The 55,862-nt window shown below is 69.7% G+C and carries 54 protein-coding genes (1 of these 54 running past the window's edge); 20 read left to right on the plus strand and 34 right to left on the minus strand.

Annotation, left to right across the window (positions count from 1 at the left end; genetic code table 11):
- Positions 1-91: 91 nt before the first annotated feature.
- Entirely contained in the window at positions 92-1,117 is a 1,026-nt protein-coding gene (locus ACFYXB_RS15605; protein WP_351350156.1) for an ATP-dependent 6-phosphofructokinase, read from the minus strand.
- Between the two features lie 203 nt (positions 1,118-1,320).
- Here ACFYXB_RS15605 and pta point away from each other — a divergent pair, with 203 nt between their 5' ends.
- The 3 genes from pta (at position 1,321) to pyk (ending at position 6,143) form a co-directional block, all read left to right on the plus strand.
- Complete coding sequence (gene pta, locus ACFYXB_RS15610; RefSeq protein ID WP_389582121.1) at positions 1,321-3,411, plus strand: phosphate acetyltransferase; 2,091 nt, start codon at positions 1,321-1,323, stop codon at positions 3,409-3,411.
- The gene (locus ACFYXB_RS15615) at positions 3,408-4,616 is read left to right on the plus strand and encodes an acetate kinase (protein WP_389582124.1); all 1,209 of its coding nucleotides are present in this window, start codon (positions 3,408-3,410) and stop codon (positions 4,614-4,616) included. The genes pta and ACFYXB_RS15615 overlap by 4 nt, the downstream gene beginning before the upstream one ends.
- A gap of 99 nt (positions 4,617-4,715) precedes the next feature.
- On the plus strand, positions 4,716-6,143 hold the full coding sequence (gene pyk / locus ACFYXB_RS15620; protein WP_389582126.1) for a pyruvate kinase: 1,428 nt from the start codon (positions 4,716-4,718) through the stop codon (positions 6,141-6,143).
- Between the two features lie 110 nt (positions 6,144-6,253).
- On the opposite strand, the gene ACFYXB_RS15625 is transcribed toward pyk, so the two are convergent.
- The 4 genes from ACFYXB_RS15625 to ACFYXB_RS15640 form a co-directional block, all read right to left on the minus strand.
- Positions 6,254-7,558: a hypothetical protein gene (locus tag ACFYXB_RS15625; protein ID WP_389582128.1), complete on the minus strand. Its 1,305-nt coding sequence runs from the start codon at positions 7,556-7,558 to the stop codon at positions 6,254-6,256.
- Positions 7,548-8,093: a DUF6114 domain-containing protein gene (locus ACFYXB_RS15630; protein WP_389582130.1), complete on the minus strand. Its 546-nt coding sequence runs from the start codon at positions 8,091-8,093 to the stop codon at positions 7,548-7,550. The genes ACFYXB_RS15625 and ACFYXB_RS15630 overlap by 11 nt, the downstream gene beginning before the upstream one ends.
- Before the next feature lie 117 nt (positions 8,094-8,210).
- Positions 8,211-8,843 (minus strand): DUF6230 family protein, encoded by a 633-nt coding sequence (locus ACFYXB_RS15635; RefSeq protein WP_389582132.1) that lies wholly within the window; start codon positions 8,841-8,843, stop codon positions 8,211-8,213.
- Positions 8,844-9,502: 659 nt separating this feature from the next.
- A complete protein-coding gene (locus ACFYXB_RS15640; protein ID WP_351350170.1) occupies positions 9,503-10,474 on the minus strand; it encodes a tetratricopeptide repeat protein in 972 nt (323 codons plus the stop codon).
- A 235-nt stretch (positions 10,475-10,709) separates the two neighbouring features.
- Here ACFYXB_RS15640 and ACFYXB_RS15645 point away from each other — a divergent pair, with 235 nt between their 5' ends.
- Positions 10,710-11,330, plus strand: a complete 621-nt coding sequence (locus tag ACFYXB_RS15645) for a TetR/AcrR family transcriptional regulator (protein WP_389582135.1) — start codon at positions 10,710-10,712, stop codon at positions 11,328-11,330.
- A 229-nt stretch (positions 11,331-11,559) separates the two neighbouring features.
- Positions 11,560-12,741 (plus strand): DUF3103 family protein, encoded by a 1,182-nt coding sequence (locus ACFYXB_RS15650; RefSeq protein ID WP_389582138.1) that lies wholly within the window; start codon positions 11,560-11,562, stop codon positions 12,739-12,741.
- Positions 12,742-12,806: 65 nt separating this feature from the next.
- Here ACFYXB_RS15650 and ACFYXB_RS15655 read toward each other — a convergent pair whose 3' ends face one another.
- From ACFYXB_RS15655 to ACFYXB_RS15690, 8 genes are all read right to left on the minus strand, one after another.
- Positions 12,807-14,543 (minus strand): methylmalonyl-CoA mutase, encoded by a 1,737-nt coding sequence (locus tag ACFYXB_RS15655; protein ID WP_389582141.1) that lies wholly within the window; start codon positions 14,541-14,543, stop codon positions 12,807-12,809.
- A gap of 98 nt (positions 14,544-14,641) precedes the next feature.
- Positions 14,642-14,980, minus strand: a complete 339-nt coding sequence (locus ACFYXB_RS15660) for a DUF3817 domain-containing protein (protein WP_351350178.1) — start codon at positions 14,978-14,980, stop codon at positions 14,642-14,644.
- A gap of 43 nt (positions 14,981-15,023) precedes the next feature.
- Positions 15,024-15,533, minus strand: coding sequence for a MarR family transcriptional regulator (locus ACFYXB_RS15665; protein WP_351350180.1), 510 nt, complete (start codon positions 15,531-15,533; stop codon positions 15,024-15,026).
- 10 nt (positions 15,534-15,543) lie between these two features.
- Positions 15,544-15,699: a hypothetical protein gene (locus ACFYXB_RS15670; RefSeq protein ID WP_389582144.1), complete on the minus strand. Its 156-nt coding sequence runs from the start codon at positions 15,697-15,699 to the stop codon at positions 15,544-15,546.
- Between the two features lie 321 nt (positions 15,700-16,020).
- A complete protein-coding gene (locus tag ACFYXB_RS15675; protein ID WP_351350182.1) occupies positions 16,021-16,671 on the minus strand; it encodes a TetR/AcrR family transcriptional regulator in 651 nt (216 codons plus the stop codon).
- A complete protein-coding gene (locus ACFYXB_RS15680) occupies positions 16,668-17,420 on the minus strand; it encodes a hypothetical protein (RefSeq protein ID WP_351350184.1) in 753 nt (250 codons plus the stop codon). The genes ACFYXB_RS15675 and ACFYXB_RS15680 overlap by 4 nt, the downstream gene beginning before the upstream one ends.
- Before the next feature lie 142 nt (positions 17,421-17,562).
- Positions 17,563-17,856 (minus strand): MTH1187 family thiamine-binding protein, encoded by a 294-nt coding sequence (locus ACFYXB_RS15685; RefSeq protein WP_351350186.1) that lies wholly within the window; start codon positions 17,854-17,856, stop codon positions 17,563-17,565.
- Positions 17,853-18,197, minus strand: coding sequence for a DUF3817 domain-containing protein (locus ACFYXB_RS15690; RefSeq protein WP_389582148.1), 345 nt, complete (start codon positions 18,195-18,197; stop codon positions 17,853-17,855). Before ACFYXB_RS15690 ends, ACFYXB_RS15685 begins: the two co-directional genes overlap by 4 nt.
- Before the next feature lie 148 nt (positions 18,198-18,345).
- Here ACFYXB_RS15690 and ACFYXB_RS15695 point away from each other — a divergent pair, with 148 nt between their 5' ends.
- The 4 genes from ACFYXB_RS15695 to ACFYXB_RS15710 all read left to right on the plus strand — a co-directional run bounded on the left by ACFYXB_RS15695 (position 18,346) and on the right by ACFYXB_RS15710 (position 20,990).
- Positions 18,346-18,978 carry an AIM24 family protein gene (locus ACFYXB_RS15695; RefSeq protein WP_351350284.1) on the plus strand — a complete coding sequence of 211 codons (633 nt, stop codon included), beginning with the start codon at positions 18,346-18,348 and terminating at the stop codon, positions 18,976-18,978.
- Between the two features lies 1 nt (position 18,979).
- On the plus strand, positions 18,980-19,630 hold the full coding sequence (locus tag ACFYXB_RS15700) for an AIM24 family protein (protein ID WP_389582151.1): 651 nt from the start codon (positions 18,980-18,982) through the stop codon (positions 19,628-19,630).
- Positions 19,631-19,668: 38 nt separating this feature from the next.
- Positions 19,669-20,421 (plus strand): AIM24 family protein, encoded by a 753-nt coding sequence (locus ACFYXB_RS15705; protein ID WP_389582602.1) that lies wholly within the window; start codon positions 19,669-19,671, stop codon positions 20,419-20,421.
- A gap of 92 nt (positions 20,422-20,513) precedes the next feature.
- Positions 20,514-20,990, plus strand: coding sequence for a MarR family winged helix-turn-helix transcriptional regulator (locus tag ACFYXB_RS15710; RefSeq protein WP_389582153.1), 477 nt, complete (start codon positions 20,514-20,516; stop codon positions 20,988-20,990).
- Between the two features lie 30 nt (positions 20,991-21,020).
- On the opposite strand, the gene ACFYXB_RS15715 is transcribed toward ACFYXB_RS15710, so the two are convergent.
- From ACFYXB_RS15715 to ACFYXB_RS15725, 3 genes are all read right to left on the minus strand, one after another.
- Positions 21,021-22,244 (minus strand): MFS transporter, encoded by a 1,224-nt coding sequence (locus ACFYXB_RS15715; RefSeq protein ID WP_389582155.1) that lies wholly within the window; start codon positions 22,242-22,244, stop codon positions 21,021-21,023.
- A 159-nt stretch (positions 22,245-22,403) separates the two neighbouring features.
- Positions 22,404-23,360, minus strand: a complete 957-nt coding sequence (gene meaB / locus ACFYXB_RS15720; protein ID WP_351350198.1) for a methylmalonyl Co-A mutase-associated GTPase MeaB — start codon at positions 23,358-23,360, stop codon at positions 22,404-22,406.
- Positions 23,361-23,386: 26 nt separating this feature from the next.
- Positions 23,387-24,586, minus strand: a complete 1,200-nt coding sequence (locus ACFYXB_RS15725) for an acetyl-CoA C-acetyltransferase (protein ID WP_389582158.1) — start codon at positions 24,584-24,586, stop codon at positions 23,387-23,389.
- Positions 24,587-24,735: 149 nt separating this feature from the next.
- On the opposite strand from ACFYXB_RS15725, the gene mce reads away from it, so the two are divergent.
- The 7 genes from mce (at position 24,736) to ACFYXB_RS15760 (ending at position 34,572) form a co-directional block, all read left to right on the plus strand.
- Positions 24,736-25,176 carry a methylmalonyl-CoA epimerase gene (gene mce / locus ACFYXB_RS15730; protein WP_351350202.1) on the plus strand — a complete coding sequence of 147 codons (441 nt, stop codon included), beginning with the start codon at positions 24,736-24,738 and terminating at the stop codon, positions 25,174-25,176.
- A 232-nt stretch (positions 25,177-25,408) separates the two neighbouring features.
- Positions 25,409-29,254, plus strand: coding sequence for a polarized growth protein Scy (gene scy, locus ACFYXB_RS15735; protein ID WP_389582161.1), 3,846 nt, complete (start codon positions 25,409-25,411; stop codon positions 29,252-29,254).
- 183 nt (positions 29,255-29,437) lie between these two features.
- A complete protein-coding gene (locus tag ACFYXB_RS15740) occupies positions 29,438-30,373 on the plus strand; it encodes a cellulose-binding protein (protein WP_351350206.1) in 936 nt (311 codons plus the stop codon).
- A gap of 83 nt (positions 30,374-30,456) precedes the next feature.
- Positions 30,457-31,410 carry an ABC transporter ATP-binding protein gene (locus ACFYXB_RS15745; protein WP_389582164.1) on the plus strand — a complete coding sequence of 318 codons (954 nt, stop codon included), beginning with the start codon at positions 30,457-30,459 and terminating at the stop codon, positions 31,408-31,410.
- A 3-nt stretch (positions 31,411-31,413) separates the two neighbouring features.
- Entirely contained in the window at positions 31,414-32,184 is a 771-nt protein-coding gene (locus ACFYXB_RS15750; RefSeq protein ID WP_351350209.1) for an ABC transporter permease, read from the plus strand.
- Between the two features lie 112 nt (positions 32,185-32,296).
- On the plus strand, positions 32,297-33,697 hold the full coding sequence (locus ACFYXB_RS15755; protein ID WP_389582167.1) for an ATP-binding cassette domain-containing protein: 1,401 nt from the start codon (positions 32,297-32,299) through the stop codon (positions 33,695-33,697).
- Entirely contained in the window at positions 33,694-34,572 is an 879-nt protein-coding gene (locus tag ACFYXB_RS15760; RefSeq protein ID WP_351350213.1) for an ABC transporter permease subunit, read from the plus strand. The genes ACFYXB_RS15755 and ACFYXB_RS15760 overlap by 4 nt, the downstream gene beginning before the upstream one ends.
- 4 nt (positions 34,573-34,576) lie before the next feature.
- Here the strand turns inward: ACFYXB_RS15760 and ACFYXB_RS15765 are convergent, their stop codons facing one another.
- Positions 34,577-34,918, minus strand: a complete 342-nt coding sequence (locus ACFYXB_RS15765; RefSeq protein WP_351350215.1) for an ATP/GTP-binding protein — start codon at positions 34,916-34,918, stop codon at positions 34,577-34,579.
- 222 nt (positions 34,919-35,140) lie between these two features.
- Between ACFYXB_RS15765 and ACFYXB_RS15770 the strand changes: the two genes are divergently transcribed.
- Entirely contained in the window at positions 35,141-36,169 is a 1,029-nt protein-coding gene (locus ACFYXB_RS15770) for an LLM class flavin-dependent oxidoreductase (RefSeq protein ID WP_389582170.1), read from the plus strand.
- A 93-nt stretch (positions 36,170-36,262) separates the two neighbouring features.
- Here ACFYXB_RS15770 and ACFYXB_RS15775 read toward each other — a convergent pair whose 3' ends face one another.
- Positions 36,263-36,655 carry an SCO5389 family protein gene (locus ACFYXB_RS15775; RefSeq protein WP_351350219.1) on the minus strand — a complete coding sequence of 131 codons (393 nt, stop codon included), beginning with the start codon at positions 36,653-36,655 and terminating at the stop codon, positions 36,263-36,265.
- 254 nt (positions 36,656-36,909) lie between these two features.
- Here ACFYXB_RS15775 and nucS point away from each other — a divergent pair, with 254 nt between their 5' ends.
- Positions 36,910-37,581: an endonuclease NucS gene (gene nucS, locus ACFYXB_RS15780; RefSeq protein ID WP_351350221.1), complete on the plus strand. Its 672-nt coding sequence runs from the start codon at positions 36,910-36,912 to the stop codon at positions 37,579-37,581.
- 121 nt (positions 37,582-37,702) lie between these two features.
- Here the strand turns inward: nucS and ACFYXB_RS15785 are convergent, their stop codons facing one another.
- The 5 genes from ACFYXB_RS15785 to ACFYXB_RS15805 all read right to left on the minus strand — a co-directional run bounded on the left by ACFYXB_RS15785 (position 37,703) and on the right by ACFYXB_RS15805 (position 43,501).
- Entirely contained in the window at positions 37,703-40,183 is a 2,481-nt protein-coding gene (locus ACFYXB_RS15785) for an ATP-binding protein (protein WP_389582174.1), read from the minus strand.
- Positions 40,184-40,453: 270 nt separating this feature from the next.
- The gene (locus ACFYXB_RS15790; protein ID WP_389582176.1) at positions 40,454-40,777 is read right to left on the minus strand and encodes an STAS domain-containing protein; all 324 of its coding nucleotides are present in this window, start codon (positions 40,775-40,777) and stop codon (positions 40,454-40,456) included.
- Positions 40,778-40,971: 194 nt separating this feature from the next.
- The gene (locus tag ACFYXB_RS15795; RefSeq protein WP_351350227.1) at positions 40,972-41,820 is read right to left on the minus strand and encodes a 3-hydroxyacyl-CoA dehydrogenase family protein; all 849 of its coding nucleotides are present in this window, start codon (positions 41,818-41,820) and stop codon (positions 40,972-40,974) included.
- Positions 41,821-42,002: 182 nt separating this feature from the next.
- Positions 42,003-42,440 (minus strand): hypothetical protein, encoded by a 438-nt coding sequence (locus ACFYXB_RS15800; protein ID WP_389582179.1) that lies wholly within the window; start codon positions 42,438-42,440, stop codon positions 42,003-42,005.
- 173 nt (positions 42,441-42,613) lie between these two features.
- Entirely contained in the window at positions 42,614-43,501 is an 888-nt protein-coding gene (locus ACFYXB_RS15805) for a hypothetical protein (RefSeq protein ID WP_389582181.1), read from the minus strand.
- Positions 43,502-43,657: 156 nt separating this feature from the next.
- Between ACFYXB_RS15805 and ACFYXB_RS15810 the strand changes: the two genes are divergently transcribed.
- On the plus strand, positions 43,658-44,230 hold the full coding sequence (locus ACFYXB_RS15810) for a cob(I)yrinic acid a,c-diamide adenosyltransferase (protein WP_389582183.1): 573 nt from the start codon (positions 43,658-43,660) through the stop codon (positions 44,228-44,230).
- 219 nt (positions 44,231-44,449) lie between these two features.
- On the plus strand, positions 44,450-46,276 hold the full coding sequence (locus ACFYXB_RS15815; RefSeq protein WP_389582186.1) for a glycosyl hydrolase family 18 protein: 1,827 nt from the start codon (positions 44,450-44,452) through the stop codon (positions 46,274-46,276).
- 80 nt (positions 46,277-46,356) lie between these two features.
- Here the strand turns inward: ACFYXB_RS15815 and ACFYXB_RS15820 are convergent, their stop codons facing one another.
- From ACFYXB_RS15820 to ACFYXB_RS15870, 11 genes are all read right to left on the minus strand, one after another.
- Positions 46,357-46,803 carry a DUF2550 domain-containing protein gene (locus ACFYXB_RS15820; protein WP_351350237.1) on the minus strand — a complete coding sequence of 149 codons (447 nt, stop codon included), beginning with the start codon at positions 46,801-46,803 and terminating at the stop codon, positions 46,357-46,359.
- Between the two features lie 127 nt (positions 46,804-46,930).
- A complete protein-coding gene (locus ACFYXB_RS15825) occupies positions 46,931-47,305 on the minus strand; it encodes a F0F1 ATP synthase subunit epsilon (RefSeq protein WP_351350239.1) in 375 nt (124 codons plus the stop codon).
- Positions 47,306-47,415: 110 nt separating this feature from the next.
- Entirely contained in the window at positions 47,416-48,852 is a 1,437-nt protein-coding gene (gene atpD / locus ACFYXB_RS15830) for a F0F1 ATP synthase subunit beta (RefSeq protein ID WP_389582189.1), read from the minus strand.
- Positions 48,853-49,767, minus strand: a complete 915-nt coding sequence (locus tag ACFYXB_RS15835) for a F0F1 ATP synthase subunit gamma (protein WP_389582192.1) — start codon at positions 49,765-49,767, stop codon at positions 48,853-48,855.
- Positions 49,768-49,788: 21 nt separating this feature from the next.
- Positions 49,789-51,381, minus strand: a complete 1,593-nt coding sequence (gene atpA / locus ACFYXB_RS15840; RefSeq protein ID WP_389582195.1) for a F0F1 ATP synthase subunit alpha — start codon at positions 51,379-51,381, stop codon at positions 49,789-49,791.
- Positions 51,382-51,514: 133 nt separating this feature from the next.
- The gene (locus tag ACFYXB_RS15845; RefSeq protein ID WP_389582197.1) at positions 51,515-52,330 is read right to left on the minus strand and encodes a F0F1 ATP synthase subunit delta; all 816 of its coding nucleotides are present in this window, start codon (positions 52,328-52,330) and stop codon (positions 51,515-51,517) included.
- Positions 52,327-52,872 carry a F0F1 ATP synthase subunit B gene (locus tag ACFYXB_RS15850; RefSeq protein WP_351350249.1) on the minus strand — a complete coding sequence of 182 codons (546 nt, stop codon included), beginning with the start codon at positions 52,870-52,872 and terminating at the stop codon, positions 52,327-52,329. The genes ACFYXB_RS15845 and ACFYXB_RS15850 overlap by 4 nt, the downstream gene beginning before the upstream one ends.
- 42 nt (positions 52,873-52,914) lie before the next feature.
- Positions 52,915-53,145: an ATP synthase F0 subunit C gene (atpE, locus tag ACFYXB_RS15855; RefSeq protein WP_073889576.1), complete on the minus strand. Its 231-nt coding sequence runs from the start codon at positions 53,143-53,145 to the stop codon at positions 52,915-52,917.
- 72 nt (positions 53,146-53,217) lie between these two features.
- On the minus strand, positions 53,218-54,039 hold the full coding sequence (atpB, locus tag ACFYXB_RS15860) for a F0F1 ATP synthase subunit A (RefSeq protein WP_389582200.1): 822 nt from the start codon (positions 54,037-54,039) through the stop codon (positions 53,218-53,220).
- 225 nt (positions 54,040-54,264) lie between these two features.
- Entirely contained in the window at positions 54,265-54,711 is a 447-nt protein-coding gene (locus ACFYXB_RS15865; RefSeq protein ID WP_389582203.1) for a hypothetical protein, read from the minus strand.
- Positions 54,712-55,013: 302 nt separating this feature from the next.
- On the minus strand, positions 55,014-55,862 hold the 3' portion of the coding sequence (locus ACFYXB_RS15870) for an MraY family glycosyltransferase (protein WP_389582205.1). The gene runs 477 nt beyond the window's last position; 849 of the gene's 1,326 nt are visible here — the last part of the coding sequence; its start codon lies beyond the right edge, outside the window — the gene reads right to left on this strand; the stop codon is at positions 55,014-55,016.

The raw sequence follows: 55,862 nt of genomic DNA on the forward strand, positions 1-55,862 counted from the left end.
CCATCTCCCCGGCCCATTCCCCCTGCATGCCCACAAGACTGGCCCCAACTCCACCGAGCCGGGGCCAGAACCCGAGATTTTCAGCAGTCTTCTAGAAGACCGACTCCGCCTCGTCCATCCGGTCCTTGGGCACCGTCTTCAGCTCGGTCACCGCTTCCGCGAGCGGCACCATGAGGATGTCGGTGCCGCGCAGGGCGGTCATCCGGCCGAACTCGCCCCGGTGCGCGGCCTCCACCGCGTGCCAGCCGAAGCGGGTGGCGAGCACCCGGTCGTACGCGGTCGGGGTGCCGCCGCGCTGGACGTGGCCGAGGATGACCGGCTTGGCCTCCTTGCCGAGGCGGCGCTCCAGTTCGTACGCCAGGGCCGTGCCGATGCCCTGGAAGCGCTCGTGGCCGTACTGGTCGATCTCGCCGTGGCCATAGTCCATGCTGCCCTCGGCGGGGTGGGCACCCTCGGCGACGCAGATGACGGCGAACTTCTTGCCGCGGGCGAAGCGCTCCTCGACCATCTTGACGAGGTCGGCGGGATTGAAGGGCCGCTCGGGCAGGCAGATGCCGTGGGCGCCGCCGGCCATACCGGACTCGAGGGCGATCCAGCCGGCGTGCCGGCCCATGACCTCGACGACCATCACGCGCTGGTGGGACTCGGCGGTGGTCTTCAGGCGGTCCATCGCCTCGGTGGCGACGCCCACCGCCGTGTCGAAGCCGAAGGTGCGGTCCGTGGAGGAGATGTCGTTGTCGATCGTCTTCGGGACGCCGACCACCGGCAGGCCCGCGTCGGACAGCATGCGCGCGGCCGTCAGCGTGCCCTCGCCGCCGATCGGGATGAGCGCGTCGATACCGAAGGAGCGCATGATGTCGGCCCCGCTGTCACAGGCCTCGCGCAGCCGGTCGCGCTCGAGGCGGGAGGAGCCGAGGATGGTGCCGCCGCGGGCCAGGATGCCGCTCACCGCGTCGAGGTCGAGGGTGCGGTAGTGGCCGTCGAGCAGTCCCCGGTAGCCGTCCTCGAAGCCGATGACCTCGTCGTCGTAGGTCGTCACGGCCCGGTGCACGAGTGACCGGATCACTGCGTTCAGGCCTGGGCAGTCGCCGCCTGCGGTGAGAACTCCGATGCGCATCGTGCTGTGTCTCCTGCTCGCTGTTGATACCGGTGAGCCAGTCCGATTGTTTCATGCTCCACAGGCCGGTGGTGCTCCCCATTTGACGGGCGCCTTAACCGCGCCCGGGGGTATTGTCAAGAGGGTTCTGCTCACCTCGGTGGGCGATTTTTGTGCACGGCCGCAAACAACGAACAAGGCCGAAGACGAAACGGAGAGCACGCGTGACGCGCAGCGTGTACGTGACCGGGATCGACCGCGGCGACGGCCGTCAGGTCGTCGAGCTGGGAGTGATGGAACTCCTGACCCGGCAGGTCGACCGGGTGGGCGTGTTCCGTCCGCTGGTCCACCACAAGCCCGATCGCCTCTTCGAACTGCTGAGGGCCCGCTACCGGCTCTCGCAGGACCCGGCGACCGTGTACGGCATGGACTACCACGAGGCGTCCGCGCTCCAGGCCGAGCAGGGCTCCGACGAGCTGGTGTCGACGCTCGTGGACCGCTTCCACCTGGTCGCTCGTGACTACGACGTGGTCCTCGTCCTCGGCACCGACTTCGCCGACACCCAGCTGCCGGACGAGCTGTCCCTCAACGCGCGGCTCGCCAACGAGTTCGGCGCCTCGGTGATCCCGGTCGTGGGCGGCCGCAAGCAGACCGCGGAGTCGGTGCGCGCGGAGATACGCAACGCGTTCCGGGCTTACGACGGGCTCGGCTGCGACGTCCTTGCGATGGTCGCCAACCGGGTGGCCCGCGAGGACCGCGACGAGATCGCCGAACGCCTGGCGGGCCGGCTGCCGGTGCCCTGCTACGTGGTGCCCGACGAGCCCGCCCTGTCCGCGCCGACGGTCGCGCAGATCACCCAGGCCCTCGACGCCAAGGTGGTGCTCGGCGACGAATCGGGGCTGGCCCGGGACGCGCTCGACTTCGTCTTCGGCGGGGCCATGCTGCCCAACCTCCTCGCGGCGCTGACCCCGGGCTGTCTCGTCGTGACCCCGGGCGACCGCGCCGACCTGGTCGTCGGCTCGCTCGCCGCGCACAGCGCCGGTACTCCGCCGATCGCCGGTGTGCTGCTGACCCTGGACGAGGTGCCGAGCGACGGGATCCTCACCCTGGCCGCCCGCCTCGCCCCGGGCACCCCGGTCATCTCCGTGCCGGGCAACAGTTTCCCCACCGCCGAGCGGCTGTTCTCGCTGGAGGGCAAGCTGAACGCGGCCACCCCGCGCAAGGCGGAGACCGCGCTCGGCCTGTTCGAGCGGTACGTCGACACCGGTGAGCTGCTCAAGCGGGTGAGCGCGCCCAGCAGCGACCGGGTCACGCCGATGATGTTCGAGCACCAGCTCCTCGAGCAGGCCCGCTTGGACAGGCGCCGCGTCGTGCTGCCGGAGGGCACCGAGGAGCGGGTGCTGCGCGCGGCGGAGGTGCTGCTGCGCCGGGACGTGTGCGACCTGACCCTGCTCGGCCCGGTCGATCAGATCCGCAAGAAGGCCGCCGACCTCGGCATCGACCTCGGCGACACCCAGCTGATCGACCCGGCCACCTCCGAACTGCGCGACGCTTTCGCCGAGAAGTACGCGCAACTGCGCGCCCATCGGGGGGCGACGGCGGAGCTGGCGTACGACGTCGTCTCCGACGTGAACTACTTCGGCACCCTGATGGTCCAGGAGGGCCTGGCCGACGGCATGGTGTCGGGTTCCGTGCACTCGACGGCCGCCACCATCCGGCCCGCCTTCGAGATCATCAAGACGAAGCCGGACTCGTCGATCGTCTCGTCGGTCTTCTTCATGTGCCTGGCCGACAAGGTGCTGGTGTACGGCGACTGCGCCGTGAACCCCGACCCGAACGCCGAGCAGCTCGCCGACATCGCCATCCAGTCGGCGGCCACGGCCGCGCGGTTCGGTGTGGAGCCGCGGATCGCGATGCTGTCGTACTCCACCGGTACGTCCGGTTCGGGGGCCGATGTCGACAAGGTGCGCGAGGCCACCGAGCTGGCCCGCTCGCGACGGCCCGACCTGATGATCGAGGGGCCGATCCAGTACGACGCCGCCGTGGAGCCCACGGTCGCCGCGACCAAGCTGCCGGGCTCCGAGGTGGCGGGGCAGGCAACGGTTCTGATCTTCCCCGACCTCAATACGGGTAACAACACGTACAAGGCCGTGCAGCGCTCGGCCGGCGCGATCGCCGTCGGCCCGGTCCTGCAGGGTCTGCGCAAGCCCGTCAACGACCTGTCCCGGGGCGCGCTCGTCCAGGACATCGTCAACACCGTCGCCATCACAGCGATCCAGGCCCAGATCCCCGAGCAGAAGGCGTCCGAGCAGTGAGCCGCACCCGTGTCCTCGTCCTCAACTCCGGCTCGTCGTCGGTGAAGTACCAGCTGCTGGACATGCAGGGCAGCAGCCGCCTCGCCGTCGGCCTGGTGGAGCGCATCGGCGAGCAGGCCTCCCGGCTCACGCACACCTGTGTCACCTCGGGCGACACCCGTGAGCAGAACGGGCCGATGGCCGACCACGACGCCGCCCTCAAGGCCGTGGCCGAGGAACTGGCCCAGGACGGCATCGGCCTGAACTCGCCGGAGCTGGCCGCGATCGGCCACCGCGTGGTGCACGGCGGCATGTTCTTCACCGAGCCCACGATCGTCGACGACGAGGTGCTCACCGAGATCGAGCGGCTGATCCCGGTCGCACCGCTGCACAACCCGGCCAACCTCACCGGAATCCGCACCGCGATGGCGCTGCGCCCCGATCTGCCCCAGGTCGCCGTCTTCGACACGGCGTTCCACACGACGATGCCGGAGTCGGCGGCGCGCTACGCGATCGACCCGAAGGTCGCGGACCGCTTGCGCATCCGGCGGTACGGCTTCCACGGGACCTCGCACGCCTACGTCTCCCGGGAGACGGCGAAGCTGCTGGGCAGCGCGCCCGAGGACGTGAACGTCATCGTGCTGCATCTGGGCAACGGGGCGTCGGCCTCGGCGGTGAAGGGCGGGCGGTGTGTGGACACGTCCATGGGGCTGACCCCGCTGGAGGGGCTCGTGATGGGGACGCGCTCGGGGGATCTGGATCCGGCCGTCATCTTCCATTTGCAGCGGGTTGACGGAATGTCCATGGACGAGATCGACACTCTACTCAATAAAAGAAGCGGTCTGTTCGGTCTGTGCGGCGACAATGACATGCGGGAGATCCGGCGGCGGATCGACGAGGGGGACGCGGAGGCACAGCTGGCCTTCGACATCTACATTCACCGCCTGAAGAAGTACATCGGTGCCTATTACGCGGTGCTCGGGCGGGTGGACGCGGTCGCCTTCACAGCGGGAGTCGGGGAAAACGCGAGTCCGGTGCGGGAGGCTGCCGTCGCGGGTCTGGAGGAACTGGGCCTGGCGGTGGACCCCGCGCTGAACGCCGTACGCAGCGATCGGCCGCGGCTCATATCGCCCGCCGACGCGCGGGTGGCCGTCGCCGTGGTGCCGACCGACGAGGAACTGGAGATCGCCACACAGACTTACGCACTGGTCGGAAAGAGCGGCTGAACACGACGCGGCGGTAACACGCCTGAGCACTCGGCCGCCCATTTGTATCTTCCACCAGACGGAATATTCCGTAGCGAAACAAACCGATAGGATCGCCCCATGCGCCGTTCGAAAATCGTCTGTACTCTCGGCCCCGCGGTCGACTCCCACGAGATGCTCGTCGCCATGATCGAGGCGGGCATGAATGTGGCCCGGTTCAATTTCAGCCACGGCACCCACGCCGAGCACCAGGCGCGGTACGACCGCGTCCGGGCCGCGGCGAAGGAGACGGGCCGTGCCATCGGCGTCCTCGCCGACCTCCAGGGCCCCAAGATCCGTCTGGAGACCTTCGCCGAGGGTCCTGTCGAACTGGAGCGGGGTGACGAGTTCACCATCACGACCGAGGACGTCCAGGGCGACAAGCACATCGCCGGGACGACGTACAAGGGCCTGCCGGGCGACGTCGGGCGCGGCGACCAGATCCTGATCAACGACGGCAACGTCGAGCTGAAGGTGCTGGAGGTCGACGGCCCGCGGGTGAAGTCGATCGTCATCGAGGGCGGTGTCGTCTCCGACCACAAGGGCATCAACCTGCCCGGCGCGGCCGTCAACGTGCCCGCGCTGAGCGAGAAGGACATCGAAGACCTGCGCTTCGCCCTGCGCCTGGGCTGCGACATGGTCGCCCTGTCCTTCGTCCGCGACGCCACGGACATCCTGGACGTCCACCGGGTGATGGACGAGGAGGGCCGCCGCGTCCCCGTCATCGCCAAGGTGGAGAAGCCGCAGGCGGTCGACAACATGGAGGACGTCGTGATGGCGTTCGACAGCGTGATGGTCGCCCGTGGTGACCTCGCCGTCGAGTACCCGCTCGAGCGGGTCCCCATGGTGCAGAAGCGGCTGATCGAGCTGTGCCGGCGCAACGCCAAGCCGGTGATCGTGGCGACCCAGATGATGGAGTCGATGATCACCAACTCCCGCCCGACCCGCGCCGAGGCCTCCGACGTGGCCAACGCGATCCTGGACGGCGCCGACGCGGTCATGCTGTCGGCCGAGTCGAGCGTGGGCGCGTACCCGGTCGAGACCGTCAAGACGATGTCGAAGATCGTCAAGGCGGCCGAGGAGGAGCTGCTCTCCAAGGGCCTGCAGCCCCTCGTCCCCGGCAAGAAGCCGCGTACGCAGGGCGGTTCGGTGGCTCGTGCCGCCTGCGAGATCGCGGACTTCCTCGGCGGCAAGGGTCTGATCGCCTTCACCCAGTCCGGTGACACCGCCCGTCGGCTGTCCCGTTACCGCGCGATTCAGCCGATCATCGCCTTCACCACCGACGAGTCCACTCGCAACCAGCTGACCCTCAGCTGGGGCGTGGAGTCGCACGTCGTGCCGTTCGTGAACAGCACTGACGAGATGGTCGACCTGGTCGACCAGGAGGTCACCAAGCTCAACCGCTTCAACCCGGGCGACATCATGATCATCACCGCGGGCTCGCCCCCCGGCGTCCCCGGCACCACCAACATGGTCCGGGTGCACCACCTGGGCGGCGAGGGCAACTGACGCCCCGCACAAGGGCCGTGAGCAGCCTTGAACGGCGCTGAGGGCGCCCCCTGGGTGACAGGGGGCGCCCTCAGTGTGTTGCGGCTCCCGGACGGGCTTGTGGGGCGTGCTCAGTCGGTCGTGTACACGTGCATGCCGGGCACGTGCAGCGAACCGCCGAACTGGGCGGCCTGCGTCACCTTCACGTTGGTGAAGTAGATCAGCGGGATGTTCAGCGGCGGCGGGCTGTCCGGGCTGAACGTGATCGGGATCAGACCGAACAGGTTGCCGGAGATGCTCTCGGTGTACATCACGGTGTCGCCGTCACGGATCGTCGACGTCGAACCCTTGGCCGCCTGCACGTGATAGACCTTGCCGGACTGCTTGTCGTTGACCGTCTGGTGCAGGTCACCGATGTCCGTGCCGCCGGAGATGACGTACTTCAGCACCTTCTTGGTGGTGCCGCTCGCCGTCTTCACCTGGACGATGCCCTGGTAGTCGGCGCCCTTCAGCAGCAGCGAACTGGCGTTCAGGTACCACGGGTCGTCCGCCACCGGCACCTTGTTGTCGACGCCGCCGGTGTCGTCCGTGGCCGCCGGGCAGTCGTCGGCGGACGCACCGCTCGCCGACGGGGTGGGCAGCGCGGAGGTCACCGACTCGGCCGTCTTCTGCAGCGACTTGGTGGTGTCCTGGACCGTCTTGGTGGTGTCCTCCACCGCCTTGGACGCCGTGTCGGTGGTGTCCTTCACGGTGTCCCCGACCGTCTTGGTGGTCTTGTCGACCGTGTCCTTGACGGTGTCGGTGAGGCTGCCGGAGCTCGCCGACGCGGACGGCGTGGGACTCGAACTCGCGGTGGCGGAGCCCGAGTCACCGCCCCCGAGGATGCCGGTGACCGTGTCGCCGAGGGCGCCGAGCAGGCCGCCGCCCGTGGACGCGGACGGCGTCGGGGTGGCGGTGCTGCCGGAACCCGACGTGCCCGAGGCCGTCTTGGACGGGGACGGCGTGGGCGTCGCCTTGTCGTCGGAACCTGAATCCGACGAGGAGGAGCCGCCCGACGAGTCCTTGGCACCGGAGGTCGCCGAGGGGGTCGGCGTCGCCGTGTCCGCGGACTTGCTCGCGCTCGCCGACGCGGACGGCGACGGCGAGGCCGAGGCGTCCTTGGCGCCGTCGAGCGCGGTGACGCAGTCCTTGTACTCGTCGGCCGTCAGGCTCTTCGACGCCGGCGGCGTGGAGTCGTTCCCGGCGGCGAGGGCGAGCGTGGACGTGAAGCCCATGCCCACGATGACCGCGGTCGGCATCGCGACCGAGGCTATCGCCTTGCCGGCAGGCATGTGGAACCTGGTGAACAGCGGCTTCTTGGGTGCCGCATGGCGCGGCCTGGTTCTCACACGGGACTCGTCCACATCAGTCCCGTGGGTCACCTCGTCAGCCGGCACTGTGCCTCCCGTTCGCCCCGTTCGCCGGGCTCGTTCCTGACAGGTCGTTCGCCTTGCCCAGCGCGTCGCCGTCGTCCACGGCGCCCGCAGGGAAATCGCCCTTGCCCGCGCCACCCGCCACGGCCGGCTGCTGCTGGGGCTGTCCGCCCGGCGTCCACGACACGGCCATGGCCCCGCCGATCAGCGCGAGCAGGAAGCCCACCAGGAATCCGCCGAGGTTGGAAACGGGGATGGACACCAGCGCCAGCAGGATCGCCGCGACGCCCGCGAAGGTCCGTACGTGCTGCTGGAACCAGAGGCTCACGCCCAGGACGACGAGCAGCACGCCGATGATCAGGGACCCAGCGCCCGCGGTGGTCGCCATCGCCAGCGTCAGATGGCCGACCTGGAGGTGGGCGTACGGGAAGTAGGCGATGGGGAGTCCACCGAGCATGACGAACAGACCGGCCCAGAACGGCCGCGTGCCCCGCCAGACGCGGAACTGCTGCCTCCGGATATCGAACTGGCCGGGGGCGGCAGGAGTCTCGGCGCTCATGGAAAACAGCTCCCTGGTGCGGCGTTGCTGTAGTGGTGATGTGTGGCGCGCGTGAAGGCGCGCCCCCATTGGGGACGGGCGGGGGCGCCATCGGCTCCCCCGCCCGTCATCGAGTGCTTAGTAGCACTCCTTGGCATCTGTCGAAAGCGACATGTGCAGCCCGCTGAGCTTGAAGGTTCCGGCGGTGGTCGCCCACGCCGTCTGCTTCACGTCGGTCAGCACGGCCTTGTCGGCCTGCTGCGCGAACCCGTACGGGTTCGTCTGGTCGCCGCTCTTGATGCCAGGACCCTTGTCGGCATCCTTGGCGGCCACACCGATGTCGATGTTGCTGAACGTGGCGTCGGCGTTGAGGTCGGCGACATCGATGTAGATGTTGTCGGCCTCGACCGGCGTGCTGCCGCCGCCCGCCTTCAGGATCAGGCTCACGGACCCGAAGAACGGAACATTCGGGGTGACCACGGACTGGCACAGGTTGGTGATCTCGGCCTTCTTGAACGCCGAGACCGCGACGGGGTGAGCCGTCTTCTTGCCGTCGAGCGTGTAGCCCGCGTCCACCGCCCCGTACTGCTCGAAGCCGGTGCCGTCCAACTTGTCGGCCGTGACCTTGAAGGACTGGCCCGACACACTGAACGACGCCGCGAGAGCGCCCTGCGCGAGGGCGACACCTATACACGCCGTGGCGGCGACGCTGGGCACCATGACCACAGCGAACCGCTTCCATCTGGTCCCGCCACGCACCTGGGACTCCATATTTCCTCCTTCTCGGACGTACATCTCCTGACCGGACTCGCCAGCGGCGGCTCAGCCGGGCAGGGATGGGAGAAGCTCTACGTCCTCGGAAAGGAGAGCGCCCGCACTCGGAGGCGCTGTCCGCGCACCGATCACCGGCGATCACCCCCGAGCGACAACCACTGGTCGCGCCTGACACGCATCACGCACAACCTTGCCGGACAGGCTTCGCCTGGTCGGGCGAAGACCCCCCTGTCCTAGAACCGGCGCCACTGCCGCCGATTCTGCTCGGTGGGGACCCAGATGAACCCGCCCCGCCCGCCTGGCTGTCGGGGGTACGGGAATGGACCGAGCGTCGCCGATCGTGGTGCATTCTCGCCGCCCGCACAAGGGGGTTCGTTACTGGCTAGTAACGGCCGGATAACCGAACAACGACCCACTGGTCTCGGAGAGCAACACAGGGTGGCATTCGAGGGCAGAACAAAGTCGTTGATCCTCAGACAGATCCGGACAGATCAAGAGCTCTGACTTACTGCCAGTAACAGCGGCCGCGATTACCAAGATTTGGTAAAGCGCGGCCGCCCCGACGTCTCGTCGGCAGAACTTTCACTCGGGCAACACATGCCCTTGCGTTTAGCAACTGGTCAGAAAGGGGCCTTGGCCCGGTTCGTGCACTTGGCTCAGAACAACGCCCGCGCCAGGGCGCGGCGCGCCCCGATCACCCGCGGATCCTCGGCCCCGACGACCTCGAAAAGCTCGAGCAACCGCAGCCGTACGGCCTCCCGGTCGTCCCCGACGGTGCGCCGAACCGTCTCGATGAGCCGTCCGAAAGCGTCCTCGACATGCCCGCCGACGAGGTCCAGGTCCGCCGCGGCGATCTGCGCCTGCACATCACTCGGCTTCTCGGCCGCGTCGGTGCGCACCCGCTGCGGGTCCAGGCCCTCCACCCGCTGGAGCAACTCGGCCTGCGCCAGGCCGAGTTTGGCCTCCATGTTGCCCGGGTCGTCGCTCAGCACGTTCTTGTACGCCTGGACGGCACCGCCCAGATCACCCGCGTCCAGCGCCTCGACGGCGGCTTCGAGGAGCGCGTCGTACGGCCCGGCCGGTGCCTCGGCGGCCGGGGCCGCGCCCGGCTCGGCGTCCGGGTCGACGGTCAGGCCGGTCAGGCCGAAGCGCTGCTCGGCGACCTGCACCAACTGGTCGAGCGTCTGCCGGATCTGCTCTTCCCCGGCGGCCCCCTGGAAGAGCGGCAGGGCCTGGCCGGCGACGACGGCGAAGACGGCCGGGATCCCCTGGATCCCGAACTGCTGCATCAGCATCTGGTTGGCGTCGACGTCGATCTTGGCGAGCAAAAAGCGCCCGTTGTACTCGACCGCCAGGCGCTCCAGGACCGGGCTCAGCTGCTTGCAGGGCTGACACCACTCGGCCCAGAAGTCGATGACGACCGGTACCTCGGCCGAGCGCTGAAGGACATCGCGCTCGAACCCCGCTTCATCGACGTCGATGACGAGGTCGGCCGGGGAGACGGCTCCCGCACCGCCCTGCCGGGCGGCTTCGGCGCGCGTCTGTTCCGCCTTGGCCTTGGCCTCCTGGGCCGCCTTCACCGCGGCGAGGTCGACGACGCCGCTCATGGACATGTTCCGTGGCTGCATGCGTCTATCCTCCCCCGTTCTCGCGCATGTGTGAAAAGCCGTTGTGAAAGTGCGTGCCGGGTCCCCACCCCCACGCACCCCGTGGTCGTTCGCGTGTACGTCCGCGTCGGCCCGCGCACGTCCAGCGCGAGCTTTCGCTACGACCCGTAGCGTAATGCCATCGAGGCGTCTCGCGACACCGCTCTCCGGTGATCTCCCTCACGGCGCCAGGTAAAACCCCGGTTATGGTCGTGCCATGCAGAGCCGCACCCCCGCCACCCGCCCGGGCCGCCCCCGCAGCGCCGCCGCGGACACCGCGATCCTGGCCGCGACCCGTCAGGCGCTGGTGGAACTGGGCTGGTCGAAGCTCACGTTGGGGGACGTGGCGACGCGCGCCGGGGTGGCCAAGACGACGCTGTACCGCCGTTGGGCGGGGAAGAACGAACTGGTCGTCGACGCGGTGGCCGAGCTCTTCGACGAACTGGAGCTGCCCGACTGCGGCACACTCGCCGCCGACATCGAGGGCGTGGTCCTGCAGTTCGCGGACCTGCTGGCCCGGCCCGAGGCCAGGAACGGTCTGATGGCGGTGGTGGCCGAGTCCACCCGCGACGACGCCCTGCGCGAACGCATCCGCGGCTCCATCGTCGAACGCCAGAAGCGGCTGGTCATCGAGGGCCGCAAGCGGGCGCAGCGGCGCGGGGAGCTGCCTCCGGAGACGGGCCCCGAGGATACGGCCCGCACGGTGGACCTCATCTTCGACATGGTGGCGGGCGCGGTGGTCCACCGGACCCTGGTGAGCGCGGAGCCCGCGGACGACGCCTGGGTACGGCACTTCACGGCGGTCCTGCTGCGGGGGCTCGCGGCCGCGGAGGGCTGACGGGCCGACCGCCAACCACCAGGGGCGCACGGATTGTTCATCTGCGAGCGGTGTGAAGACCTTGCGCATATGACATGCCCACGACACCATAGCCGGAATCTACTCGCATAGATTCCGCACGGCGTTCACGACCAAACCAGTTCACCGGTTCACCGGCTCCACCCGGCACCACCCTCTGACAGTGCGTCACCGACCCTCTGACCACTCGTATCCGGGAGGATCGATCCCCGTGAGACCTCGTCACACCCGTAGACGTGGCACCACGGCCGCCACCGCGGCCACCCTCGTCGTCCTGGCGGCGGCCCAGACCCTGACCGCGGCCCCCGCAGCCCTTGCGGCTCCCGCCCCCGTCGCGGCCCACTCCGCCTCCGCGGCCTCCGCACACTCCGCCACCGCGTCCGCGGTCACCGCCGCCCAGGACCGGGCCGCGCGGGCGATCGCGCGCTCGCTCGGCGACTCCGCCTGGCGCACGAGCCTGCGCTCGGCCGCCCTGAAGTCGGCGGAGGTGTCCGTCACCGACCGGGCGAGCGGCAGGCTGAAGTCCCAACTGGCCGCCGCCGACCGTGCGATAGCCACCGCCAAGGGCCTCGGCACCAAGGTCGGACCGCTGCTCAAGCTGCGGCTCGGCGACCGCTCCATGCGGGCCTCGCTGACGGCCGACACCACCCCCTGGGTCGCCGCGGCCGTATCGGACGACGAGGCCGGCACGGTCACCGCGTACGACAGCCAGGGTCGCGCGCACCAGCTGGACGCCCGCAAGGCGCCCGCGCACCCGGTGTACGTCGTCGACGTCGACAGCTCCAAGGCGCTGGCTGCCGGTCTGGACGTCCTGCGCGAGGAACTGGTGAAGGCCGGCGTGCAGTCCACGGTGCCCGCTGCCGTGAACACCACGTCCACGGCCAAGCTCGCCGCTGCCACCGACGGCTTCTGGACCACCAAGATCACGGCCGTCGAGCTCTCCGACGACGAGGAGCCCTGGATCAAGGGCGACGCCGAGATCTACACCCTCGTCTCCGGCTTCGGCCAGGACGGCAAGGTCCGTGTCGACCCCGTCGACATGCCGTACCTCGACAACGACGGCACGGTCTACCGGCCCAACCAGATCCTGGTCAACTGGTCGAACTACAAGTACAACCTGGCCGACGCCGTAATGATGGAGGAGGACGGCAGCACCAACTACCGCGACCTCGCCAAGGCGATCGCCACGGCCCTGCTCACCATCACCGACCAGGGCACCTACATCCCGCTGGTGAACGCGATCCTGGACGCCATGCCGAACGACTGGTGGACCGACGACCCCGACTACGTCGACTCCTGGTACACGCTGGCCCAGAGCAACAACGGCACCTTCCACGGCGCCCGCGGCAACGGCTGGATGACCGTCGAGCCGTACTTCGTGCAGCAGTTCTGACACGCACAGCGAAGTGGGCCCGCGGGAACGGAAGTCCGTTCCCGCGGGTCCGTCCCGTACGGCGGTCAGAAGCCCGGGGGCTCCGTGTACACGCCCCACTCGTCCCGCAGCACCCCGCAGATCTCGCCCAGCGTGGCCTCGGCGCGCACCGCGTCCAGCATCGGTTCGATCATGCCGGCGCCTGATCGTGCGGCCGCGAGCATGGCGTCGAGGGCCGTACGCACCGCGGCGTCGTCCCGGCCGCCCCTGCGCGCGCCGAGCACCCGCACCTGCTCCCGCTCGACCTCGTGGCTGACCCGCAGGATCTCCAGGTCCCCGGTCACGGAGCCGGTGTGGACGTTCACGCCCACCACCCGCTTGTCGCCCTTCTCCAGGGCCTGCTGGTAGCGGAACGCGGACTCGGCGATCTCCCCGGTGAACCAGCCGTCCTCGATCCCGCGCAGGATACCGGAGGTGACGGGCCCGATGGGGTGCTGCCCGTCCGGGTGCGCCCTGAGGCCCCGCTCCTTGATCTGGTCGAAGATCTTCTCGGCGTCGGCCTCGATCCGGTCCGTGAGCTGCTCGACGTACCACGAACCGCCCAGCGGATCGGCCACGCCCGCGACGCCGGTCTCCTCCATGAGCACCTGCTGGGTGCGCAGCGCGATCTCGGCGGCCTGCTCGCTGGGCAGCGCGAGGGTCTCGTCGAGGGCGTTGGTGTGCAGCGAGTTGGTCCCGCCGAGCACGGCGGCCAGCGCCTCGACGGCGGTCCGTACGACGTTGTTGTACGGCTGCTGGGCGGTCAGCGAGACGCCGGCGGTCTGCGTGTGGAACCGCAGCCACTGCGCCTTCTCGCTCCTCGCGCCGTACACGTCCCGCATCCACCGCGCCCAGATGCGGCGGGCGGCACGGAACTTGGCGATCTCCTCGAAGAAATCGACGTGCGCGTCGAAGAAGAAGGACAGCCCGGGTGCGAAGACATCGACGTCGAGGCCACGGCTGAGCCCCAGCTCCACGTACCCGAAGCCGTCGGCGAGCGTGTAGGCCAGCTCCTGCGCGGCCGTCGCGCCCGCCTCGCGGATGTGGTAGCCGGAGACGGACAGCGGCTTGTACGCGGGGATGCGGGCCGCGCAGTACTCCATCAGGTCGCCGATCAGCCGCAGATGGGGCTCGGGCTCGAAGAGCCACTCCTTCTGGGCGATGTACTCCTTGAAGATGTCGGTCTGCAGCGTGCCGTTGAGCACGGACGGGTCCACGCCCTGCCGCTCGGCGGCGACCAGATACATGCAGAAGACGGGGACGGCCGGCCCGCTGATCGTCATGGAGGTCGTCACGTCACCGAGCGGGATGCCCTTGAACAGCAGCTCCATGTCGGCCGCCGAGTCGACCGCGACACCGCAGTGCCCGACCTCGCCGAGCGAGCGCGGATCGTCGGAGTCGCGCCCCATGAGGGTCGGCATGTCGAAGGCGACGGACAGACCTCCGCCGCCCGCGGCCAGGATCATCTTGTACCGCTCGTTGGTCTGCTCGGCGTTCCCGAACCCGGCGAACTGCCGGATGGTCCACGTACGCCCCCGGTAGCCGGTCGGATACAGCCCGCGCGTGAAGGGATACTCGCCGGGCCAGCCGATCCGGTCGAAGCCCTCGTACGTGTCTCCGGGCCGCGGCCCGTACACAGGCTCCACGGGATCCCCGGAGAGCGTGGTACGTGTCCAATTCCTCGGGAGCTGCGCCCCCGAACCCCCGGCGGTGTCGCGCTTGCGCGCGGCGTCATACCTGGCCTGCCAGCGCCGGCGGCCGTCCTCGATGGCATGAGCGTCCATACCATCGAATTTACTAGGACGTCCAAGTAAATGTCGACGACAAACCGCCGCGCATCACTCGCGCGGCGGTGAAACCTATGCCTCGGCCTACGCCTTGCCTACACCTTGGCGACGGCCGGAGCCTGGTCCGCGACCCTGGTCTCCAGCTCGTGGCTGATCTTCCGCTCGACGAAGAACGCGGCGGTCGGGATCGTCCCCGCCAGCAGCACCCACAGCTGCTTGCCGACCGGCCACTTCGCCTTGGAGCCCAGGTCGAAGGCGAAGACGAGGTAGACGACGTAGAGCCAGCCGTGTGCGATGGCCACGACGCGGGTGAAGCTGTCGGCACCGTCGACATGGAAGCCGTACTTGGCGATCATGCTGAGGCACAGCAGCACCAGCAGCACACCGGTGACATAGGCCATGACGCGGTAGCGGGTCAGCACGCTTTTCTTCATGCGGACGAGCGTAACCACCCGTTCCGGGAGATCTTGCCCCGGGTCACTCCTCGTCGAAGTCATGCGCCGCCACCCGCAGGGGGCGCAGCATCGCGAAGATCTCGGCGCACTCCTCCGCGTCGTACGCGCCGAGGCCGAAGTCCATCGCCATCAGGTCGCGGGTGGCCGACTCGACGACCTCGCGACCCTTCTCGGTGATCACGGCGAGGGTGCCACGGCCGTCGTTGGGGTTGGGGCGCTTGGCGACCAGACCCGACTTCACCAGGCGGTCGACGGTGTTCGTCACGGACGTGGGGTGCACCATGAGCCGCTCGCCGATCTTGGACATCGGCAGCTCGCCGGCCTTGGAGAAGGTGAGCAGCACCAGCGCCTCGTAGCGCGCGAACGTCAGTCCGTACGGCTTGACCACCGCGTCGACCTCGGCCAGCAGGATCTGCTGTGCGCGCATGATCGAGGTGATCGCCACCATTGACGGCACGTTTCCCCAGCGCTGCTTCCACAGATCGTCGGCACGGGCGATGGGGTCGAAGGGAAGACTGAGAGGCTTCGGCACGCACCCGACCCTACCGGCCGGTCATATGCCGGTCAGCCCCGTCTCGGCTTTCGGTCACCAGGGCCTCGAGGGCCGGTGCGCAGCAGCACACCACGACCGCGCTCCGCACCCCGACGACCTCGGCCACCGCCCCCGCGAGCGCCATACGCACACCCTGGATGGTCATGAGCAACGTGCCGCAGACCAGCGGCAGCGCGATCCGCTCCCGGCCCACGGGCCGCAGGCCGCAGACCGCAGGCCGCAGGCCGCAGGAACAACTCGCCCGCGACCGTGCCCACCGGCAGTGCGCACATCAGCAGACCGAGCCCCGGGGACCCGGCGCCGAGCGCATCGGCGTACGGGGCGGCCGGTGCCTCGGGTACGACGGAGAACATCGCCGGCATCCAGAACAGCAGGAGCAGGACGCGCACCCGCCGCTCGACGAACCGGCCACCACGACCACCCTCGCCCACCGTCCGGCGCTCGCCCCGTCCTCGGTCTCCGCGCCTCAGGTGTGTGCCGTGCGCCGTAGCTGGTGGCGGACCGCACGTTGGGCCACCGGGCCGAGGGACTCCAACGCGGCCACCAGGGCGCCGAGTTGCTCCAGGGCGTTCAGGGCCGCTCCGGCACCGGGCTCGTCCACGCCCTCGTACAGTTCGATCCCGACGAAGGAGGCGGCGACCGCGCGGGCCAGTCCGGCCGGGTCGGTGAACTCTCCGAAAGGGGTTCCCGACAGGACGCGCGTCAGGACCTTCTCGATCTCGGCGATCCACAGGTCGAGGCCCGCCGCGGTGGCCGGTCGCAGCGCCTCGTGGGTCTGGGCGCCGGCCAGCAGCTGGCCGAGCAGGGCCACATGGCCGTCGGCACGCTGCTGTTCGTGGATCTCGCGGCCGACGGCGAGGAGTTCGGAGAGGGAGGCGACGGAGGCGAGCCGGGTGCGGTAGGGGGCCACGGCCTTCTCGGCGCCGTAGCGGCAGGCGGCGGCGAGGAGCTCATCCACCGAGCCGAAGTGGTAGAAGACCAGCGCCTGGTTGACACCGGCCGCAGCCGCAACCGTACGCGCCGAGGTCTTGGCGATGCCCTGCTCGGTGAGCGTCCGCAGCGCGCCCTCGAGGAGTTTGGTCTTCGTCTCCTGCGACTTCACCGTCTCCGAGCTCATGACGGGTTCTCCAGGGTGCGCAGGACGCGCGGGGCGCACGCGCGCGTGGCCGGGGTGCGCCGGCAGCGGCGGGCGGCGGGGGTGCAGGACAGAGGCGACTTGCACAGGGCGAGGAAGACGGCGACGACGAGCAGCAGCGGGCACAGGAACGCCACCGTGGGCGCGAACTGGCCGAAGAGTCCGGCGGCATACCCGGGAGCGAGGCCGACGCAGCCCACGGCGAGCACGAGCGCCCGGACCGCCAGCTCGGCGAGCCAGTTCAGCAGCGCCCGCTCCGGGGTGATCCCGCGCTCCAGCCACAGCCGCAGCCGGTCGAAGGACCACGCCGTCGCCCAGCCCATGAACGGGCGGAACACCAGCCGGTCGGCGAGCGCGCCGGGGGCGCCCCAGCGGGGGCGGTAGTCGTAGCCGGTGAGAAGGCGGACGCCGTCGCCGTCGGGGACGTAGCGCCAGTAGCCGCTGCCCTCGGCGAGCAGGGACAGCGGATGCGGGGAGACGAGGCGCAGTGCCGAGGTGCGCGTGCCGTCGGGGCGCTCCTTCTCGCCCGCGACGACCCCCGTGCCGGAGAGCGTGAGGAACGGCAGGACGCGCACGGTGTAGCGGAAGCGCTGCGCTTCGCCCTCCGCCCGCGGGAGATGGGTGATCTCGGTGAACCGGAGGTCCCAGCGCTGGTGCTGGGCCGGGTCCTGGGTACGCGCCCACAGGTCGTCGAGGTCGGCCCGTATGCGTGCCTCTCTGTGGAGCCCCATCCCTGTTCCCCCAGGCCGGTCAAGGCAGTTGAGCGAATGCTCAATCCATTCGGGAGGGAACGTACACCGTTTTGAGCGACCGCTCAATCAGCGGGCACACGAAAACCCCGGCCCTTGACGGACCGGGGTTCACGCGGGCCGGCTACTGGGCCAGGTGCCGCTCGACGGTCTCCACCTTGGAGGTCAGCCCGTCGGTGACACCGGGCCGGATGTCCGCCTTGAGGACCAGTGAGACGCGCGGCGCCCGCGCCTCCACGGCGGCCACGGCCCGCTTCACGACATCCATGACCTGGTCCCAGTCACCCTCGATCGAGGTGAACATCGCGTCGGTGCGGTTGGGCAGCCCGGATTCGCGTACGACCCGTACGGCGTCCGCGACGTACTCACCCACGTCCTCGCCGACGCCCAGCGGCGTCACGGAGAAGGCGACGATCATGCCTTCACGACCCCTTCCCTGCGGGCGCGGGCGGCGATGACCGCGCTCTCGGCCTCCCGGCGCAGCTTGCGCTCGGCGAAGAAGCCGCCGGTGGGCAGCACCGAGAGGACGAAGTAGAGCGCGGCGGTCCCGAAGCCCCACTTGGTCCGGTTCCAGGCATCGGCCCAGAAGATCACGTACAGGATGAACAGGACACCGTGGACCGCGCCCATCACGGGCACCGCGTTGAAGTCCGTGGTCCGCTTCAGCACGGAGCACAGGAGCAGGAGGAGGAAGGACACGGCCTCGGGCGCTGAGACCAGGCGGATGCGGCGGAGGGCGGAGGCTGTCTTGAGGTCCACGGGTCACCTTCGGTGGGAGTTTCGCTGACGGCGCGGTCGCTTTGTGAACGGAGGCACAAACGTCTGCCATTGTGACAAACAGTTGCGGGAGCCCCGCGGGAGGGGCTGTCCGTCACCCCCCGCGCGCCGCTACCTTCGCACCGTGGCGATGTTCCGACTCCAAGGGAGCAAGGTACTCGCCGTCGACATGACCGGGGACGCCGTGAAGGCGAAGAACGGCTCGATGGTCGCGTACGACGGGCAGATGGCCTTCAAGAAGCTGAGTGGCGGCGGTGAGGGACTGCGGGGGATGGTGACCCGGCGGCTCACCGGCGAGCAGATGACCGTGATGGAGGTGAGGGGGCAGGGGACGTGCTGGTTCGCCGACCGCGCCTCCGAGATCAACCTCGTCAGTCTCCAGGGGGACAAGCTGTACGTGGAGTCGAGCAATCTGCTCGCGACCGATGCCGGGCTCAGGACGGGAACGACGTTCACGGGGCTGCGCGGGGCGTCCCAGGGCAACGGGCTGTTCACGACGACCGTCGAGGGGCACGGGCAGGCGGCGATCATGTCGGACGGGCCGGCCGTCGTGCTGCGGGTCAGCCCGCAGTACCCGCTGATCGTCGACCCGGGCGCGTACATCGCGCACCAGGGGAACGTACGGCAGTCCTTCCAGTCCGGTGTGACCTTCCGCACGTTCTTCGGTGAGGGCGGCGGCGAGGCCTTCCAGATCCGGTTCGAGGGGGACGGGCTGGTGTACGTGCAGCCGAGCGAGCGGAACACGATCGCGGGGGACGTCTGAGATGGCCTTGCGGGAGATCAACTCCAAGATGGTCGAGGCGACCGTCGTCCCGGGGCAGCGGCTGTTCAGCCAGCGCGGCGCGATGCTCGCGTACAAGGGCGACGTCTCCTTCACGCCCAACATCCAGGGCGGGCAGGGCGGGATCATGTCGATGCTCGGCCGCCGGGTGGCGGGCGAGGCCACGCCGCTGATGACCGTCGAGGGCAGCGGCACCGTCTTCTTCGGGCACGGCGGCCACCACGTCCAGGTCATCAACCTCACCGGCGACACCCTGTACGTCGAGGCGGACCGGCTGCTCGCCTTCGAGGGCACCCTCCAGCAGGGCACGATGTTCATGGGCTCGCAGGGCGGGATCATGGGGATGGTCCGGGGCCAGGTCACCGGCCAGGGCCTGTTCACCACCACGCTGGGGGGCCATGGCTCGGTGGCGGTCATGGCGCACGGCGGGGTCTTCGAGATCCCGATCACCCCGCAGCGGCCGGTGCACGTCGACCCCCAGGCCTATGTCGCCCACCACGGCGACGTGCGCAACAAGCTCTCCACCGCGCTCGGCTGGCGCGACATGGTGGGGCGCGGCTCCGGCGAGGCGTTCCAGCTGGAGCTCAGCGGCAGCGGTGCGGTGTATGTCCAGGCCTCGGAGGAGAAACTGTGAGCGCGTACGGTGCCGCCGGGCCTGTCGTGTACGACCCCATGACCCTGCCCGTCGACGACAACGTCAACAAGTACACGTTCTGCGCGGAGCTCAAGAGCGGGCAGTGGTTCCTGCAGAAGGGGAAGATGATCGCCTACTACGGGGCGATCGAGTTCAACGGGATCGGGCACGGGCGCCTGGACCGCCTCGTCCGCACCTCGTTCCATTCGCCTCTGCACGCGAGCGACTGGGTCGTGGCGGAGGGCTCGGGCAAGATGCTGCTCGCCGACCGGGCCTTCGACGTCAATTCGTACGACCTCGACGAGGGCAACCTGACCATTCGCTCGGGCAACCTGCTCGCTTTTCAGCCAAGTCTTGCGCTCAAGCAGTCGATCGTGCCGGGTTTTCTGACGCTGATCGGAACCGGAAAGTTCGTGGCCGCATCCAACGGCCCGGTGGTGTTCATGGAACCCCCGATCCGGGTGGACCCCCAGGCGCTGGTCGGCTGGGCCGACTGCCCCTCGCCGTGCCATCACTACGACCACGGCTATCTGACGGGCGTGATGGGCGGTCTACGTGCGATGACGGGCCTCGGCGGAGCCTCCGGCGAGGAGCACCAGTTCGAGTTCGTGGGAGCCGGTACGGTCTTGCTGCAGTCGACCGAGACCCTCATGGCCGAGCAGGCCACGGGGACGGTCCCGGCCGAGCCCGGGGTGCCCGGCGGCGGGGTACCCGGAGGTCACGGCCAGCCTCCGGGGGCACCGCGCCTTCCCGGACAGCTGGGGGACCTCCAGCGTCGCTTCGGGCTGTGAGCGGTAGTCTGCGGAGTGTGACGTCGAACGCGTGCGCGCAGTCACACCACCCTCGCTAGTTCGCCTTTCAACTTTTTAGGTAGACTTCATTCATGGAGACCGAGACGGCCACGCGCTGGCTGACCGATGCGGAGCAGTGCGCCTGGCGCACCCACCTGGAGGTCAACAGGCTGTTGACGTACCAACTCGAGAAGGACCTCCAGCCGTTCGGTCTGACGATGAACGACTACGAGATCCTTGTGAACCTGTCCGAGTCCGAGGACGTACGCATGCGGATGAGCGACCTCGCCACCGCCACGATGCAGTCCAAGAGCCGGCTCTCGCACCAGATCACGCGCATGGAGAACGCGGACCTGGTACGACGCGAGAACTGCGAGTCCGACCGCCGCGGGCTGTACGCCGTACTCACGGACCACGGCATGGAGACGATGCAGAAGGTCGCACCGCACCATGTGGCGTCCGTACGGCGCCACTTCATCGACCTGCTGTCCCCAGAGGCCCTGACGGAGCTGGACAAGGCCCTGAAGCCGATCGCGGAGCACCTTCGCGGGCAGCGGGGGCGTCCCTGACCTGAGTAGGTGAACGGCAGGCGGGTCGGTTCAGGCCCCGCCTGCCGTTACGCGGCCCGCGGCCGCTCCGGTCACGAGAGCCACGACTCCCGCCAGCACGAAGCACACCGCGATCGGCAACCGCCCCACCAGCAGCCCCGCCGCCACCGCCCCACCCGAAATCCCGGCATTCACCGCCGCGTTCACCCACGCCCCCGCCCGCGTACGGCTCTCCTCCGTCGCCGTCTCCTCCGCGAGGAGGTACGCCGTCGTGAGGGCCGGCGCGACGAATGCGCCCGCACAGGCCATGACCCCCGCCAGCGTCCACGGTCCCGGAGCCGTACCGGCCAGGGCCAGCGGCACGCACAGCCCCGCCGTGAACCACGACAGCCGCACACGGGCGGACCGGCGCCAGTCGATCGCCCCGTTCACGAGCCCGCCCACCGCGCTGCCCGCCGACAGGGCGCCCAGGATCCAGGGGACCACAGCCTCGTCGTAGGACCGCTGCCCCACGAAGGCCAGCACGAACAGCTCGGACCCGCTCAGCGCGAGCCCCAGCCCCGCCACCGCGACGACCGGCTGCCACAGCCCCACCGGAAGGCCACGCGCCGCCCACCGGAGGCGACGCGGCTCCGAACGCCGCATGCCGCCGCCCAGCACCGGCGCCGTCACGAACGCACACGTCCCCGTCACCATCAGCACCGCGCTCAGCAGCAACCCGCCCGGGGCCGGCCCGAAGCGCAGCAGGACGCCGACCATGACGGGCCCGGAGACGAACAGCAGCTCCTCCGCCACCCCGTCCAGGCTGTACGCCCGCTGCAACAGCCGCCGGTCGTCGACGAGCCGGGACCACACCGCGCGCATGGTGGGCCCGAGCGGCGGCGCGCAGGCCCCCATCAGGGCGGCGGCGGTGACGAGCGCAGCCACAGGTGCACCGGGCCGCCAGGTCAGCGCGGCGAAGCCGGCCAACAGGGCGCTGTACAGGACCGCCATCGGAAGCAGCGCGCGGCGGGGACCGTACCGGTCGACCAGCGCCGCCCGCACCGGCATCAGAAGCACCGTGCAGGCGCCGAACACGGCCATCACGACACCGGCCACGGTGTACGAGCCGGTGGCGCGGGTCGCCGACAGCATCACCGACAGCGAGACGGTGCCGTACGACAGGCGGGCCGTCAGCGCGGCGGCGAACGTGCGGCGCGCGTGCGGAACGCGCAGGACGGCGGCGTACGAGGGCCGCGGGGCAGGAGAAGGGCGCGACGAAGTGAGCGCGGACATGCGTGAGTTCCTCGACTCGGGGCGTGGGAGGGGACACCGAAGCGCCGCGCGGACCGGCGGCCGGTGGATGGCCGCGGTGCGCGGACGCGGTGTGCGCTCTACGCCCGGGTGAGGAACATGTGGATCAAGTTAGCAGTGCGGCGCGGGACTTGGCCACGGTCAGCCCTGGGTGAGCCCCGCCACCAGTTCGTCCGCCGCCCGGTACGGGTCCAGCTCACCGGCGACGATCCGCTCCGCGAGCGCGTCCAGGTGGCGGTCGCCGTGCAGGTCGCCGATGCGTTCGCGCAGGGCCGTGACGGCGATCGTCTCGACCTCGCGGGAGGCGCGGGCGCGGCGGCGCTCGGCCAGGACGCCGTGCTCCTCCATCCATGCGCGGTGCTTCTCCAGCGCCTCGACGACCTCGTCGATGCCCTCGGCACGGGAGGCGACCGTCTTGACGATGGGCGGGCGCCAGTCGCCGGGGGCGCGGGCTTCGCCCAGGCCGAGCATGTGGTTCAGCTCACGGGCCGTGGCGTCGGCGCCGTCCCGGTCGGCCTTGTTGACGACGTACACGTCGCCGATCTCGAGGATGCCCGCCTTGGCCGCCTGGATGCCGTCGCCCATGCCCGGGGCGAGCAGGACGACGGAGGTGTCGGCCTGGGAGGCGATCTCCACCTCCGACTGGCCCACACCGACCGTCTCGACCAGGATCACGTCGCAGCCCGCCGCGTCCAGCACCCGGATCGCCTGCGGGGCGGACCAGGCCAGGCCGCCGAGGTGGCCCCGGGTGGCCATCGAGCGGATGTAGACACCGGGGTCGGAGGCGTGCTCCGACATCCGGACGCGGTCGCCGAGCAGGGCGCCCCCGGAGAAGGGGGACGACGGGTCGACGGCCAGGACCCCGACCCGTCTGCCCTGTCGGCGGTACGCGGTCACCAGCGCCGAGGTCGACGTCGACTTGCCGACACCCGGCGAGCCGGTGAGGCCGACCACATAGGCGTTGCCGGTGAGCGGCGCGAGGGCCGCCATGACCTCTCTGAGCTGTGGGGACGCCCCCTCCACCAGGGAGATCAGCCGGGCCACGGCCCGCGGCCGGCCTTCCCTGGCCTGGGCCACGAGCGAGGAGACGTCCTGCATCACAGCTCCGTTTATCCAGAAATCGCCTACTTGGCCACGCGCACGATCAGCGCGTCGCCCTGGCCGCCGCCACCGCACAGCGCGGCCGCTCCGATCCCGCCGCCCCGGCGCTTCAGCTCCAGCGCGAGGTGCAGGACGAGACGGGCGCCGGACATGCCGATCGGGTGCCCCAGGGCGATGGCGCCGCCGTTGACGTTCACCTTTTCGGTGGACACTCCGAGGTCCTTCATCGACTGGACCGCGACGGCGGCGAAGGCCTCGTTGATCTCGATCAGGTCGAGGTCGGAGACCTCCAGGCCCTCCTTCTTGAGGGCCTGGAGGATCGCGTTGGACGGCTGGGACTGGAGGCTGTTGTCCGGTCCCGCCACATTGCCGTGGGCGCCGATCTCGGCGATCCACTCCAGGCCCAGCTCCTCGGCCTTGGCCTTGCTCATCACGACCACGGCGGCGGCGCCGTCCGAGATCGGGGAGGACGTGCCGGCGGTGATCGTGCCGTCCTTGGTGAACGCCGGACGCAGCCTGGCCAGCGTCTCCACGGTGGTGTCGCCGCGGATGCCCTCGTCCTTGCTGAAGACGACGGGCTCGCCCTTGCGCTGCGGAATCTCGATCGGGGTGATCTCGGCCTCGAAGATGCCGTTCTTCTGCGCGGCGGCGGCGCGCTGGTGGGACAGGGCGCCGATCTCGTCCTGCTCCGGGCGCTTGATGCCGAGGCGCGTGTTGTGCTTCTCCGTGGACTCGCCCATGGGGATCGACTCCCACGGGTCGGTCAGGCCGTCGTACGCCATCGCGTCGAGCATCTCGATCGCGCCGTACTTGTAGCCCTCACGGGACTTGGGCAGCAGGTGCGGGGCGTTGGTCATGGACTCCTGGCCACCCGCGACGACGATCTCGAACTCACCGGCGCGGATCAGCTGGTCGGCGAGCGCGATGGCGTCGAGTCCGGACAGGCACACCTTGTTGACGGTGAGCGCCGGGACGCTCATCGGGATGCCGGCCTTGACCGCGGCCTGGCGGGCCGGGATCTGCCCCGCCCCGGCCTGCAGCACCTGGCCCATGATCACGTACTGCACCTGGTCGCCGCCGATCCCCGCACGGTCGAGGGCGGCCTTGATCGCGAAGCCGCCCAGATCGGCCCCGGAGAACGACTTGAGCGAGCCGAGCAGCCGTCCCATCGGAGTGCGGGCGCCCGCGACGATGACGGATGTCGTGGTGTTCGTTCCTGACATGAGGTGCGATCCCCTTCCAGCTGCACAAAGCTGAGGAGTGAACGAGGGTTTACTTCGAATGTACTGAGCGGTAGTACACCCCGTCATCCGGCTGTCGGTGTGATCGCGCGCACGTTGCGTAACCACCTCCGGAGCGCTGCACTGAATCCATGCTGACGCGAATCGACCACATCGGGATTGCCTGTCACGACCTCGACGCCACCGTCGAGTTCTACCGGGCCACGTACGGCTTCGAGGTTTTCCACTCCGAGGTCAACGAGGAGCAGGGCGTACGCGAGGCCATGCTCAAGATCAACGATACGTCCGACGGCGGGGCTTCGTACCTCCAGCTGCTCGAGCCGATCCGCGAGGACTCCACCGTCGCGAAGTGGCTGGCGAAGAACGGTGAGGGCGTCCACCACATCGCCTTCGGCACGGCGGACGTCGACAAGGACGCGGCGGACATCAAGGAAAAGGGCGTACGCGTTCTGTACCAGGAGCCCCGGCGCGGTTCCATGGGCTCCCGGATCACTTTCCTGCACCCCAAGGACTGCCACGGAGTGCTGACGGAACTGGTCACATCGGCGCCTGTTGAGTCACCTGAGCACTGACCCTCGTACATAGAGGCCGGTAGGGTTGGGGTCGGTCGCCCGTGAAGGACGGGGTGGCCTGGTCCTGCCTCCACGGGCAGGACCTCCGGGGACCGGGTTTCGGGGGGCGAGCGTCGGGGCAGCAGCCCATGCTCCGCCGTTGATCTGACACCATTCCCCGGGGGCCCCGTTCGGCGGATGGACGGAGCTCGTTCGAAGAAGCTTGCGACCAGGGGACGGATGGGACCGCGCAGTGCGGGGCTACGAGAGCCAGGTAGAGCCGGCGGCTGACGTCGACCACCTCTCTCGGTTCGAGGCCGAGATGAAGCGGCTGAAGACCGAGCGGGAAAAGGCGATCCAGCACGCCGAGGACCTCGGTTACCAGGTCGAGGTGCTGCGCGCCAAGCTGCACGAGGCGCGCCGCACCATCATGTCCCGGCCGGCGTACGAGGGCGGCGACATCGGCTATCAGGCCGAGCAGCTGCTGCGGAACGCCCAGATGCAGGCCGACCAGCTGCGTCAGGACGCCGAGCGTGAGCTGAGTCAGGTCCGCGCGCAGACCCAGCGCATCCTCCAGGAGCACGCCGAGCAGGCCGCCCGGCTCCAGTCCGAGCTGCACCAGGAGGCGGTCACCCGCCGCCAGCAGCTGGACCAGGAGCTCGCCGAGCGCCGGCAGACCGTCGAGTCCCACGTCAACGAGAACGTGGCGTGGGCCGAGCAACTGCGCGCCCGCTCCGAGTCACAGGCCCGCCGCCTGCTGGACGAGTCCCGCGCCGAGTCCGAGCAGTCCATGGCCGCCGCCCGCGCCGAGGCCGAGCGGCTGACCGGCGAGGCCCGGCAGCGGCTGCAGAGCGAGGCCGAGTCCGCCCGCGCGGAGGCCGAGCAGATCCTGCGCCGCGCCCGCACCGACGCCGAGCGCCTGCTGAACGCCGCGTCCACCCAGGCCCAGGAGGCCACCGACCACGCCGAGCAGCTGCGCAGCTCCACGGTGAACGAGTCGGACACGGCCCGCCGCCAGGCGACGGAGCTGAGCCGGGCCGCCGAACAGCGCATGGCGGAGGCCGAGACGGCGCTGCGCGAGGCCCGCAGCGAGGCCGAGAAGCTGCTCACCGAGGCCAAGGACTCCGCCACCAAGACACTCTCCGGCGCCGAGACGGCCAACGAGCAGCGCACGCGTACGGCGAGGGAGCAGGTCGCCCGGCTGGTCAGCGAGGCGACCAAGGAGGCGGAGGCCACCAAGGCCGAGGCCGAACAGATCGTCGCGGACGCGCGTGCCGAGGCCGAGAAGGTGCTCGCGGAGGCCGGCGAGAAGGCCCGCAGCCTCACCGCCGAGGAGTCCGCCTCCCAGCTGGCGAAGGCCGCGAAGACCGCCGAGGACGTCCTCAACAAGGCGTCCGAGGAGGCCAAGCAGACCACCAAGGCCGCCGCCGAGGAGGCCGAGCGGATCCGTACGGAGGCCGAGTCCGAGGCGGACCGGCTGCGCGCCGAGGCGCACGACATCGCCGAGCAGCTCAAGGGCACGGCGAAGGACGACACCAAGGAGTACCGCGCCAAGACGGTCGAGCTGCAGGAGGAGGCCCGCCGGCTGCGCGGCGAGGCAGAGCAGCTGCGCGCCGACGCGGTCGGCGAGGGCGAGAGCATCCGCGCCGAGGCCCGGCGCGAGGCCGTCCAGCAGATCGAGGAGGCGGCCAAGTCCGCCGAGGAGCTGCTGGCCAAGGCCAAGGCGGACGCGGACGAGCTGCGCCAGAGCGCCGCGACGGACAGCGAGAAGGTCCGTACGGAGGCCATCGAGCGCGCGACGACGCTGCGCCGGCAGGCCGAGGAGACCCTGGAGCGCACGCGTGCGGAGGCCGAGCGGCACCGCGCGGAGATCGTGGAGCAGTCCGAGGGGCTGAAGGCGGACGCCGAGCGGGCCGCGAACGAGCTGCGCGAGGAGACCGAGCGGGCCGTCGAGGCCCGGCGCGCGGAGGCCGCCGGCGAGCTGACCCGGCTGCACACCGAGGCCGAGGAGCGGCTGACCGCGGCCGAGCAGTCACTGTCGGACGCCCGGGAGGAGGCCGCCCGGATCCGCCGGGAGGCCGCCGAGGAGACCGAGCGCCTGCGCGCCGAGTCCGCCGAACGGATCCGTACGCTCCAGCAGCAGACGGAGGCGGAGGCCGACCGGCTGCGCAACGAGGCCGCGGCCGACGCGTCGGCGTCCCGCGCCGAGGGTGAGGCCGTCGCCGTACGCCTGCGGTCCCAGGCCGCGGCCGAGGCCGAGCGGCTGAAGTCGGAGGCGCAGGACACCGCCGACCGGGTGCGGGCCGAGGCACAGGCCGCCGCCGAGCGGCTCGCCACCGAGGCGGCCGAGACGCTGGCCGCCGCCCAGGAGGAGGCCGTACGGCGCCGCCGCGAGGCCGAGGAACTGCTCGGCTCCGCCCGCCAGGAGGCGGACCAGGAGCGCGAGCGGGCCCGCGAGCAGAGCGAGGAGCTGCTGGCCTCCGCCCGCAACCGGGTGGAGGAGGCGCAGACCGAGGCGGTCCGGCTGGTCGAGGAGGCCGACCGGCGCGCCACCGAGATGGTGTCGGCGGCCGAACAGCACGCCCAGCAGGTACGGGACTCCGTCGTCGGGCTGCACGAGCAGGCGCAGGAGGAGATCACCGGCCTGCGCTCCGCCGCCGAGCACGCCGCGGACCGTACGCGCCGGGAGGCCGAGGAGGAGGCGGACCGGGTCCGCGCCGACGCCTACGCGGAGCGGGAGCGGGCCAGCGAGGACGCCGGCCGGGTCCGGCGCGAGGCGCAGGAGGAGTCCGAGGCGGCCAGGGCGCTGGCCGAACGGACGATGTCGGAGGCGATCGCCGAGTCCGAGCGGCTGCGTTCGGAGGCGGCCGCGCACGCCCAGCGGGTGCGCACCGAGGCCTCCGACACCATCACGCAGGCCGACCAGGACGCCACACGCACGCGTGCCGAGGCCCGTGAGGACGCCAACCGCATCCGGTCGGACGCGGCGACCCAGGCGGACACGCTCATCACCGAGGCACGCAACGAGGCCGAGCGCCTCCAGTCGGAGACGATCGCGGAGGCCGACCGGGTGCGGGCCGAGGCCATCGCCAAGGCCGAGAAGCTGATCTCGGACGCGAGCGGCGACGCGGAGCGGCTGCGCGCCGAGGCGGCCGAGACCGTCGGCTCCGCCCAGCAGCGCGCCGAGCGGATCCGCGGCGAGTCCGAGCGGCTCGGCGCCGACGCGGAGGCGGCGGCCGACCGGCTGCTGTCCAGCTCGCGCCACGAGGCCGAGCGGACGCTGGACGAGGCCCGCAAGGAGGCCAACAAGCGGCGCTCCGAGGCGGCCGAGCAGGTCGACACGCTGATCAACGAGACGACGGCCGAGGCCGACAAGTTGCTCACCGAGGCCCAGCAGCAGGCGCACAAGACGACCGCGGACGCCGAGTCGCAGGCCGACACGATGGTCGGCGCGGCCCGCACCGAGGCCGAGCGGCTGGTGTCCGAGGCGACGGTCGAGGGCAACTCGCGGGTCGAGAAGGCCCGTACGGACGCGGACGAGCTGCTGGTCGGCGCCCGCCGGGACGCCACCCAGATCCGCGAGCGCGCGGAGGAGCTGCGCGAGCGCATCACGAACGAGATCGAGGAGCTGCACGAGCGGGCCCGCCGTGAGTCCGCCGAGACTATGAAGTCGACCGGCGACCGGTGTGACGCACTTATCAAGGCCGCCGAGGAGCAGCTGGCCAAGGCGCAGGCGAAGGCCAAGGACATCATGTCGGAGGCCAATTCCGAGGCCGGCAAGGTGCGCATCGCCGCGGTCAAGAAGGCCGAGGGACTGCTCAAGGAGGCCGAGCAGAAGAAGTCGGCGCTCGTCCGGGAGGCCGAGGAGCTCAAGGCCGAGGCGATCCACGAGGCGCGGCGCACCGTCGACGAGGGCAAGCGCGAGCTGGAGATCCTGATGCGCCGCCGCGAGGACATCAACGCCGAGATCTCCCGTGTCCAGGATGTCCTGGAGGCGTTGGAATCCTTCGAGGCCCCGTCAACCGGCAAGGACGGCGGGGTCAAGGCCGGTGCCACCGTGGGCGCCCCCCGATCGGGTGGCAAGTCGTCGGACAGCTAGCGCACAGGACCGGTTGAGGTGTCTTCTGGGGCATTTGCCCAAGATTTTGGCAAGCCGCCTGACGGTTCGCCACCCAAAAGGGGTGTCATTCTCCAGATCAAACACGTATCCGCTCGATGACACACCGCTTCGGCCCCTAGGATTCCACCTATCACCTCACCGGTCTCATTTGACAGGAACCCCATGAGCGACACTTCCCCCTACGGCTTCGAGCTAGTGCGGCGTGGGTACGACCGCGCTCAGGTGGACGAACGGATCTCCAAGCTCGTCTCCGACCGTGACAGCGCTCTCGCCCGCATCACCGCCCTGGAAAAGCGCATCGAGGAACTCCACCTCGAGACGCAGAACGCCCAGGCCCAGGTGACCGACGCCGAGCCGTCGTACGCCGGCCTCGGCGCGCGTGTCGAGAAGATCCTCCGCCTCGCCGAAGAAGAGGCCAAGGACCTGCGTGAGGAGGCCCGACGCGCGGCGGAGCAGCACCGCGAGCTCGCCGAGTCGGCGGCCCAGCAGGTCCGCAACGACGCCGAGTCGTTCGCCGCGGACCGCAAGGCCAAGGCGGAGGACGAGGGCGTCCGGATCGTCGAGAAGGCCCAGGGCGAAGCCTCCCAGCTGCGCTCCGACGCGCAGAAGGACGCGCAGTCCAAGCGCGAGGAGGCCGACGCCCTCTTCGAGGAGACCCGCGCCAAGGCCGCGCAGGCCGCCGCGGACTTCGAGACCAACCTGGCCAAGCGCCGCGAGCAGTCCGAGCGCGACCTCGCCTCGCGTCAGCAGAAGGCCGAGAAGCGCCTGGCGGAGATCGAGCACCGCGCCGAGCAGCTGCGCCTGGAGGCCGAGAAGCTGCGCACCGACGCCGAGCGCCGTGCCCGCCAGACGGTGGAGACGGCCCAGCGTCAGGCCGAGGACATCGTGGCCGACGCCAACGCCAAGGCCGACCGGATCCGTTCGGAATCCGAGCGCGAGCTGGCCGCCCTCACCAACCGCCGCGACAGCATCAACGCCCAGCTGACGAACGTGCGCGAGATGCTCGCCACGCTCACGGGCGCCGCGGTGGCCGCCGCCGGTTCCCCGGCCGAGGACGAGCCGATCTCCCGAGGTGTCCCGGCTCAGCAGTCCCGGTAACGCCCGGCGTCCGCCGGTTGAACATCGGGAAGCCCCCTGCCACTGAGGTGGCAGGGGGCTTCCCGCGCTCTTAGGGTGTCCGCATGATCGAGCTGTCGGGGCTGACCAAACGGTACGGCGACAAGGTCGCGGTCAACGATCTCACCTTCACCGTGCGGCCGGGCATCGTCACGGGCTTTCTCGGGCCCAACGGGGCCGGCAAGTCCACGACCATGCGGATGATCCTCGGCCTCGACCATCCCACCGCCGGCGACGTCCGTATCGACGGCAAGCACTACGACCAGCTGGCGGACCCGCTGACGTACATCGGGGCGTTGCTCGACGCGAAGGCCACGCACGGCGGGCGGAGCGCCTTCAACCATCTGCTGTGTCTGGCGCAGAGCAACGGGATCCCCACGAGCCGGGTGCACGAGGTGCTGGACACCGTGGGGCTGACACCCGTGGCGCGGAAGAAGGCCAAGGGGTTCTCGCTGGGGATGGGGCAGCGGCTCGGGATCGCGGGCGCGCTGCTCGGCGATCCGCGGATCCTGATGTTCGACGAGCCGGTCAACGGGCTCGACCCCGAGGGCATCCACTGGATCCGCAACCTGATGAAATCGCTGGCGGCGCAGGGCCGCACCGTCTTCGTGTCCTCGCACCTGATGAGCGAGATGGCGCTGACCGCCGATCACATCGTCGTCATCGGTCAGGGGCGGCTGCTCGCCGACACCTCCATGGCCGAGTTCATCCGGCAGAACTCGCGGGCGTACGTCCGTATCCGCTCCCCCCAGCGCGAGCGGCTGCTCGACGTCCTGCACCAGAACGGCATCACCGTCGTCGAGGCCGGCGGCGGGGCGCTGGAGGTGGAGGGCGGCAAGGCCGAGCGGATCGGTGAGCTGGCCGCGCAGTACGGGATCGTGCTGCACGAGCTCAGTCCCCAGCAGGCCTCCCTCGAGGAGGCGTTCATGCAGCTGACGGCGGAGTCCGTGGAGTACCACGCGCACTCCGACACCACCCTGGTCCAGCAGGCCTGGGGTGCCGACTGGAAGGGAGCCTGAGCCATGGCGGCCGCCCAGGTCATCCGGTCCGAGTGGACGAAGATCCGCTCCGTCGCGTCGACGGTATGGACGCTGTCCCTCGCCGTGGTCGTCACCATCGCGCTCGGGATGCTGATCTCGGCGCTGTCGAAGAGCCAGTTCGACAAGATGCCGGAACGCGAGCGGCTCACCTTCGATCCCACGTTCGTCAGCTTCGCGGGGATGAGTCTCGGTCAGCTCGCGATGATCGTGTTCGGGGTGCTGGTCGTCTCGAACGAATACAGCACCGGCATGATCCGCACCTCGCTGGCCGCCGTGCCGCGCCGGGGCACCTTCCTGTTCAGCAAGATCGCGGTGGCCACCGGTCTCGCCCTGGTCGTCGGCATGGCCACCAGCTTCGCCGCGTTCTTCCTCGGGCAGGCGATGCTCGGCTCCCACCGGGCGCAGCTCGGCGACGAGGGTGTGCTGCGGGCGGTGATCGGCGGCGGGCTGTACATGGCCCTCATCGCGGCGTTCTCCATGGGCGTCGCGGCGATGCTGCGCTCGCCGATGCTGTCGCTCGGCATCCTGATGCCGTTCTTCTTCCTGATCTCCAACATCCTCGGCAACGTGGACGCGACGAAGAAGATCGGCCGGTATCTGCCCGACCAGGCCGGCAGCCGCATCATGCAGGTGGTCCCCCGGCTCGACGACGACACCCCGTACGGCCCCTGGGGCGGCCTGGGCATCATGGCGCTGTGGGTGATCGCGGCGATCGCCGGTGGTTACGTCATGCTGAAGAAGCGTGACGCGTAGCGAGCACTGCCCTTTGCTTTCTTTTGGGCGGAACCGTCAGCGCCCGGATATCCTCCTAACCCTTACGGGGGCGTGTGCCCCGCTGTCCTGAACCTTTCGATGGGTGCGGAGCATGATCGAGGCTGTCGGCCTGACCAAGCGCTACGGCGACAAGACCGCCGTCTACAACCTTTCCTTCCAGGTGCGGCCCGGAGCCGTCACCGGCTTCCTCGGGCCCAACGGCTCGGGCAAGTCGACGACCATGCGGATGATTCTGGGCCTGGACAATCCCACCGCGGGCTCCGTGACGATCGGCGGCTTCCCGTACCGCAAGCTGCCGAACGCCGCGCGTCAGGTGGGCGCGCTGCTCGACGCCAAGGCCGTGCACGGCGGAAGGGCCGCACGCAACCACCTGCTCTCCCTGGCCCAGCTGTCGGGCATCCCGGCACGGCGCGTGGACGAGGTGCTCGGGGTCGTGGGCCTTCAGGAAGTGGCCAGGAGGCGGTCCAAGGGCTTCTCTCTCGGCATGGGGCAGCGGCTCGGCATCGCGGCGGCGCTGCTCGGCGACCCGCAGGTGCTGCTGTTCGACGAGCCGGTCAACGGCCTCGACCCCGAGGGCATCCTCTGGGTGCGGAACCTGATGAAGGCGCTCGCGGCGGAGGGCCGTACGGTCTTCGTGTCCTCGCACCTGATGAGCGAGATGGCCGTGACCGCGGACCACCTCATCGTGATCGGGCGCGGACAACTGCTCGCCGACATGAACATCAAGGACTTCATCTCCGCGAACTCGGCGGACTTCGCGCGGGCCCGCACCCCCGACACCGAGCCGCAGCTGCGCGAGAAGCTGACGTCCGCGCTCACCGAGGCAGGCGGGCACGTGCTGCCGGAGCAGGACGGCGCGCTGCGCGTCACCGGGCTCCCGCTCCCCCGCATCAGCGACCTGGCGCACGAGGCCGACGTACGGCTGTGGGAGCTGTCGCCGCACCAGGCCTCGCTGGAGGAGGCGTACATGCGGATGACGCAGGGCGCCGTCGACTACCGCTCGACCATCGACCAGAAGGCGGGCCTCCAGCAGCCGCTGCCCCCGGGCGCCCAGCCGCCCATGCCGGTCCCCGGCCAGGGCCAGCCGGGCTGGTACGCCCCACCGCCGCCGCAGCAGGGCGGCCGGCCGTTCACGATGCCGCAGGGCGGCGTCCCCACGGGTCCGTACGGCGGCCAGGGCGCACCGCAGGGGGCGTACGGCACCCCGGCGGGCGCCCCCAACCCGTACGGCGCGCCGACTCCTGGCGCCCCCGGCGCGGGCGGGCCCAACCCGTACGCCCAGCCGGCCCCGCAGACGGCTCCGGCCCAGCCCGCCGCGCCTCCTGCTCAGGCGGCCGACGGTGCGCAGCCGCAGGCGACCGTCCAGCTCGCCGCACAGGCTCCGCAGGACCCGGCCCCGCCGGTGGCCCCGGCCCAGCCCGCCGCAGGCGCCGAGGCGCCCGCTCAGCCCTCCGCCGACGCCCACCCGACCCAGCCCAAGGACGCACGATGAGCACCCACCAGCAACCGATGCCGCAGGCAGCCCCCGCCGCGTCCGAATGGCAGGCGGTGCCCGGCGGGACGTACCCCGGATACACCTCGCCGATCCCGGTCGTGCGCACGCACCTCGGGAATGCGATCACGTCCGAGTGGACGAAGATCAGGTCGGTGCGTTCGACGATGTGGACGCTCGGTGTGTTCGTGCTGCTCGTCGTAGGCATCGGCCTGCTCACCGGCGCTGTGGTCGGCAACTCCTCCGACCTGTCCGGCGACGAGAACCCGCTGGCCCTCGGCTTCTTCGGGCTCCTGCTCGGCAGCATCTGCATCATCACGCTCGGCGTGCTGACCACCGCCTCCGAGTACAGCACCGGCATGATCCGTACGACGATGACCGCCTGCCCTTCCCGGGGGCGCGTGCTCGCGGCCAAGGCGATCGTGTTCTTCCTGGTCGCCTTCGTGGTGACGCTGGCTGCGGTCTCCTTCGTCGCCATGGCCCAGGCGGCCATGCTGGACGGCACCGGCCTGCGCAACCCGACCGGCGCCGAGTGGTTCAAGGGCACCGTGGGCGTCAGCCTCTACATCGCCCTGCTGGGACTGCTCTCGCTCGCCATCGGCTCGATCATCCGGCACTCGGCGGGCGCCATCACCATCATGATCGGCGCCGTGCTCGCCCCGCTGGTGATCGCGCTGTTCATGTTCTCGTCGTCGCTGGAGAAGGTGCGCCAGTCGCTGTTCGAGTACTCGATCCCGAACCAGTTGAGCGTCTTCTACTCCAACTCCCTCACCGAGTCGGGCCCGTCCGGCTGGGAACCGCTGTGGATCATCCTGGGCGTGACGGCCGCTGCCTTCGCCGGGGCCTATGTCCTGCTGGAGAAGCGGGACGTGTGACGCACTAGAACTTCGGCGCGTTACGGGGCCGCTGCACCCGCGTGGTGCGGCGGTCCTTCGCGTTCCAGCACGCCTTGTGCCAGTGCCGGCGTTCGTCGACGCCGGAGTGTTCGGGCCAGGCCACCACGTGCGGGACGCCCGAGGGGATCATCTGGTCGCATCCGGGGCAGCGGTACGTCTTGCCGTCCGCGCTCGCCCCGGCGACATGGCGCACGCTCCACTGCTCGCCCTGCCAGCTCTCCGTCGACTGCCAGCCGCCGTAGCGGCCGGCGCGGTCGTCCTCGGCGCTCCGGCCGGACGCGGCCGCACCAATTTGGCCCTTGGGTCGGTTGCGACGCGGGGACACAGGACACCTCACGGGGCTATACAGGATGCACGGGCTGCATCCAGCCTACGCGGCACGCAAGCGGGTACGCGTAGGGCACCAGCCCACACAAGTCCCGCTCCAGGGCGACCCATTCTGCAGACAATCCGCAAATCCCTCCGCCAGGCCGTGTCCTCGGCACGTGTCAGACGGTTATGCCCTGTGGGGGAGCTCCGGGTCGGAGCCAAGGAAGCAGGAAAAGCAATGTACGTGGGAAGTTTTGTGTTGGCGGCCCAGTTCCCGGGCCAGGGCCAGGGGGAGGCGCTGCACCGGGCGGTCCGCTCGGCGGAGGTGGCCGAGGAAGCGGGGCTCGACACGGTCTGGCTGGCCGAGCACCACTTCGTACCGTACGGCACATGCCCGTCCGCGGTCACGCTGGCCGCGCTGCTGCTCGGCCGTACCCGGCGCATCCGGGTCGGCACGGCGGTCAGCGTGCTGCCCACCGTCCATCCGGTCGCCCTCGGCGAACAGGCGGCGCTGCTGCACGTGACGAGCGGCGGGCGCTTCACGCTGGGCGTGGGGCGCGGCGGTCCGTGGGTGGACCTGGAAGTGTTCGGCGCGGGCCTGGGCGCGTACGAACGAGGGTTCCCGGAATCACTCGATCTGCTGCTGCGCTGGCTGCGCGAACCGGCGGTGTCGGCGTCGGGCGAGCGGTTCTCGTTCCGTGAAGTCACCGTCGTACCCCGCCCGTCGGAGGCGCTCACGGAGGCGCCGGGTCCCGAGGTCGTCGTGGCCTGCACCTCTCCGGCGAGCGTGCGGCTGGCCGCCGAACGCGGGCTGCCGATGCTGCTCGGGATGCACGTCGGGGACGAGGAGAAAGCCGAAATGATCGCCCTGTGGCGGCAGCACGCGCACGCGGCCGGGCGGCCTGCCGACGAAATCCTCGGGGCGGCCCATGTCTCGGCGGGCGTCTGCCAGATCGCGGACCGGCGCACCGAGGCGGTGGAGACCCTGACGAAGGCGTTGCCGGGCTGGCTCAAGCACGGCCTGGATGCCCATGTGACGGTGGACGACCGCCCGCGCGCGATGCGCGACCCGCTCGCGTACACCGAACTGCTCTGCGGACTGCACCCGGTGGGCACGCCCCGGCTGTGCGCCGACCGTCTTGCGGCCACCTCGGAGCGGACCGGCATCTCGCGCTTCGCGCTGCTCGTCGAGGGCTCGGGAGACCTGGCGGCGACGGAGGAGAACGTACGGCGGCTGGGCGCCGAGGTACTCCCCCATCTCCGGTGATGCCGGGCAACTCCCGTACCGCTCGGGGAGCTTGCCGCCCCAGAACTGATTGCACCTCCCGCGTGTGGAGCGGCAAGCAAGCGGCTCACTGCGTCAGCAGTCCCTGAGCTCGGGCGACTGGTTCAGCAGCTGACTGCGCACCGAGGTGAAGCGGGCCAGCGTCTCGTCGACCGAGGCGTCCAGCGGGAAAACCGCCACCCGATGGCAGTTCTGGAAGGCCAGTCGCACACCGAAGTGCCGCTGCAGCGCACCGCGTATCGCGTCACTGGCGAGCGCGCGCAGCAACTGGCCCCGTGCCTGCTCGTCCGGCGGAGGCGTCTGGTTGTCGGCGAACTGGCCGCCGTCCACCTTCAGCTGGGCCACCAGGGAGCTGATCATCTCCCATGCGTAGGGCAGGGAGGTCCGGACGCAGTCGACGAAGGCAGCTTCGTCGACCTCGCCTCGCTCGGCCTGTTCGAGTAGGGCCGGTGAGACGTCGAGCGACATGGGTTCTCCTCTCGCACCCCCGAACAGCAGGGGTTGGCGGACAGGTAAGGGAGTTCGCGGTACCGAACACGCTGAGTACACATGTCACGACCTCCCGTTTACTACGGTAGGCAACGGACCGTGACCACACCAGCAGATTGCGTATATGCACCGGTCCCATTAGGCACACAATCGGCCAGGGATGAACAAGAGTTTCCAGGCGATACAGGACGCGAATCGCGTCTGGCGCGGCGCGTCGAGTAGCGTTGCCGACCATGCGTCTCGTCATTGCCCGGTGCTCCGTCGACTACGCCGGCCGGCTCACCGCCCACCTCCCCTCGGCCCCCCGTCTGATCCTGGTCAAGGCGGACGGCAGCGTCTCGATCCACGCGGACGACCGGGCCTACAAGCCCCTCAACTGGATGTCGCCGCCCTGCACGCTGAAGGAGGGGTCCGGCGAGGAGGAGGGCGTCTGGACCGTCGTCAACAAAGCGGGCGAGAAGCTGATCATCACGATGGAGGAGATCCTCCACGACTCCTCGCATGAACTCGGCGTGGACCCAGGCCTGATCAAGGACGGCGTGGAAGCACACCTCCAGGAACTGCTCGCCGACCGCATCGAGACGCTCGGCGACGGCTACACCCTGATCCGCCGCGAGTACATGACGGCCATCGGCCCGGTCGACATCCTGTGCCGGGACGCGGACGGCCAGACGGTGGCGGTCGAGATCAAGCGACGCGGCGAGATCGACGGCGTGGAGCAACTCACGCGCTACCTCGAGCTGTTGAACCGCGACCCTCATCTCGCCCCCGTCCGCGGCATCTTCGCGGCCCAGGAGATCAAGCCCCAGGCCCGAGTCCTCGCGACGGACCGAGGCATCGGCTGCCAGGTCCTGGACTACGAGGCGATGCGAGGCATCGAGGACGACAAGCTCCGCTTGTTCTGACGGGTTTCGGCGGGACTCTGTCCCGCTGTCCCCCTATCCCGCCGCGACGGCGCTCAGCCCGTACGGCGGTGGTCGGCGGTGCCGAACCCGCCTCAGGCCGGTCCGGCACCGGCGCCCCGCTTCAGATCACGTCGCCGCTCGGCGCACCCGCGTCACTGGCTTCCGGGGCGCTCGCCGAGGCGCTGGCGGCCGGGCCGCTGGCCGAGGTGGAGGTGGACGGGGTTTCACTCGGGGTCGGCGTCGGTGTGGGGGTCGGCGTCGGTGTGGGGGTCGGTGTCGGCGTCGGCTTGGGCGACGACTTCGTCGGCTTCGGCGTCGGCTTGGGGGTCGTCGACTGCGTCGGCTTGCTCGACGGGCCCCCGCCCGACCCCTTCGTCCCGCTCGGCTCGTCCGACGGCTCGTTCCCGGTCGCCGGCGGCGTCGGGTCGTCCGAGGTGCCGAGCGTGCCGTCGGGACCCGGGTCCGTCGGCCGGCTGGTAGCCGTACCGGTGTCGCCCTTGTCGTCCTTCTTCGGCGTGTCCGCCCCCAGGCTGCCGTCGTCGACGCCCTGGCTGGCGGACGGGTTGGTGTTCACGTTGTCCGACGGGGTGTCCGCGTTCTCGTGGGACGTCATGCCGAGCGTGACCACCGTGCCGAGCACGGCCACGAGCAGCGCACCGGAGCCGGCCGCCACGAGGTTGCGCCGGGCGAGGCGCCGGATGCCGCCGCCCTGAGGCCCCTGAGGCTTCGGCTCGGGGGCCGCGGCCCGGCGGGTCACCAGGGTGTCGAAAGGCTGTCGTACGGGCGGGAAGGCCGCCGGGATGCCGCCGGGCGGCGAGGCCGACTCGTCGTGGCGGGCGTCGGGCACCTCCTCGCCCGTGGTGGCCCCGAGGCCGGGCGTGTCGCCCGCGAGGTCGCCGACCAGCGCGAGGGCGCGGCGGCCCGCGACCGTGCCGCGCTTGTCGGCGAGGGCGCCGCGCAGGCCGATGGAGGCCTCCAGTTCGGCGCGGGCCCGGTCGAGCTGTCCGCCGCAGAGCGCGAGGATGCCCAACTCATGATGGAAATAGGCCTGTTCGGCCACGTCCCCGGCCAGCCGGGCGGCCTCGGCGCCGTAGCGCAGCGCCCGCTCCCAGGCGCTCCAGTGCAGCCCCGAGACGAAGGCGGGCGCAGCGGTACGGGCCAGCCGTACGGTGGCGCTCTCCTCGTCGTCGGCGGGCGGCGTGGTGCCCGGCACCAGGACGCCGAGCGCGGCGAGCACGGCGTCGGCCTCGGCGCCGACCCGCTCGGGCGTGACGGAGGGGTGTCCGGCCCACCAGGTGTAGTGCTGGGCGGCGGTGCGGGCGCGGTCGGCGATGTCGTCGGCGTATCCGGCGGCCTCCAGCTGCGCGAGCACACCGGCGGCGAGGCGGTAGCGGGAGCCGACCGGCGAGACGAGTCCGCAGGCGGCCAGTTCACCGAGGGCGGCGTCCGCGTGGGTGTCACCGACGAGGGCGGGCAGGTGCGCCTGGTGCGGCACCTCGCCGCCGAGGGCGACGGCGAACCGCAGGGTGGCCCGCGCGGAGGTGCTCAGCCGGGCGGCGAGCAGCGGCGCGGGCGCGGCGGCCTCGCCCAGGGACGGCAGGGGTATGTCCTCGCCGTCGACGGCGTCCGCACCGAAGGGCGCGTCGACCGGGAGCTCGTCCTCGAAGACGCCGTACTCGTCCACTGCGCCCCGGTTGGCCCGCAGTTGGTCGCGCTGCCGCAGCAGGGCCCCGGCCTGGACGAACCTGAGGGGCAGGCCCTCGGACTCGAACCAAAGGTCGCCGGCCCAGTTGGACTCGTCCTCGGCGAGGGCACGGCCGGCGGCGCGCTCGAGCAGGTCGATGCCCGCGGCGCGCTCCAGGCCGCCCAGGAAGACCTCCTCGACGGCCGAGTCGGCGGACGGCGCCTGCACGTCCGGGGTGGCGCTGATCAGAAAGGCGCACTCGGGCGTGGCGTCGATCAGCTCGTCGAGGGGGGCGCTGCCGAACTCGATGTCGTCGAGGACGACGACCGCGCCGATCTCCCGGACCAGGCCGAGCAGTTCGTCCCTTTCGGGCCGGTGCAGGGGCGCGTCGTAGACGGCGTAGAAGAGGTCGTACAGAACGTCGCTCGCCGTGCGGTGGAAGCCGGTGAGGCGGACCACGCCGTCGGGGGCGAGATCGGAGCAGTCGTCGGCGACGAGGTCGAGGAGGGCGGTGCGGCCCGACCCGGACGGGCCGGTGAGCCGTACGGAACGGCCGCGGGCGAGCAGGCGCACCAAGCGCTCGCGTTCCTCCTGGCGTTCCAGGAGCGGCAGTGCGGGCTGCGCGGGACCGGGCGGTACGGGCGGCCGGGCCGCACGTTCGGCCTCGACGCGCTCGGCGGCGCCCAACTTCCGCGGCCTGCCGGGCCGCTCGCCGGGCGGGCAGGACTCTATCTCGCTGCCGTCGACGGGATTGACGGTCAGCAGGAAGTCGCCGGAGACGAGCTGCACCGTGCGGGCGAGTGCGGGCGTGCTCTGGCCGAAGTCGGAGGTGAGGGATTCCCGCGGCGGGCGCTGACGCGGCGTACCGCCGTCACCGTCCTGGCCGTAGTCCTCGGGTCCCCGGTCGATAGGATCCATAGGTTTCAAGCCCCCCAAAAGCGTCAAGTGTGCCCGGATACCGGCCCCTCCCGGCCTGTTGCACACCGCGCTGTCGCTTCTGGTCCGGTCCCGCTCGAGGGTCGCAAGGCAGCGGGCGACCGAACCCTAAACCTTCGCACAGTATCTACGACAGGCCGGGGTACCGCCCCGCCCGAGACGTCACAGTCTCGTGATGATTGGGCGTGACGTGCGGTTGGACCTCGTGCGCCCGACTCTCCCCCGTCGCCCGGTTCACACCCGATCGCGGTGTCACACCCGGGGCAGCGACTCCACCCCGATGCCCCCTTCGATCGCCAGGATCCGGTGCAGCCGGGTGGCCACGAGCAGGCGCTGCATCTGCAGCGGCACGCCGCGCAGCACCAGCCGGCGGCCGCAGCGTCCGGCCCGCCGGTGGGCGCCCATGATCACCCCGAGCCCGGTGGCGTCCCAGGAGTCGAGTGCGGACAGATCGAGCACCAGGTCGCCGACTCCGCCGTCGACGGCCGAGTGCAGGACCGTACGGGCGTCCGCCGCGCTGCGGACGTCGAGGCGGCCCCCGACGACCAGCTCGGCGTGGTCGCCCCTGATGTACATATACGCTCCCCGTGCGTCCGGATCCGTACTCCGTGATGTCCGTTGATGCCACCTCTGACTGCGTGAAGCACCAAGAGGTTGCCGTCTGTAAGCGAACCGATACCGAATTCACCCCCTGGAGTGACACTCACGGGGCCTGTGCGGCGTCGGAGGCTTGACGTGACTGAAGATCAGTACGTGTACATACCTGAAGATCAGTACGCGTAGAAGCCCTGCCCGCTCTTGCGTCCGATGTCACCGGCGTCAACCATCCGGCGCATCAGCTCCGGCGGCGCGAACTTCTCGTCCTGCGACTCGGTGTAGATGTTGCTGGTGGCGTGCAGCAGGATGTCGACGCCGGTGAGGTCCGCGGTGGCGAGCGGGCCCATGGCGTGGCCGAAGCCCAGCTTGCAGGCGAGGTCGATGTCCTCGGCGGTGGCGACACCGGACTCGTACAGCTTGGTCGCCTCGACGACGAGCGCCGAGATGAGCCGGGTGGTGACGAAGCCGGCGACATCGCGGTTGACGACGATGCACGTCTTGCCGACCGACTCGGCGAACTCCCGCGCGGTGGCGAGGGTTTCGTCGCTGGTCTTGTAGCCGCGGACGAGTTCGACGAGCTGCATCATCGGCACCGGCGAGAAGAAGTGCACGCCCACGACCCGCTCCGGGTGTTCCGTGGCCGCCGCGATCTTGGTGATCGGAATGGCGGAGGTGTTGGAGGCGAGCACGGTCTGAGGGCGCACGATCTTGTCGAGCGCACGGAAGATCTCGTGCTTGACCTCGAGCTTCTCGAACACGGCCTCGACGACGACATCGGCGTCCGCGGCCGCGTCCAGGTCGGTGGTGGCGGTGATGCGACCGAGGGCGGCGTCGGCGTCGTGCGCCTCCAGCTTGCCCTTGCTCACGAACTTGTCGTACGACGCCTTGATGCCGTCGGTGCCACGCCTGAGCGCCTCGTCGGTGACGTCGCGCAGGACCACGTCCCAGCCCGCCTGCGCGGAGACCTGGGCGATGCCGGAACCCATGAGACCGGCCCCGATGACGGCGAGCTTCCGTGCCACTGTGCGACTCCCCTTTGAAACGCTCACACGCTGTTCTTGTATGTCACTCGCGGACACTAGCGCTCGTGAGCGGCTGTGTGAGGGGTTAGTAACGCGTGTCACGTCTCACGGGGTGAGACACCTGTCACGCCCCCGACTCCTTGCGGCGGCGGGCCGGTTGGCGCCGTCCTTCCGGCCGCCCGTCAGCCGCCGTCGGACAGGGTCCGGGTCCTCCCGGGCAGCATCAGGTAGAAGGTGAGCAACGACTCCTGCGGGCCGCCCAGCTCGAACCGGTTGGCCACCTTGCCGAGCGGGTTCCAGACCCGCCCGTCCGGCATGCGCACCCCGACCGGCTGTCCGAAGTAGGCGCGCTGGTCCTCGTCGAAGTCCACCCACACGGCGCCCGCGCGACGGACAAGGACCTCACCGACGTACGTGCCGAGTCCGAACAGCGCCTTGTGCGCCCCTTGCCGCCCGGTCCCGCCCTTGCGTAACCCGTCGACCAGGAAGTCCACGACGCGCAGACTGGCCACGGAGTAGTCGAGGGGCAGCCGGTTGCGGGCGGTGACTCGGGCGACGAAGGCGGCGACGTACGACCGCATCTCCCGTGCGCGCGGCACGCGTTGCTCCACCTCGGCCATGGGACCCCACCCCTGTCTCTCGACGCCGGGGACCCCCCGTCGGAACCCCCTCAGTCCCAGCGGGCCGCGCACCAGCGGTAACACGGGTAACGAGCGAGCCAAATCTCACACATCGGAATCACAAGGGCTGTACAACCTTTTGCCTTGTCGTACGTCTGTGAGGGCGACGGACGCTATTGCGCGCCGTCGGGCAGCTCCACGCTCCCGGTGAACACGCCGCGGTTGTCGGCCCGTACCTCCTGGCTCATCGTGATGTCTCCGCCCTGGAACGGGACGAGGAAGGTGAACGCGTACCGGTGCGCCGCGACTCGGTACCCGTGGACCGCGTCCAGGTCCCAGGTCTCGGTGAAGCTCCGCAACGTGATCTGTCCGTCGGTCGCCGTCACGCCGGCCCTGCGCAGCTGGGCCAGCGTGGGCTCGGCCTCCCGGACGGCTCGCTTCAGCGCAGGACGCGTGCGGGCGGCGGACAACTGCCAGCCTGAGGCGGTGACTTGAAGCCGCACACGACCGTCTCCCGCCCCCGCACGACTCACCTTCGCGCTCTTGGCGTACGCCGCGAAGTCGTGCAACTCGGCGAGGGGATCCTCGACGTCGTCGGCGATACCGGTATCGGTCAGCGGCCCCTTCTTCCAAGCATCGGCGCCCTCCTTGACATAACCGGTGCCACCGACGACGTACACCAACTCGGGCTTGCGCTCCCCCTTGCTCGTGGTGATCGTGCCGGTCTGCTGGAGCGCCTCGGGGGCGGTGGTGCGGTGCACGGTCGCGGCGTACGTGGCGGAACTGGGCGCCTGCCCGCGCATGGCGACGGACTCGCTGCCGCTGACGGCGAACGTCCACCCTTTCTCACCGCGCATGCCGTGCTGGGCCCGGGCGACGAACTGGGCGGCGGTCTTCGGCTCGGGCGCACGCTTGTTCTCGGCGCTTGGAGTGCTCTTCACAGAGCGGTGCCGCCCCGTCGGCTTCCGCTTGCCCTCGTTCGAAGAACACCCGGCCACGGCCACGGCGACCACGACGGACAGGGCGACGACAGCACGGCGCCCACGCGGACGATTACACATTCCGGACAGCACGAAACAACCCTTCGGCGGTGACGGGGGGCTCGATCGTGGCCGGTTATACAGCAGCCGCCACCCGGGCAGCGAGCGCACGGACAAGCAGGGCAAACAGGACGGCCCTGCTGGTCGTGGGCCAGTGGCCGTCACTACGCTGGACGCATGGTCAATCTGACGCGCATCTACACCAGGACCGGCGACAAGGGAACCACCGCCCTCGGCGACATGAGCCGGGTCGCCAAGACCGACCTGCGGATCTCGGCGTACGCCGACGCCAATGAGGCGAACGCGGTGATCGGCACAGCGATCGCGCTGGGCGGGCTGGACGAGGAGGTCGTCGAGGTCCTCACCCGGGTGCAGAACGACCTGTTCGACGTGGGGGCGGACCTGTCGACGCCGGTGGTGGAGAACCCGGAGTTCCCGCCGCTTCGGGTCGAGCAGTTCTACATCGACAGGCTGGAGGCGGACTGCGACCGCTTCAACGAGCGCCTGGAGAAGCTGCGGTCCTTCATCCTCCCCGGCGGCACCCCGGGCGCGGCCCTGCTCCACCAGGCCTGCACGGTGGTCCGCCGCGCCGAACGCTCGACCTGGGCGGCACTGGAGGCCCACGGAGACGTCATGAACCCGCTCACCGCGACTTACCTCAACCGTCTCTCGGATCTGCTGTTCATTCTGGCGCGGACCGCCAACAAGGAGACCGGCGACGTGCTGTGGGTGCCGGGCGGGGAACGCTAGCGGCTGTCGGGGAAGGCGCACGTCAGCCGTCCGCCGGGGCGGCTGGAGTCGCGTAGCCGTGATCAAGCTGCCCTGCCGAAACGGGAGTTGGGGATTCAGCGGGACATCAAGGGCACTGGTCCAGACCTATTGACCTCTGGTCCAGACCTTTCTATTCTCGCGGCACTGTGGGCGTGAAGGCTCAGTCATGCCCCCTACACCCCCAAGAGGAGGCGCACGATGCGCTTCAGACACAGAGCCGCGGCAGGGTTCGCGACCCTGTTGCTCCCGCTGGCCGGTCTGGTCGGTCTCGCGGGCCCGGCCCAGGCCGCGACCAACGCCACCGCCACCTACGCCAAGACCCAGGACTGGGGCACCGGCTTCGAAGGCAAGTGGACCGTCAAGAACACCGGTACGACGGCGATCAGTTCGTGGACGATCGAGTGGGACTTCCCCTCCGGTACGTCCGTCACCTCCGCCTGGGACGCCGACGTCACGTCCGCCGGCACCCACTGGACCGCCAAGAACAAGTCCTACAACGGCTCCATCGCCCCCGGCGCCTCCGTGTCCTTCGGCTTCAACGGCGCCGGCCCCGGCTCCCCCTCCAACTGCAAGCTGAACGGCGACAGTTGTGACGGTACGACGGTCCCGGGCGACGCGGCACCGTCCGCGCCGGGCACCCCGACCGCCTCGAACATCACCGACACCGGCGTGAAGCTGTCGTGGTCCGCGGCGACCGACGACCACGGCATCAAGAACTACGACGTGCTGCGTGACGGCGCCAAGATCGCGACGGTGACGACGACGTCGTACACGGACTCCGGCCTGACCGCCGGCACCGACTACTCCTACACCGTGCAGGCGCGTGACACCGCCGACCAGACCGGCCCGGCCAGCGGCTCGGTCGCCGTGCACACCACCGGAGGCGGCACCACTCCCCCGCCCACCGGCGGCAGCAAGGTCAAGCTCGGCTACTTCACCGAGTGGGGCATCTACGGCCGCAACTACAACGTCAAGAACCTGGTGACGTCCGGCTCGGCCGCGAAGATCACGCACATCAACTACGCGTTCGGCAACGTCACGAACGGCCAGTGCGCGATCGGCGACTCCTACGCCGACTACGACAAGGCGTTCACCGCCGACCAGTCGGTCAGCGGCGTGGCCGACACCTGGGACCAGCCGCTGCGCGGCAACTTCAACCAGCTGCGCGAGTTGAAGGCCAAGTACCCGAACATCAAGGTGCTGTGGTCCTTCGGCGGCTGGACCTGGTCCGGCGGCTTCGCGCAGGCGGCGGCCAACCCGGCCGCCTTCGCCCAGTCCTGCTACAACCTGGTCGAGGACCCGCGCTGGGCCGATGTCTTCGACGGCATCGACATCGACTGGGAGTACCCGAACGCCTGCGGTCTGAGCTGCGACAGCAGTGGCGCGGCGGCCTACAAGAACCTGATGCAGGCCCTGCGCGCCAAGTTCGGCACAGGCAACCTGGTCACCGCGGCCACCACGGCCGACGGCACCTCCGGCGGCAAGATCGACGCCGCCGACTACGCGGGCGCGGCCCAGTACGTCGACTGGTACAACGTGATGACGTACGACTTCTTCGGCGCCTTCGACGCCGACGGCCCGACCGCCCCGCACTCCCCGCTCACCACCTACAGCGGCATCCCGACGCCCGGCTTCACCACAGCCGACGCGATCGCCAAGTACAAGGCCAAGGGCGTGCCCGCGAACAAGCTGCTCATCGGCATCGGCTTCTACGGCCGCGGCTGGACCGGCGTCACCCAGGACGCCCCGGGCGGCACGGCCACGGGCCCGGCGGCCGGCACCTACGAGCAGGGCATCGAGGACTACAAGGTCCTCAAGACGTCCTGCCCGGCCACCGGCACCATCGCGGGTACGGCGTACGCGCACTGCGGCACCAACTGGTGGTCCTACGACACCCCGTCCACCATCAACTCGAAGATGGCGTGGGCCAAGACCCAGGGTCTGGGCGGCGCGTTCTTCTGGGAGTTCAGCGGTGACACCAGCAACGGCGAGCTGGTGAGTGCCATCAACACCGGGCTCTCGTAAAAAAGTTCGCCAGGCGTTGAGCGACATTGACGCTCCCCCGGACTTCATCCGGGGGAGCCCCACCCAGCGAGTGAATGTGGCTACGCCACATTCACTCGCTGTCCGGGCGGGGCTGCCTCAAGCCACGCGAGAAACCCGGTCAGCGCGTCTTCGCTCATGGCGAGTTCGAGACGCGTGCCCCGGTGGATACAGGCGAGGATGACCGCGTCGGAGAGCAGCGCCAGCTCCTCCTCGCCCTCGGGGACGCGCCGGCCGGCCACCTCGATCGCCGCGCGCTCCAGGACACGGCGCGGGCGGTAGGCGTAGGAGAAGACGCGGTACCACTCGATGCGGTCGCCGTTGTAGCGGGCGACACCGTAACTCCAGCCCTTGCCGCCGGTGTCGGGTTTCTCGGGCACGTCCCAGCGCAGCGAACAGTCGAAGGTGCCGCCGGAGCGCTGGATGAGTCTGCGACGCAGGCCGAACAGGAAGAGTCCCACCACCACGAGCGCGACCACGATCCCGCACACAGTCAGAGCGAGGACCATCGGCACCGACCTCCTCGTCTCCTAGGTAATGGAACGGAAAAATCACCCACATCTGCCTCAGCCGCGGCCGGGTACCGGATAACTCCGGTCCCGGCCGCGGCTGAGTGACGTCATCACACCGTGCGGGTCAGCGCACCGACACCGCACGCAGTCGGACTTCCGCGCGCCGTTGGGCGTAGGCGTCTGCGTCCGCCTGTGCGCGCTCGAGCGCCCGCTCCGCGCGCTGGACATCGATCTCGTCCGACAGCTCGGCGATCTCGGCCAGCAGCGACAGCTTGTCGTCCGCGAACGAGATGAAACCGCCGTGCGCCGCGGCGACGACCGTTCCACCATCACTCGTACGGATGGTCACCGGGCCCGACTCCAGCACACCGAGCAGCGGCTGGTGACCGGGCATGACGCCGATGTCGCCGGACGTGGTGCGCGCGACGACCAGGGTGGCCTCGCCGGACCAGACCTGGCGGTCGGCAGCGACCAGCTCGACGTGCAGCTCAGCAGCCAAGGTTGGCTCCTCGGGTCACCACCCGGCGGTAGTGCCGGGTGTTGGGGTCAATTCTAATGGGCGTGAATGAGGGGGCGGGACGCGCCCGCCCCCTCACACGAGCGCGTGGCTCAGGAGACGCCCAGCTCCTTGGCGTTGGCCTTGAGGTCCTCAATGCCACCGCACATGAAGAACGCCTGCTCCGGGAAGTGGTCGTACTCGCCGTCGATGATCGCGTTGAAGGCCGCGATCGACTCGTCCAGCGGGACGTCCGAACCGTCGACGCCGGTGAACTGCTTGGCGACGTGGGTGTTCTGGGACAGGAAGCGCTCCACGCGACGGGCACGGTGGACGACGAGCTTGTCCTCTTCGCCGAGCTCGTCGATACCGAGGATCGCGATGATGTCCTGGAGGTCCTTGTACTTCTGCAGGACCGTCTTGACGCGCATGGCCGCGTTGTAGTGGTCCGCCGAGATGTAGCGCGGGTCCAGGATCCGGGACGTGGAGTCCAGCGGGTCCACGGCCGGGTAGATGCCCTTCTCGGAGATCGGACGGGACAGAACCGTCGTCGCGTCGAGGTGGGCGAAGGTGGTGGCCGGCGCCGGGTCGGTCAGGTCGTCCGCGGGGACGTAGATCGCCTGCATCGAGGTGATCGAGTGACCACGGGTCGACGTGATGCGCTCCTGGAGGAGACCCATCTCGTCGGCCAGGTTCGGCTGGTAACCCACGGCGGACGGCATACGGCCGAGCAGCGTGGAGACCTCGGAACCGGCCTGCGTGAAGCGGAAGATGTTGTCGATGAAGAACAGCACGTCCTGCTTCTGGACGTCACGGAAGTACTCGGCCATGGTGAGGCCGGCCAGCGCGACGCGCAGACGGGTGCCCGGGGGCTCGTCCATCTGACCGAAGACAAGGGCGGTCTTGTCGATGACGCCCGACTCGGACATCTCCTCGATGAGGTCGTTGCCCTCACGGGTGCGCTCACCGACACCGGCGAACACGGAGACACCGTCGTGGTTGTTGGCGACGCGGTAGATCATCTCCTGGATGAGCACCGTCTTGCCGACGCCGGCACCGCCGAACAGACCGATCTTGCCGCCCTTGACGTACGGGGTCAGCAGGTCGATGACCTTGACGCCGGTCTCGAACATCTCGGTCTTCGACTCGAGCTCGTCGAAGTTCGGGGCCTTGCGGTGGATCGGCCAGCGCTCACCGTCGTACTGCTCGTCGACGTTCAGCACCTCACCGAGGGTGTTGAACACCTTGCCCTTGGTGAAGTCGCCGACGGGGACGGAGATGGCGGAGCCCGTGTCGGTCACCGGGGCCTGGCGGACCAGACCGTCGGTGGGCTGCATGGAGATGGTGCGGACCAGGCCGTCACCCAGGTGCTGGGCGACCTCCAGGGTCAGCGTCTTCCGCTCGCCGTCCTTGGCCGGGTCGGCCACCTCGACGTGCAGGGCGTTGTAGATTTCCGGCATCGCGTCGACGGGGAACTCCACGTCGACGACCGGGCCGATGACCCGGGCGACGCGGCCCGTAGCCGTCGCGGTCTCAACAGTGGTGGTCATTTATCGGTCACTCCCCGCGGTCGCGTCGGCCAAGGCGCTGGCGCCACCGACGATCTCGCTGATTTCCTGGGTGATTTCGGCCTGGCGGGCCGCGTTGGCAAGCCGGGAGAGCATGTTGATCAGATCTCCCGCGTTGTCGGTGGCCGACTTCATCGCGCGCCGCGTGGCGGCGTGCTTCGAAGCGGCCGACTGGAGCAGCGCGTTGTAGATACGGCTTTCCACGTACCGCGGCAGCAGGGCGTCGAGGACGTCCTCCGCCGACGGCTCGAAGTCGTACAGCGGAAGGATCTCGCCCGGAGGCCTCTCCTCCGCGACCTCTTCGAGGCGCAGCGGCAGCAGCCGTGCGTCGAGCGCCGTCTGCGTCATCATCGAGACGAACTCGGTGTAGACGATGTGGAGTTCGTCCACGCCGCCGTCCGCCGCACCCTTCTCGATGGCCTCGATCAGGGGCGCCGCCACCTGCTTGGCGTCCGCGTACGACGGCTCGTCGGTGAAGCCGGTCCACGACTCCGCGATCTTGCGCTCACGGAAGTTGTAGTGGGCCACACCACGGCGGCCGACGATGTACGTGTCGACCTCCTTGCCCTCGCGCTCCAGGCGCTCGGTCAGCTGCTCCGCCGCCTTGATGGAGTTGGAGTTGAAAGCGCCGGCCAGACCGCGGTCGCTCGTGAGGAGCAGAACCGCGGCACGGGTCGGGTTCTCCGCCTCCGTGGTGAGCGGGTGCTTGGTGTTCGAACCCGTACCGACCGCCGTGACCGCACGCGTGAGCTCGGTCGCGTACGGCGTGGAGGCCGCCACCTTGCGCTGCGCCTTGACGACGCGCGAGGCGGCGATCATCTCCATCGCCTTGGTGATCTTCTTGGTCGCGGTGACAGATCGGATGCGACGCTTGTAGACCCGGAGCTGGGCTCCCATGAGTCAGGTCCCTTCCTTACGTCACTTGGCGGCAGCGGCAGGGGTGTCCTCGCCGAGCAGCTTGCCGTCCGAGGTCTCGAACTGCTTCTTGAACTCCGCGACGGCGTCGTCGATCGCCTGGATCGTGTCGTCCGACATCTTGGCGCCCTCCTTGATGGAGGTCATGAGGCCCTGCTCCTTGCGGTGCAGGTACTCCAGGAGCTCCTTCTCGAAGCGCCGGATGTCGGCGACCGGCACCTCGTCCATCTTGCCGTTGGTGCCGGCCCAGACGGAGACGACCTGGTCCTCGGTGGCCATCGGCTGGTACTGGTCCTGCTTCAGCAGCTCGACCATGCGCTGACCGCGCTCCAGCTGCGACTTCGAGGCGGAGTCCAGGTCGGAACCGAAGGCGGCGAACGCCTCCAGCTCACGGAACTGGGCGAGGTCGACGCGGAGACGGCCGGAGACCTGACGCATCGCCTTGTGCTGCGCGGAACCACCGACTCGGGAGACGGAGATACCGACGTTCAGCGCGGGACGCTGACCGGCGTTGAACAGGTCCGACTCCAGGAAGCACTGGCCGTCGGTGATCGAGATGACGTTGGTCGGAATGAACGCCGAGACGTCGTTGGCCTTGGTCTCGACGATCGGCAGACCGGTCATCGAGCCCTTGCCCATGTCGTCGGAGAGCTTCGCGCAGCGCTCCAGCAGACGGGAGTGCAGGTAGAAGACGTCACCCGGGTAGGCCTCGCGACCCGGCGGGCGGCGCAGCAGCAAGGACACGGCGCGGTAGGCGTCGGCCTGCTTCGAGAGGTCGTCGAAGATGATGAGGACGTGCTTGCCCTCGTACATCCAGTGCTGGCCGATGGCCGAACCGGTGTACGGCGCCAGGTACTTGAAGCCGGCCGGGTCGGACGCCGGGGCGGCGACGATGGTCGTGTACTCCAGCGCGCCGGCCTCCTCCAGAGCGCCGCGCACGGACGCGATGGTGGAGCCCTTCTGGCCGATGGCGACGTAGATGCAGCGGACCTGCTTGTTCACGTCGCCCGAGCGCCAGTTGTCGCGCTGGTTGATGATCGTGTCGACGGCCAGGGCGGTCTTGCCGGTCTGCCGGTCACCGATGATCAGCTGGCGCTGGCCGCGGCCGATCGGGGTCATGGCGTCGACGGCCTTGTAGCCGGTCTCCATCGGCTCGTGCACCGACTTGCGCTGCATGACCGTGGGGGCCTGCAGTTCGAGGGCGCGGCGACCGGTGGTCTCGATCTCGCCGAGGCCGTCGATCGGGGTGCCGAGCGGGTCGACGACGCGGCCGAGGTAGCCCTCGCCGACCGCGACGGAGAGGACCTCGCCGGTGCGCGTGACCGGCTGACCCTCCTCGATGCCGCTGAACTCACCGAGGACGATGGCGCCGATCTCGCGCTCTTCCAGGTTGAGCGCGAGGCCGAGGGTGCCGTCCTCGAACTTCAGCAGTTCGTTGGCCATGGCCGAGGGCAGCCCCTCGACCTTCGCGATGCCGTCGCCGGCAAGGCTGACCGTACCGACCTCCTCGCGCGAGGCCGCGTCCGGCTTGTACGACTGGACGAAGTTCTCCAGCGCGTCCCGGATCTCCTCCGGCCGGATCGTGAGCTCCGCCATCTGGGTTCCCTGCTCTCCTTGTTGGGCCCGAAGTTTCACTTGGGGGGATGGGGGACTCCCCCCAATGAGAGGTGAATCCTCTGCACGGCCCAACCAGGGCCGTAATCAGTACGTACTGCTTGTTGAATTGCTACTAGCTCGCCATGCGGCGGGCGGCGTCCTCGAGACGGTCCGCGAGGGAGCCGTTGATGACCTCGTCACCGACCTGCACCCGGATCCCGCCGACGACCTCGGGGTCGACGTCGAGGTTGAGGTGCATCGTGCGGCCGTAGAGCTTCGCGAGGGCGGCGCCCAGGCGCTGCTTCTGCGGGTCGCTCAGCGGCACCGCCGAGGTGACGACGGCGACCAGCCGTTCCCGACGCTCGGCGGCGAGCTTGGACAGGGACTCGAGTCCCGCTTCCAGGCTACGTCCCCGCGGCGCGGTCACAAGGCGCGTCACCAGACGCTCGGTGGTCACGTCGGCCCGGCCGCCGAGCAGCCGGTGCAGCAGCTCGACCTTGGCCGACTTGGTGGCCTTGCGGTCGGTCAGCGCGGCGCGCAGCTCGGTGTTCGAGGCGACGATCCGGCCGAACCGGAACAGCTCGTCCTCGACGCTGTCGAGCCGACCCGTCCGCTGCGCGGCCGTGAGGTCGGCGATGTCCGCCAGCTCCTCCAGCGCGTCCACCAGGTCGCGCGACTGCGACCAGCGGGAGCGGACCAGTCCGGACACCAGGTCGGTGGTGGCGGTGCCGACCTGTCCGCCGAGCAGGCGCCCGACGAGCTCGGCCTTGGCCTCACCGGGCTGCGCCGGGTCGGTGAGGACCCGACGCAGCGACACCTCGCGGTGGAGCAGCGCGGTGACGGCCGCCAGCTCGTCGGCGAGCTGCGCCGCGTCCACGGACGTGGAGTCCGTCAGCGCGTCGAGCCGCTCACGTGCGGCTGCCAGTGCCTCGCGGCTCGCTCCGTTCATCGCGTGGCCTCGGCCTTCTCCTCGAGCTCGTCGAGGAAGCGGTCGATCACACGGCTCTGGCGGGCGTGGTCCTCGAGGGACTCGCCCACGAGCTTGCCGGCCAGTTCGGTGGCGAGCTTGCCGACGTCCTGGCGCAGCGCGGACGCGGCGGCCTTGCGGTCGGCCTCGATCTGCGTGTGACCGGCGGCGACGATCTCCTCACGCTGCCGCTGGCCCTCGGCGCGCATCTCCGTGATGAGCGTGGCGCCCTGCTCCTGCGCCTCCTGGCGCAGGCGCGCGGCCTCGTGACGAGCCTCGGCGAGCTGAGCCTTGTACTGCTCGAGCACGCTCTGAGCCTCGGTCTGCGCGGCCTCGGCCTTCTCGATACCGCCCTCGATGGCCTCGCGCCGCTGCTCCAGAACCTTGTTGATGTTCGGGAGGAGCTTCCAGGCGAGGAAGCCGAAGACGATGACGAAGGCGAGCAGGCCGATGACGAGCTCGGGGATCGGCGGGACGAGGGGGTTTTCCTTCTCCCCGGCCGCCAGAATGAGCAGCTGGCTCATGTCAGTGCCTTTCGTCTAGGGGGCTGTCGCTGATCGGGCCGATCAGGTGCCGTAGACGAACGGCATGACCAGGCCGATGAGGGCGAGCGCCTCACAGAAGGCGAAGCCGAGGATCTGGTTGGCGCGGATCAGGCCGGCCGCCTCGGGCTGACGGGCCAGGGCCTGGGTGCCGTTGCCGAAGATGATGCCGACGCCGACGCCGGGGCCGATGGCCGCGAGGCCGTAACCGACGGAACCGAGCGAGCCGGAGACGGCGGCAAGGGTCTGGGACATGCCAGTTCTTCCTTCTTCTTTACGGACCGGTGGGGGTTGGCCACCGGACGATCAGGTGGATGGGCGGGGCGCTCAGTGGTGCTCGGCCAGGGCGCCCTGGATGTAGGTGCACGTCAGCAGAACGAAGACGTACGCCTGCAGAGCCTGGATGAAGAGCTCGAACGCCGTCATCACGATGGTCATCAGGAAGCTGACGCCTGCGTAGGCGATGCCGACGCCGTTCAGCAGGTACCAGCTGGCGATCGTGAAGAGCAGCAGCAGCGTGTGGCCGGCGAACATGTTCGCGAAGAGCCGGACCGCGTGGGTGAAGGGCCGCACCAGCAGGTTCGAGAAGAACTCGATGAGCATGGCGAGCGGCAGCACCGCGCCGAGCGACTTGTCGTAGCCGGTGACGTTCTTGAAGAAGCCCACGAAGCCGTGCCGCTTGAAGGTCAGGGAGACCCACAGGACGTAGACGATCAGGGCGAGGACCAGCGGGTACGCGATGATCGACGTCACCGGGAACTGGGCGACCGGAACGATCGACCAGAGGTTCATCATCCAGATGAAGAAGAACAGCGAGACGACCAGCGGTACGTACTTCTCGCCCTCCCTCTTGCCGATGGTCTCGTACACGACGCCGCGCCGGATGAAGTCGTAACCGGACTCGGCCACCATCTGCAGCTTGCCGGGGACGACCTTGGGCTTGCGGAAGGCGGCCCAGAAGAAGCCGACGACGATGATCGAGCCGAGCAGGGCCAGCAGCATCGGCTTGTTGAAGTACACGTTGCTGTCCGCGTTGCCCCAGAGGGGCTCGAACAGGAACGAGTGCAGGCCCGGAGCGGGGAAGCCACAGCCGTCGAAGATGTGGCAGTCGGTCTCGAAGGCGAGCACCTGCGTCGGGTCAGCACTCACCGCGGGCTCCTTCAGCGTGGCGCATAGGTACGGCAACCTCGTTGTGTCGGCGCGGCGCGTGGCCGCGGTTCGGCACGGGACTGGTGTTACGGATGTGGGGGCGGCTGTGGGGCATCTCGCCTCGCGATTGAGCAGGCGTCAGCTCGGATGCCCGCGCCCGCGATGCCGCAGTTGGCACCGGACGATAGCAGGATCTCTCAGAGGTCTTTATCCCGGGCCTACCCCTCACGACGAGTGCCCCGACTTTTCGGACTTGTCGCCCGTCGAGGAGGAGGTCGATTCGGGTTCGACGTACAGGATCTTGGCCTTCATGTGAGCACGCGTCTGCGCGGCGATCCAGGTGAGGGTGCCGGCGACGAGCGTAAGCGCGAAGGCCTTGGGGTTGAACAGCGTGGTGTTCTTGAACACCGCGACGAAGACGAACAGCAGCAGGATCTGCGCCGCGTAGAGCATCAGACCCATGGCCTGGAAGAGGTGCGGAAGCGATTTGGCAGTGCGCTGCAGGACGTAGAGGCCGAGTCCCATGAAGAGGAGCACGACCAGCGTCGCGACGACTGCCCCGATCGCCCCCTTGCCACCCGCGACCACAGCGCTGACGACGGCGGCGAGCGCGCCGACGGCAGCCGTGGGCACGGCGGCCTGGGCCAGGATCCGGACGTCATTGGACGGCATGGCGGCAACTCCGCTTTCACAGGGGGGCAGGGTGTCGTCATGGACGAGCGTAGTCCCGGGTGGAGTGGTGGAGACCTCACGCCAATGGGCCGTCGCTTCACGGTCCTTCGGCTCTACCCCGGGTTCTCGTGAACCGTATCACAAACTATTTGATGAGGTCTTTACCTGGTAGGTGTGCTTGCTGTCACACATGAGACTGAGAGTGCGCGTCTGTGCAAAAACACGGCCGATATGCCTGGTATTGGGGAAGTTCGCTCCCCCACGACTTGGCAATGCTCTAGTCAGATTCTTACCTTGCGACGTCAGCGGGAGCTTTCCGCGTTGCGCCGATCCAACAAGCGCGAACGCGGACCGATGGCGGTCGCGCCGTTGACTCCCGACACTCCGACGGCGACCGGAGTGCGTGGTTCGTCCTCAACTGGCGCCGTGGAGTCATCGGTTGCCGCGAGTTCCGCCGGCCGGCTGCGCCGGTAGCGGGGCGGCACGAAGCCCTCCGCCCAGCGCGGGGCGCGCGGGGTGAACCGGGGCAGCAGGAGCAGTCCCAGGCCGATCGCGCTCAGGAAGACCACGCCCAGCACGATCCACATGGACGCGGAGTTCACGGAGTAGGCCAGCGCCCCGAAGGCGATCAGCGCCGACCAGAAGTACATGATCAGCACCGCCCTGCTGTGCGAGTGTCCGATCTCCAGGAGCCGGTGGTGCAGATGCCCGCGGTCGGCGGCGAACGGCGACTGACCGCGCCAGGCGCGGCGCACGATGGCCAGGACGAGGTCGGCGGCCGGAATCGCGATGATCGTCAGCGGCATGAGGAGCGGGATGTAGACGGGCACCATCTGGTGCACGGCATTGCGTTCGGAACCGGAGAACAGCTTCATCACGTCCGGGTCGACCTGCCCCGTGACCGAGATCGCCCCCGCGGCCAGCACCAGGCCGATGAGCATGGAGCCCGAGTCGCCCATGAAGATCCGCGCCGGATGCATGTTGTGCGGCAGGAAGCCCAGGCACATGCCCATGAGGATCGCCGCGAACAGCGTGGCCGGGGCGGCGGCCTCGATGCCGTACGAGTACCAGATGCGGTACGCGTACATGAAGAACGCGGCGGCTGCGATGCACACCATGCCGGAGGCCAGGCCGTCGAGACCGTCGACGAA

Source organism: Streptomyces sp. NPDC002619, from assembly GCF_042889305.1.
Lineage (GTDB): Bacteria > Actinomycetota > Actinomycetes > Streptomycetales > Streptomycetaceae > Streptomyces.

What these genes read in the sequence shown, in the direction of transcription:
- ACFYXB_RS15605 (WP_351350156.1), bottom strand. Translation starts at nt 1,117, where the DNA reads ATGCGCATCGGAGTTCTCACCGCAGGCGGCGACTGCCCAGGCCTGAAC.
- pyk (WP_389582126.1), top strand. Translation starts at nt 4,716, where the DNA reads ATGCGCCGTTCGAAAATCGTCTGTACTCTCGGCCCCGCGGTCGACTCC.
- ACFYXB_RS15630 (WP_389582130.1), bottom strand. Translation starts at nt 8,093, where the DNA reads ATGAGCGCCGAGACTCCTGCCGCCCCCGGCCAGTTCGATATCCGGAGG.
- ACFYXB_RS15635 (WP_389582132.1), bottom strand. Translation starts at nt 8,843, where the DNA reads ATGGAGTCCCAGGTGCGTGGCGGGACCAGATGGAAGCGGTTCGCTGTG.
- ACFYXB_RS15640 (WP_351350170.1), bottom strand. Translation starts at nt 10,474, where the DNA reads ATGCAGCCACGGAACATGTCCATGAGCGGCGTCGTCGACCTCGCCGCG.
- ACFYXB_RS15645 (WP_389582135.1), top strand. Translation starts at nt 10,710, where the DNA reads ATGCAGAGCCGCACCCCCGCCACCCGCCCGGGCCGCCCCCGCAGCGCC.
- ACFYXB_RS15655 (WP_389582141.1), bottom strand. Translation starts at nt 14,543, where the DNA reads ATGGACGCTCATGCCATCGAGGACGGCCGCCGGCGCTGGCAGGCCAGG.
- ACFYXB_RS15660 (WP_351350178.1), bottom strand. Translation starts at nt 14,980, where the DNA reads ATGAAGAAAAGCGTGCTGACCCGCTACCGCGTCATGGCCTATGTCACC.
- ACFYXB_RS15670 (WP_389582144.1), bottom strand. Translation starts at nt 15,699, where the DNA reads ATGACCATCCAGGGTGTGCGTATGGCGCTCGCGGGGGCGGTGGCCGAG.
- ACFYXB_RS15675 (WP_351350182.1), bottom strand. Translation starts at nt 16,671, where the DNA reads ATGAGCTCGGAGACGGTGAAGTCGCAGGAGACGAAGACCAAACTCCTC.
- ACFYXB_RS15680 (WP_351350184.1), bottom strand. Translation starts at nt 17,420, where the DNA reads ATGGGGCTCCACAGAGAGGCACGCATACGGGCCGACCTCGACGACCTG.
- ACFYXB_RS15685 (WP_351350186.1), bottom strand. Translation starts at nt 17,856, where the DNA reads ATGATCGTCGCCTTCTCCGTGACGCCGCTGGGCGTCGGCGAGGACGTG.
- ACFYXB_RS15695 (WP_351350284.1), top strand. Translation starts at nt 18,346, where the DNA reads ATGTTCCGACTCCAAGGGAGCAAGGTACTCGCCGTCGACATGACCGGG.
- ACFYXB_RS15700 (WP_389582151.1), top strand. Translation starts at nt 18,980, where the DNA reads ATGGCCTTGCGGGAGATCAACTCCAAGATGGTCGAGGCGACCGTCGTC.
- ACFYXB_RS15705 (WP_389582602.1), top strand. Translation starts at nt 19,669, where the DNA reads ATGACCCTGCCCGTCGACGACAACGTCAACAAGTACACGTTCTGCGCG.
- ACFYXB_RS15710 (WP_389582153.1), top strand. Translation starts at nt 20,514, where the DNA reads ATGGAGACCGAGACGGCCACGCGCTGGCTGACCGATGCGGAGCAGTGC.
- ACFYXB_RS15715 (WP_389582155.1), bottom strand. Translation starts at nt 22,244, where the DNA reads ATGTCCGCGCTCACTTCGTCGCGCCCTTCTCCTGCCCCGCGGCCCTCG.
- meaB (WP_351350198.1), bottom strand. Translation starts at nt 23,360, where the DNA reads ATGCAGGACGTCTCCTCGCTCGTGGCCCAGGCCAGGGAAGGCCGGCCG.
- ACFYXB_RS15725 (WP_389582158.1), bottom strand. Translation starts at nt 24,586, where the DNA reads ATGTCAGGAACGAACACCACGACATCCGTCATCGTCGCGGGCGCCCGC.
- mce (WP_351350202.1), top strand. Translation starts at nt 24,736, where the DNA reads ATGCTGACGCGAATCGACCACATCGGGATTGCCTGTCACGACCTCGAC.
- ACFYXB_RS15740 (WP_351350206.1), top strand. Translation starts at nt 29,438, where the DNA reads ATGAGCGACACTTCCCCCTACGGCTTCGAGCTAGTGCGGCGTGGGTAC.
- ACFYXB_RS15745 (WP_389582164.1), top strand. Translation starts at nt 30,457, where the DNA reads ATGATCGAGCTGTCGGGGCTGACCAAACGGTACGGCGACAAGGTCGCG.
- ACFYXB_RS15750 (WP_351350209.1), top strand. Translation starts at nt 31,414, where the DNA reads ATGGCGGCCGCCCAGGTCATCCGGTCCGAGTGGACGAAGATCCGCTCC.
- ACFYXB_RS15755 (WP_389582167.1), top strand. Translation starts at nt 32,297, where the DNA reads ATGATCGAGGCTGTCGGCCTGACCAAGCGCTACGGCGACAAGACCGCC.
- ACFYXB_RS15760 (WP_351350213.1), top strand. Translation starts at nt 33,694, where the DNA reads ATGAGCACCCACCAGCAACCGATGCCGCAGGCAGCCCCCGCCGCGTCC.
- ACFYXB_RS15770 (WP_389582170.1), top strand. Translation starts at nt 35,141, where the DNA reads ATGTACGTGGGAAGTTTTGTGTTGGCGGCCCAGTTCCCGGGCCAGGGC.
- ACFYXB_RS15775 (WP_351350219.1), bottom strand. Translation starts at nt 36,655, where the DNA reads ATGTCGCTCGACGTCTCACCGGCCCTACTCGAACAGGCCGAGCGAGGC.
- nucS (WP_351350221.1), top strand. Translation starts at nt 36,910, where the DNA reads ATGCGTCTCGTCATTGCCCGGTGCTCCGTCGACTACGCCGGCCGGCTC.
- ACFYXB_RS15785 (WP_389582174.1), bottom strand. Translation starts at nt 40,183, where the DNA reads ATGGATCCTATCGACCGGGGACCCGAGGACTACGGCCAGGACGGTGAC.
- ACFYXB_RS15790 (WP_389582176.1), bottom strand. Translation starts at nt 40,777, where the DNA reads ATGTACATCAGGGGCGACCACGCCGAGCTGGTCGTCGGGGGCCGCCTC.
- ACFYXB_RS15800 (WP_389582179.1), bottom strand. Translation starts at nt 42,440, where the DNA reads ATGGCCGAGGTGGAGCAACGCGTGCCGCGCGCACGGGAGATGCGGTCG.
- ACFYXB_RS15805 (WP_389582181.1), bottom strand. Translation starts at nt 43,501, where the DNA reads ATGTGTAATCGTCCGCGTGGGCGCCGTGCTGTCGTCGCCCTGTCCGTC.
- ACFYXB_RS15810 (WP_389582183.1), top strand. Translation starts at nt 43,658, where the DNA reads ATGGTCAATCTGACGCGCATCTACACCAGGACCGGCGACAAGGGAACC.
- ACFYXB_RS15815 (WP_389582186.1), top strand. Translation starts at nt 44,450, where the DNA reads ATGCGCTTCAGACACAGAGCCGCGGCAGGGTTCGCGACCCTGTTGCTC.
- ACFYXB_RS15820 (WP_351350237.1), bottom strand. Translation starts at nt 46,803, where the DNA reads ATGGTCCTCGCTCTGACTGTGTGCGGGATCGTGGTCGCGCTCGTGGTG.
- atpD (WP_389582189.1), bottom strand. Translation starts at nt 48,852, where the DNA reads ATGACCACCACTGTTGAGACCGCGACGGCTACGGGCCGCGTCGCCCGG.
- ACFYXB_RS15835 (WP_389582192.1), bottom strand. Translation starts at nt 49,767, where the DNA reads ATGGGAGCCCAGCTCCGGGTCTACAAGCGTCGCATCCGATCTGTCACC.
- atpA (WP_389582195.1), bottom strand. Translation starts at nt 51,381, where the DNA reads ATGGCGGAGCTCACGATCCGGCCGGAGGAGATCCGGGACGCGCTGGAG.
- ACFYXB_RS15845 (WP_389582197.1), bottom strand. Translation starts at nt 52,330, where the DNA reads ATGAACGGAGCGAGCCGCGAGGCACTGGCAGCCGCACGTGAGCGGCTC.
- ACFYXB_RS15850 (WP_351350249.1), bottom strand. Translation starts at nt 52,872, where the DNA reads ATGAGCCAGCTGCTCATTCTGGCGGCCGGGGAGAAGGAAAACCCCCTC.
- atpE (WP_073889576.1), bottom strand. Translation starts at nt 53,145, where the DNA reads ATGTCCCAGACCCTTGCCGCCGTCTCCGGCTCGCTCGGTTCCGTCGGT.
- ACFYXB_RS15865 (WP_389582203.1), bottom strand. Translation starts at nt 54,711, where the DNA reads ATGCCGTCCAATGACGTCCGGATCCTGGCCCAGGCCGCCGTGCCCACG.